General features: G+C 53.3%; 47 protein-coding genes and 9 tRNA genes (2 of these 56 cut by a window edge). 31 read left to right on the top strand and 25 right to left on the bottom strand.

Annotated elements, in window-relative coordinates; genetic code table 11:
* A protein-coding gene (locus G461_RS0120475) for an SDR family oxidoreductase (RefSeq protein ID WP_026973252.1) crosses the window boundary here: on the top strand, window positions 1-68 show its final stretch. It extends 748 nt beyond the left edge of the window; the window shows 68 of its 816 coding nt (coding positions 749-816); its start codon lies beyond the left edge, outside the window; it ends in the stop codon at window positions 66-68.
* Window positions 69-169: 101 nt separating this feature from the next.
* On the opposite strand, the gene G461_RS0120480 is transcribed toward G461_RS0120475, so the two are convergent.
* Complete coding sequence (locus tag G461_RS0120480; RefSeq protein ID WP_026973253.1) at window positions 170-1,135, bottom strand: AraC family transcriptional regulator; 966 nt, start codon at window positions 1,133-1,135, stop codon at window positions 170-172.
* A 127-nt stretch (window positions 1,136-1,262) separates the two neighbouring features.
* On the opposite strand from G461_RS0120480, the gene G461_RS0120485 reads away from it, so the two are divergent.
* The 3 genes from G461_RS0120485 (at window position 1,263) to gatZ (ending at window position 5,520) form a co-directional block, all read left to right on the top strand.
* Window positions 1,263-2,867 carry an aldehyde dehydrogenase family protein gene (locus G461_RS0120485; RefSeq protein WP_026973254.1) on the top strand — a complete coding sequence of 535 codons (1,605 nt, stop codon included), beginning with the start codon at window positions 1,263-1,265 and terminating at the stop codon, window positions 2,865-2,867.
* Between the two features lie 47 nt (window positions 2,868-2,914).
* A complete protein-coding gene (locus G461_RS0120490) occupies window positions 2,915-3,946 on the top strand; it encodes a hypothetical protein (protein WP_026973255.1) in 1,032 nt (343 codons plus the stop codon).
* Window positions 3,947-4,227: 281 nt separating this feature from the next.
* Complete coding sequence (gene gatZ / locus G461_RS0120500) at window positions 4,228-5,520, top strand: tagatose-bisphosphate aldolase subunit GatZ (RefSeq protein ID WP_026973257.1); 1,293 nt, start codon at window positions 4,228-4,230, stop codon at window positions 5,518-5,520.
* Between the two features lie 105 nt (window positions 5,521-5,625).
* Here gatZ and xylB read toward each other — a convergent pair whose 3' ends face one another.
* On the bottom strand, window positions 5,626-7,113 hold the full coding sequence (gene xylB, locus G461_RS0120505; protein WP_026973258.1) for a xylulokinase: 1,488 nt from the start codon (window positions 7,111-7,113) through the stop codon (window positions 5,626-5,628).
* A 181-nt stretch (window positions 7,114-7,294) separates the two neighbouring features.
* On the opposite strand from xylB, the gene G461_RS0120510 reads away from it, so the two are divergent.
* The 10 genes from G461_RS0120510 to G461_RS0120560 all read left to right on the top strand — a co-directional run bounded on the left by G461_RS0120510 (window position 7,295) and on the right by G461_RS0120560 (window position 18,554).
* On the top strand, window positions 7,295-8,338 hold the full coding sequence (locus G461_RS0120510) for an alcohol dehydrogenase catalytic domain-containing protein (RefSeq protein WP_026973259.1): 1,044 nt from the start codon (window positions 7,295-7,297) through the stop codon (window positions 8,336-8,338).
* Entirely contained in the window at window positions 8,335-9,189 is an 855-nt protein-coding gene (gatY, locus tag G461_RS0120515) for a tagatose-bisphosphate aldolase subunit GatY (RefSeq protein ID WP_026973260.1), read from the top strand. The genes G461_RS0120510 and gatY overlap by 4 nt, the downstream gene beginning before the upstream one ends.
* An 8-nt stretch (window positions 9,190-9,197) precedes the next feature.
* Window positions 9,198-9,620, top strand: a complete 423-nt coding sequence (gene fucU / locus G461_RS0120520; RefSeq protein WP_026959208.1) for an L-fucose mutarotase — start codon at window positions 9,198-9,200, stop codon at window positions 9,618-9,620.
* 25 nt (window positions 9,621-9,645) lie between these two features.
* Window positions 9,646-11,169 carry a sugar ABC transporter ATP-binding protein gene (locus tag G461_RS0120525; RefSeq protein ID WP_026973261.1) on the top strand — a complete coding sequence of 508 codons (1,524 nt, stop codon included), beginning with the start codon at window positions 9,646-9,648 and terminating at the stop codon, window positions 11,167-11,169.
* Complete coding sequence (locus G461_RS26305) at window positions 11,169-13,157, top strand: substrate-binding domain-containing protein (protein WP_211236305.1); 1,989 nt, start codon at window positions 11,169-11,171, stop codon at window positions 13,155-13,157. The genes G461_RS0120525 and G461_RS26305 overlap by 1 nt, the downstream gene beginning before the upstream one ends.
* Window positions 13,158-13,213: 56 nt before the next feature.
* Window positions 13,214-14,233, top strand: coding sequence for an aldo/keto reductase (locus tag G461_RS0120540; protein ID WP_211236306.1), 1,020 nt, complete (start codon window positions 13,214-13,216; stop codon window positions 14,231-14,233).
* 196 nt (window positions 14,234-14,429) lie between these two features.
* Complete coding sequence (locus G461_RS0120545) at window positions 14,430-15,203, top strand: DeoR/GlpR family DNA-binding transcription regulator (RefSeq protein WP_026973263.1); 774 nt, start codon at window positions 14,430-14,432, stop codon at window positions 15,201-15,203.
* Window positions 15,204-15,216: 13 nt separating this feature from the next.
* Window positions 15,217-16,143 (top strand): AEC family transporter, encoded by a 927-nt coding sequence (locus G461_RS0120550; RefSeq protein ID WP_026973264.1) that lies wholly within the window; start codon window positions 15,217-15,219, stop codon window positions 16,141-16,143.
* Between the two features lie 247 nt (window positions 16,144-16,390).
* Entirely contained in the window at window positions 16,391-17,404 is a 1,014-nt protein-coding gene (locus G461_RS0120555; RefSeq protein ID WP_026973265.1) for a magnesium and cobalt transport protein CorA, read from the top strand.
* Window positions 17,405-17,714: 310 nt separating this feature from the next.
* Window positions 17,715-18,554, top strand: coding sequence for a class I SAM-dependent methyltransferase (locus tag G461_RS0120560; protein ID WP_026973266.1), 840 nt, complete (start codon window positions 17,715-17,717; stop codon window positions 18,552-18,554).
* A gap of 61 nt (window positions 18,555-18,615) precedes the next feature.
* Here G461_RS0120560 and G461_RS0120565 read toward each other — a convergent pair whose 3' ends face one another.
* Window positions 18,616-18,957 carry a YajD family HNH nuclease gene (locus G461_RS0120565; protein ID WP_026959202.1) on the bottom strand — a complete coding sequence of 114 codons (342 nt, stop codon included), beginning with the start codon at window positions 18,955-18,957 and terminating at the stop codon, window positions 18,616-18,618.
* A gap of 461 nt (window positions 18,958-19,418) precedes the next feature.
* Between G461_RS0120565 and G461_RS0120570 the strand changes: the two genes are divergently transcribed.
* The 3 genes from G461_RS0120570 to G461_RS0120580 all read left to right on the top strand — a co-directional run bounded on the left by G461_RS0120570 (window position 19,419) and on the right by G461_RS0120580 (window position 23,074).
* A complete protein-coding gene (locus G461_RS0120570) occupies window positions 19,419-21,581 on the top strand; it encodes a hypothetical protein (RefSeq protein ID WP_026973267.1) in 2,163 nt (720 codons plus the stop codon).
* Between the two features lie 502 nt (window positions 21,582-22,083).
* Window positions 22,084-22,470 carry a DUF6559 family protein gene (locus G461_RS0120575; RefSeq protein WP_026973268.1) on the top strand — a complete coding sequence of 129 codons (387 nt, stop codon included), beginning with the start codon at window positions 22,084-22,086 and terminating at the stop codon, window positions 22,468-22,470.
* 58 nt (window positions 22,471-22,528) lie between these two features.
* Complete coding sequence (locus G461_RS0120580; protein ID WP_157360382.1) at window positions 22,529-23,074, top strand: hypothetical protein; 546 nt, start codon at window positions 22,529-22,531, stop codon at window positions 23,072-23,074.
* Between the two features lie 73 nt (window positions 23,075-23,147).
* Here the strand turns inward: G461_RS0120580 and G461_RS0120585 are convergent.
* The 6 genes from G461_RS0120585 to G461_RS0120610 all read right to left on the bottom strand — a co-directional run bounded on the left by G461_RS0120585 (window position 23,148) and on the right by G461_RS0120610 (window position 23,699).
* Window positions 23,148-23,223 (bottom strand) — tRNA-Val (locus G461_RS0120585).
* A 39-nt stretch (window positions 23,224-23,262) separates the two neighbouring features.
* Window positions 23,263-23,338: transfer RNA gene (locus tag G461_RS0120590), tRNA-Val, on the bottom strand.
* 6 nt (window positions 23,339-23,344) lie between these two features.
* Window positions 23,345-23,420 (bottom strand) — tRNA-Val (locus tag G461_RS0120595).
* A gap of 39 nt (window positions 23,421-23,459) precedes the next feature.
* Window positions 23,460-23,535 (bottom strand) — tRNA-Val (locus G461_RS0120600).
* Between the two features lie 6 nt (window positions 23,536-23,541).
* Window positions 23,542-23,617, bottom strand: a tRNA-Val gene (locus G461_RS0120605).
* 6 nt (window positions 23,618-23,623) lie between these two features.
* A tRNA-Val gene (locus tag G461_RS0120610) sits at window positions 23,624-23,699 on the bottom strand.
* A 262-nt stretch (window positions 23,700-23,961) separates the two neighbouring features.
* Here G461_RS0120610 and gltX point away from each other — a divergent pair.
* The 6 genes from gltX (at window position 23,962) to G461_RS0120640 (ending at window position 28,099) form a co-directional block, all read left to right on the top strand.
* Window positions 23,962-25,449 carry a glutamate--tRNA ligase gene (gltX, locus tag G461_RS0120615; protein WP_026973270.1) on the top strand — a complete coding sequence of 496 codons (1,488 nt, stop codon included), beginning with the start codon at window positions 23,962-23,964 and terminating at the stop codon, window positions 25,447-25,449.
* A 196-nt stretch (window positions 25,450-25,645) separates the two neighbouring features.
* On the top strand, window positions 25,646-25,957 hold the full coding sequence (locus G461_RS0120620; RefSeq protein ID WP_026960735.1) for an STAS domain-containing protein: 312 nt from the start codon (window positions 25,646-25,648) through the stop codon (window positions 25,955-25,957).
* Window positions 25,958-25,959: 2 nt separating this feature from the next.
* Window positions 25,960-27,648: an ATP-binding SpoIIE family protein phosphatase gene (locus G461_RS0120625; protein WP_084429423.1), complete on the top strand. Its 1,689-nt coding sequence runs from the start codon at window positions 25,960-25,962 to the stop codon at window positions 27,646-27,648.
* Window positions 27,649-27,833: 185 nt separating this feature from the next.
* Window positions 27,834-27,909 (top strand) — tRNA-Ala (locus tag G461_RS0120630).
* A 19-nt stretch (window positions 27,910-27,928) separates the two neighbouring features.
* Window positions 27,929-28,004, top strand: a tRNA-Ala gene (locus tag G461_RS0120635).
* Window positions 28,005-28,023: 19 nt separating this feature from the next.
* A tRNA-Ala gene (locus tag G461_RS0120640) sits at window positions 28,024-28,099 on the top strand.
* Window positions 28,100-28,301: 202 nt separating this feature from the next.
* Here G461_RS0120640 and G461_RS0120645 read toward each other — a convergent pair.
* The 11 genes from G461_RS0120645 to G461_RS0120695 all read right to left on the bottom strand — a co-directional run bounded on the left by G461_RS0120645 (window position 28,302) and on the right by G461_RS0120695 (window position 44,012).
* Window positions 28,302-29,357 (bottom strand): patatin-like phospholipase family protein, encoded by a 1,056-nt coding sequence (locus G461_RS0120645; RefSeq protein WP_245587199.1) that lies wholly within the window; start codon window positions 29,355-29,357, stop codon window positions 28,302-28,304.
* A gap of 152 nt (window positions 29,358-29,509) precedes the next feature.
* Window positions 29,510-30,727, bottom strand: a complete 1,218-nt coding sequence (gltS, locus tag G461_RS0120650) for a sodium/glutamate symporter (protein WP_026973273.1) — start codon at window positions 30,725-30,727, stop codon at window positions 29,510-29,512.
* A gap of 117 nt (window positions 30,728-30,844) precedes the next feature.
* Window positions 30,845-32,302, bottom strand: a complete 1,458-nt coding sequence (locus G461_RS0120655) for an efflux transporter outer membrane subunit (protein ID WP_026973274.1) — start codon at window positions 32,300-32,302, stop codon at window positions 30,845-30,847.
* A complete protein-coding gene (locus G461_RS0120660; protein ID WP_026973275.1) occupies window positions 32,292-35,372 on the bottom strand; it encodes an efflux RND transporter permease subunit in 3,081 nt (1,026 codons plus the stop codon). The genes G461_RS0120655 and G461_RS0120660 overlap by 11 nt, the downstream gene beginning before the upstream one ends.
* Entirely contained in the window at window positions 35,369-36,448 is a 1,080-nt protein-coding gene (locus G461_RS0120665; protein ID WP_026973276.1) for an efflux RND transporter periplasmic adaptor subunit, read from the bottom strand. The genes G461_RS0120660 and G461_RS0120665 overlap by 4 nt, the downstream gene beginning before the upstream one ends.
* Window positions 36,449-36,546: 98 nt before the next feature.
* Window positions 36,547-37,428, bottom strand: a complete 882-nt coding sequence (locus G461_RS0120670; protein ID WP_026973277.1) for a LysR family transcriptional regulator — start codon at window positions 37,426-37,428, stop codon at window positions 36,547-36,549.
* Window positions 37,429-37,556: 128 nt separating this feature from the next.
* Entirely contained in the window at window positions 37,557-37,985 is a 429-nt protein-coding gene (locus G461_RS0120675) for a universal stress protein (RefSeq protein WP_026973278.1), read from the bottom strand.
* Between the two features lie 10 nt (window positions 37,986-37,995).
* Window positions 37,996-40,584, bottom strand: a complete 2,589-nt coding sequence (locus G461_RS0120680) for a TRAP transporter permease (protein ID WP_026973279.1) — start codon at window positions 40,582-40,584, stop codon at window positions 37,996-37,998.
* Between the two features lie 91 nt (window positions 40,585-40,675).
* Window positions 40,676-41,650 carry a TAXI family TRAP transporter solute-binding subunit gene (locus tag G461_RS0120685; RefSeq protein ID WP_026973280.1) on the bottom strand — a complete coding sequence of 325 codons (975 nt, stop codon included), beginning with the start codon at window positions 41,648-41,650 and terminating at the stop codon, window positions 40,676-40,678.
* A gap of 188 nt (window positions 41,651-41,838) precedes the next feature.
* Complete coding sequence (locus tag G461_RS0120690) at window positions 41,839-42,666, bottom strand: beta-keto acid cleavage family enzyme (protein ID WP_035480943.1); 828 nt, start codon at window positions 42,664-42,666, stop codon at window positions 41,839-41,841.
* A complete protein-coding gene (locus G461_RS0120695) occupies window positions 42,666-44,012 on the bottom strand; it encodes an aspartate aminotransferase family protein (protein WP_026973282.1) in 1,347 nt (448 codons plus the stop codon). Before G461_RS0120695 ends, G461_RS0120690 begins: the two co-directional genes overlap by 1 nt.
* Window positions 44,013-44,118: 106 nt before the next feature.
* Between G461_RS0120695 and G461_RS0120700 the strand changes: the two genes are divergently transcribed.
* From G461_RS0120700 to G461_RS0120715, 4 genes are all read left to right on the top strand, one after another.
* Window positions 44,119-45,021: a LysR substrate-binding domain-containing protein gene (locus G461_RS0120700; RefSeq protein ID WP_026973283.1), complete on the top strand. Its 903-nt coding sequence runs from the start codon at window positions 44,119-44,121 to the stop codon at window positions 45,019-45,021.
* Between the two features lie 207 nt (window positions 45,022-45,228).
* On the top strand, window positions 45,229-46,737 hold the full coding sequence (locus tag G461_RS0120705; RefSeq protein WP_026973284.1) for a DUF1800 domain-containing protein: 1,509 nt from the start codon (window positions 45,229-45,231) through the stop codon (window positions 46,735-46,737).
* Between the two features lie 5 nt (window positions 46,738-46,742).
* Window positions 46,743-48,602, top strand: a complete 1,860-nt coding sequence (locus G461_RS25040; protein WP_051333733.1) for a CBM96 family carbohydrate-binding protein — start codon at window positions 46,743-46,745, stop codon at window positions 48,600-48,602.
* A gap of 164 nt (window positions 48,603-48,766) precedes the next feature.
* Window positions 48,767-49,096 (top strand): PepSY domain-containing protein, encoded by a 330-nt coding sequence (locus G461_RS0120715; protein ID WP_026973285.1) that lies wholly within the window; start codon window positions 48,767-48,769, stop codon window positions 49,094-49,096.
* A 69-nt stretch (window positions 49,097-49,165) separates the two neighbouring features.
* On the opposite strand, the gene G461_RS0120720 is transcribed toward G461_RS0120715, so the two are convergent.
* The 4 genes from G461_RS0120720 to G461_RS0120735 all read right to left on the bottom strand — a co-directional run bounded on the left by G461_RS0120720 (window position 49,166) and on the right by G461_RS0120735 (window position 53,160).
* A complete protein-coding gene (locus G461_RS0120720; protein WP_026973286.1) occupies window positions 49,166-50,287 on the bottom strand; it encodes a M20 family metallopeptidase in 1,122 nt (373 codons plus the stop codon).
* An 86-nt stretch (window positions 50,288-50,373) separates the two neighbouring features.
* Window positions 50,374-50,835, bottom strand: coding sequence for a YjiG family protein (locus G461_RS0120725; protein ID WP_026973287.1), 462 nt, complete (start codon window positions 50,833-50,835; stop codon window positions 50,374-50,376).
* Window positions 50,835-51,560: a nucleoside recognition domain-containing protein gene (locus G461_RS0120730; protein WP_026960721.1), complete on the bottom strand. Its 726-nt coding sequence runs from the start codon at window positions 51,558-51,560 to the stop codon at window positions 50,835-50,837. The genes G461_RS0120725 and G461_RS0120730 overlap by 1 nt, the downstream gene beginning before the upstream one ends.
* A 298-nt stretch (window positions 51,561-51,858) precedes the next feature.
* Window positions 51,859-53,160, bottom strand: coding sequence for an inosine/guanosine kinase (locus tag G461_RS0120735; RefSeq protein ID WP_026973288.1), 1,302 nt, complete (start codon window positions 53,158-53,160; stop codon window positions 51,859-51,861).
* Between the two features lie 287 nt (window positions 53,161-53,447).
* On the opposite strand from G461_RS0120735, the gene G461_RS0120740 reads away from it, so the two are divergent.
* Both G461_RS0120740 and G461_RS0120745 read left to right on the top strand, forming a co-directional pair.
* Window positions 53,448-53,861 (top strand): phosphate-starvation-inducible protein PsiE, encoded by a 414-nt coding sequence (locus G461_RS0120740; protein WP_026960718.1) that lies wholly within the window; start codon window positions 53,448-53,450, stop codon window positions 53,859-53,861.
* Between the two features lie 283 nt (window positions 53,862-54,144).
* Window positions 54,145-54,471: a hypothetical protein gene (locus G461_RS0120745; RefSeq protein ID WP_026973289.1), complete on the top strand. Its 327-nt coding sequence runs from the start codon at window positions 54,145-54,147 to the stop codon at window positions 54,469-54,471.
* Between the two features lie 11 nt (window positions 54,472-54,482).
* Here G461_RS0120745 and G461_RS25045 read toward each other — a convergent pair whose 3' ends face one another.
* The gene (locus G461_RS25045) at window positions 54,483-55,388 is read right to left on the bottom strand and encodes a LysR family transcriptional regulator (RefSeq protein WP_051333734.1); all 906 of its coding nucleotides are present in this window, start codon (window positions 55,386-55,388) and stop codon (window positions 54,483-54,485) included.
* A gap of 453 nt (window positions 55,389-55,841) precedes the next feature.
* Between G461_RS25045 and G461_RS0120755 the strand changes: the two genes are divergently transcribed.
* On the top strand, window positions 55,842-56,762 hold the full coding sequence (locus tag G461_RS0120755) for a LysR family transcriptional regulator (protein WP_026973290.1): 921 nt from the start codon (window positions 55,842-55,844) through the stop codon (window positions 56,760-56,762).
* Window positions 56,763-57,060: 298 nt separating this feature from the next.
* On the top strand, window positions 57,061-57,671 hold the 5' portion of the coding sequence (locus tag G461_RS0120760) for a M23 family metallopeptidase (protein WP_026973291.1). The gene runs 340 nt beyond the window's last position; only the first 611 of its 951 coding nucleotides appear in the window; it begins with the start codon at window positions 57,061-57,063; the stop codon falls past the right edge of the window.

The raw sequence follows: 57,671 nt of genomic DNA on the forward strand, positions 1-57,671 counted from the left end.
TCGCCGCGCGTAAAGCACAGAGTGATGAAGAATTTATGGGCGGACTAAAGCAGCAGTTTGGCTTTTAGAGCCTATTAGCTCCCTTTCGTTTAAACCTTTCCTTAGTCAAGTTTAAGCGCTTTTGGCGGCAGAGTTGATCCCATGCTCTGCCGTCTTTTTTCTATCTACTTCAAGCAGATGTCTCAAGCTCAGCGAACATCCTGGCGAACGAGCGGGTCGAGCGATATCCCAGTAAAAAAGCAATCTGGCAGCGACTTAGCTGAGGGTCAGCCAAGTACTCTTTGGCCAGTTGTTGGCGTACCCGTTTTACCTCCTGCTGGAAGCTGGTGTCTTCTTCGGTGAGCTGTCGTTGCAGGCTGCGTTTGCTCATGGCGAGTTGCTTGGCAACCTTATCGATGCTGTAGTCACCGCTGGGTAGCAGTTCTAGTAATTGCTCACTCACCCGTTTGCGTATACTGCCAAGCTGTTGCTGCGAGAGGCGTTTACGTAGCTCGGGTTCGAGTAATGCCAACAAGCTGCGGTTGGCACTGACGAAGGGCTGGCTGGCATCAAAGCTGCTAAACATCAGCGAGTAACCATTGGCCAGTTCTACCTTGGTACCTAAATACGCCTCGAACAGCTCGGGTTGGTTTAGCGTGAACGGCAGGGTTGCTTTCAGTGGTACCACTCGCTGGCAAGTGGCCTGACGGACCAGCTCGGTCATCATCACTAACTCAACGGCGAGCAGAGCTTTTGGCGGCGAGTCCAGCAGCGGTAGCTTCTTGAGGCTAAGGGTGGTGGTGTACTTGTTCACGCTGACATCCAATAGCATTGGGCCGACCAAGATTTTGTACTCCGCCAAGCGGGCAAAGCCACGGTTAAGGTCCTCGCTGCAAAACACGGCATGTAGCGGTGGGCTGAAGGTCTCAGGGCGGATCAACTCGGCCAGTTCAATACAAAATGGCTCGCCGCCGCCCAGTCTGACAAAGGCCTCCCAAAAGCGAAAATACTCATCGGCGTTGAGGCTAGGATGGGGGGCGTCGTACAGATCAGGATCGAGGTCGGCTTCTATCAGAATATCGCGTAGTTCGAAGCCAAAGCGACGGACCAGCATTGGCCAAGTCAGGTCCATCAGATAGCGTTGGTTTTGCGGCATAGTTCCTCCATATCACACCTTAGTATAGTTGGCGTCTTTGGTACGCAAGTTGGCGTGTTATGGCATTAAGACTGGCCCTGTACTGGGCTAGCCTTTAACTCGTTCGATAGATTCTACGGAGTGAGTTATGAAGGCAAGTACAGCAATCGACCGTCTTAAACCGGAGCAGTGGGCGAACACCAGTGTGCTGGAACGTTTACATCTGCTGGAGCAAGTGCGCCACAACCTCAAGTCCCATGGTGATGAGCTGGCCAGCTCTGACGCTGAAATGAAAAACGGCTTGATGGGCGAGGCCTTGTTTGGTCCGGCGGAGTCCAAGGTGGCCACGGTGGTACCGATAGCCAATACTCTGTCTGCTGCTATTGAGCTATACGAAGCACTGGCAAAAGGTGAGATGTTGGCTCCTCAAGGGGTAGAGCCGGTGGGCGCTGGGCATCGCATCCAAGTCTTTCCCGCCACCGCCAAAGAGAAGATTATGGCCGGTGGGCAGAAAGCCTATGTCTATGTGACTGGCGAGCCTAAACAGGTTAGCCCCATGGACAAGCCTGCTGGCATCATCGCAGTCTTGGGCGCGGGCAACTACAGCTCATCGCTGGAGATGGTCAAGGCGATGTTTTTCGATAACTGCGCCGTGGTGCACAAGCCCCATCATTTGAACCAAAAGACCGATGAGGTGTGGGCAACCATCTTCGCCCCGTTAGTGGAGATTGGCGCGCTCAGCTTCTGCGATGCCGACCAAGGCCGCGACCTTACCCAAGACTCGCGCATCGATAAGATTTACTTCACCGGTGGCACTGGCACTGCCGAAGCGATTCAAGCTGCCTCAAGCGCAGAGCTGGTCTCTGAGTGCGGCGGCAATAACCCATGTCTGATTGTACCCGGCATTCGCCCCTGGACCGACAAAGAGATCGAACACCAAGCGGTGCAGATTGCGACAACTGCCAAGCTAAACGGCGGGGCGGTATGCGGTCGCCCGCAATCGATTATCACCAGCAAGCAGTGGCCCCAGCGCGAGCAGTTCTTAACGGCGCTGCGTGTGGCGATTAGCGAGACTACTCCAGCGGCGGGCACCTACTACCCCGGCTCTGACAAGGTGTGGGAAGGCTTTGCCGAGGCCTACCCCGATGCCGAAATCCTGCAACCCGAGCAGGGCAAATACCAGAGCGGCAAGTTTATGTTTATCACTGGTGTTGAAGAAGATGGTTATGCGGTGAACAACGAGGCTTTCTGTCAGATCATCAATGAGATCCCCCTCGATGTGGCCGCCGAGCCAGAGGCCTTCTTGCGCTATGCGGTGGACTTTTGTAACAGCAAACTGCACGGCACCTTGGGCGCTTGCCTGCTGGTGGATGAATACACCCGCAAGCAGCACCAAAACGCGGTCAGTCAGGCGGTCGCCGATATGCACTATGGCGGGATTACGGTAAACACCATGCCGCCATTTGTCTTCCTTAGCCCTTACCTCACCTGGGGTGGCAACGAGCAGCGCGAGGGCCAGCCCTTTGTCTCGGGACACGGTAACTTTGGCAACCTGCTCGGCTTTGAGAATATCGAGAAATCGGTAATTGAAGACAGCTTTATGTCGCCCGGCCATATGATCAATCGCTCCAAGGCTGCCTTCGACACCCTCTCCAATGGCATGGCCCGCTACGCCGTCGATCCAAGCTGGATGAACCTTACTCGCTTAGTGGGTGGCGCAATGACCAGCGGTTGTAAGAAGAAAGACTTCTAGTACTAAGTCAACACGCCCTAGATTGGCGTGCTTAAGAGGAAAGATTGATGACCAATACAGCAGAATTCTTCCGCTCACTAGAGCGGCACGGCGAGCTGTTCGCCGAGATGGAATATGGCGTGGTGGCTACCCAAGGTTTTGGCGTCAGCCCGATCGAGCTTATTAGCGGCGGAACGCCCTTACCCGATGGCGGCGCTAAAGTATGCTTGGACAGTTATGGTGCCGTGACCGGCGAGATTAACGGGACCTTCAACCAAACTGAATACCTGCATATCCACGCCGGCCAAGCGATGAGTAACAACGTTCATGGCGTTATTGTTACCGAGGGTGGGGTGAGGATTTCATTGCGCTTACTAGGAGAAGTCGCACGTGATGGCACGCTGAGCTACCAGGTGGTGCTGAATCACAACACCGAGGCCTACAGTGACCTGAACAACCTGCACCTGTTTGCCAAGGGGCAGGTTGATTTTCAGCGCGCCAAAGCGCGGTTGAAACTGTACGCGGTAGCCACTAATCCCTTCGGCAACGGCAAGCCGTTCTATGCGGGCGGTAAGGCCTTCAGTGATCCCGATGACAGCCATGTCGACTACGCCAACTTTCCATTTAAACTCGAACCGCTGCAGCAGGACAGCGCTGCCACCTTAATTTACGCCGGTGAAGGGCGTTTAAACGGGGTGGAGGCCTTTGGCGCTGATATCAACGCGGTGTTTAGTGGGCAAGTTGAGATCCCCGAGCAGGGGCTGCGGATGAACGGCTATTTCTCAGGCCCAACGGCCGGTTCGATCAATGGCGTTATCTCGGGGCGTAACTTCCTGCGGGTGATGCCTGATGGCTCGATGCGCATGAACTCTAAGATCATCGCCAATACCCTGGAAGGGGAGACCTTATTGTTAGAAGCGCTCGGTGCTAGCTTTCCACAAACAGGCAGTGCATGGTTTGAGACTTCACGAGTTGTATCGAATCTTGAGAAGTACGCGCAGCTAAGCCAACTGTACAATGTGGGTGTCGGCTCCACCGACGTGTTTACCCAGCAGATTATCTATAACCACTACGGCTACGTTCAAAACCCCTTCGCTTAATCCTCCGCCGAGATAAGCAGGCTTTAGGGCCTGCTTATCGCTTTGGATAACGCCTGCCACTTTTTCAGTAAGGCCCCGAGTCCACTTCGGCTAGTACAAAAAACTTTGTTGGATGCCGTGAGGGCCGCTCCTATGCTGCTCGCTTCACGCTTCTTCTCGACGGTTTTCGTGGTTCTTAGCAATCGTGATGATAAATTCCATATTGCGAATGTTTACTTTTTGCGCGAATGGATCAAAAATAAACGAAAGATAACGAAAGTTGCATTAGGAAGAGGTAAGGCATGAAGGATATCGTGGCAAGACATAAAGCGGGCTTGGGTGGGGGGATCTGCTCCATCTGTTCGGCGCATCCCAATGTGATCCGGGCGGTACTGCGTTTCGAGAAATATAGCGATGCGGTGGCGCTGATCGAGGCGACCTCCAATCAGGTGAATCAATTCGGTGGCTACACCGGTATGGTGCCGCGTGATTTTGTGGACTTTGTCCATCAGATCGCTGAAGAAGAGGGCTTTCCACTGGAGCGCTTAGTGCTCGGTGGCGACCATCTGGGGCCAAATTGCTGGCAAAAAGAATCTGCTGAGCAGGCCATGCTCAAATCTGAGCGCTTGATTGAAGACTACGTTCGTGCTGGCTTTTCCAAGATCCACCTCGATGCATCGATGTCCTGCGCCGACGACCCAGTGCCCCTGCCGCCCATGGAGGTGGCCCGGCGGGCTGCACGGCTAGCCTATATCGCCGAGCGCACCGCCACCGAGGATCAGAAGCGCCAGCTATGTTATGTGATTGGCACTGAGGTACCGGTACCCGGTGGCGAAAAAGAGGCGATTGAAAGTGTGCATGTCACCGAGGTGTGTGATGCTCGCTCTACCATCGAAACCCACAAGCAGGCCTTTGAAGAGGCGGGCATCTACTCGGCGCTAGAGCGGGTGGTGGGGGTTGTGGTGCAGCCTGCGGTGGAGTTCGATCACTCCAATGTGATCCACTATCGGCGTGAGAATGCCCAGGCCCTGTCGCGCTTTATCGAAGAGACCCCGTATCTGTATGAGGCTCACTCCACCGACTATCAAACCCGTGAGCATCTGCAGGAGATGGTTGAGGACCACTTCGCCATCCTAAAAGTCGGGCCGTGGCTGACCTTTGCCATGCGCGAGGCTATTTTTGCACTGGCCGAAATCGAGAAGCAGATCGTCGACCCGGCCAAGCAAAGCCACCTCAAAGAGGTGATCAACCAAGTACTGCTGGATAACCGCCAGTACTGGCAGGACTACTACAGCCAAACCTACTCCCACGCCTTGGTGCAGCTTGGCTACAGCCTGTCCGATCGGATCCGTTATTACTGGACCGACGATAAGATTGAGGCGGCCATCGCCCGAATGAGCGACAACCTCAGCGCCTGCAGTATTCCATTGGGGCTACTCAGCCAATACCTGCCGAGCCAGTACAAGTTGGTACTCACCGGCCAGCTAGAGGCAACGCCGCAGGAGATTATCTTGTCCAAGATTGAAGAGGTGCTGGCGGAGTACCGTTTTGCTTGTGAGGGACAGCAAGCTCCAGTCTTGTCCGAAAGCGCTTAAGGGCTTTATCAGAGAGTGCTTAAAGCACGGAGTGTTTGGGGATCGTTAATAGAAGAGCCGTGCAGCAATAGCACGGCTTTTTCATTTGCTCATTTGGGGCACGCGCTAAACAAACTGGTGCTGGTAGTGCCCGACATAGTCATTCAGCAGTTGGTGATATTGCTGGTAGTGCTGCTGGTAGTCCTGATTCGACTGCGGCGCGACCTGGCTATTGGGCTGCTCTTGAATATAGTGTTGGCAAAGCTCGCTGATGGTCAGTCCGCGGCGATGCAGGTTGCTACGAGCCCAGCAGGCTTGCAGTGCTGCGCCCAAGGCGCCCGCTTCACCCACCGCTAAGCCCGATACTGGAAGGCCGGAGATATCCGCCAGCATCTGTCGCCACAGCGGGCTCTTGGCGCCGCCGCCAATCAAGCGGATGGCATTGAACGCCAGCCCGGCGTGCTTGAGCACCTCCACCCCTTTCACCAGGTTGTAGCTGACCGCCTCGACGCCGGCGCGCAACAGGTTGGCTTGGCTTAGGTTATTGGCGCGCATGCCCAATAGTGCGCCGCTGGCATCGGGCAGGTTGGGCAGGCGCGAGCCGTTAAAGAACGGCAGGCAGCGCAGCCCTTCGGCGCCGATGGGGGCCTGTGCCAGTAGTTGATCAAAGTCACTGATTGAATGGTTGGTCAGCGCCAGCAGTTGGTTGTTGGCGGTGGTGACGTTCATGGTGCTGGCCAGCGGCAGGTAGCCACCGCTGGAGGAGCAGAAGGTATTTAGATCGGGCAGGGTCGAGGCATCCAGTTGATGCTCGCTATAGCCATAGACGGTGCCCGAGGTACCAAGGCTCATGGTCAGCAGGCCGGGTGCGACGTTACCGGTGCCGATCGCCGCCATCATGTTATCGCCCCCGCCGCTGGAGACGATCACCTCTGGCCCACAGCCCAGCAGCGCCTGCACCTCTTTGGTAACCCGGCCACAGCTTTGCTCTGAGTCGATAAGCTCCGGTAGACGAAAGCCTGCTGGCAGCTCCAACAACCCCAGAATGTCACGCTGGTACTCGCGTTGCTGGGTATCGAAAAAGCCGGTTCCCGAGGCATCGCCCGGCTCAGCGGTATAGTTGCCGGTGAGGCGAAAGTTGAGGTAGTCGTGGGGCAGCATCAAGTAGGCGATGCGCTGGAACAGCGCAGGCTGGTGTTGCTTAACCCACAATAGTTTGCCTAAGGTAAAGGCCACCGGCACCGGGATCCCCAGTTGCACCGGAAAATTTAACCCATAGTGACTTTCGAAATCTTTCAAGGCTTGCTCGGGGCGGGTATCACACCACAGTATTGCATCGCGCAGTGGCTGTTGCCGCTCATCGAGGATCACCAAGCCATGCTGCTGACCGGATACGCCAATCCCTTTTAGTTGCTTAGCAGGAAAGCCACTTTCATTAATGGCTTGCTGTGCCGCTTGGATTAAGGCCTCAAACCACTGCGCAGGCGCCTGCTCACGGGTGCCATCGTCTTTACTTACCAGTTGATGAGGCTGGTAGGCCTCGCCAATTACCTGTCCTTTATGCCACAGCAGCGCCTTGGTGCCCTGTGTTCCACAGTCTATTCCCAGATACATGTTTCCGTCCGTGTTGATTCAGTCTGTCGCTTACTAGTGTGAACAAAAAAGCGACGATAAATGTGATCAAACAACAGTTTTCGAAAGATAAAGATAGAAAACGAAAGTTATTGGATCTAATTTACAAGGTATCGAAAGTTTTTATCTTGTCAATGAAAGAGTCTTCGAAAAGGAATCATCAATGCTCAGTATTGCCGTGAAAGCAAATAAAAAACTAGAGCTGACCCACATAGCCAAACCGGAGCCTGCTGCTGATGCAGTAATTGTGAAGGTGCACTACTCGGGTCTGTGTGGCTCGGATCTCCCCCGCATTTTCCACAACGGTGCGCATTTTTATCCCATCGTGTTAGGGCATGAATTCTCAGGTGAAGTGGTTGAGCTTGGCGCCGAGGTAGAAGAGCTGGCACTGGGCGACCGCATCGCCTGTGCTCCTTTAGTTCCCTGCGGCGAGTGCAGCGAGTGTCGCGCCGGGCGCTACAGCCTATGTAAGGACTACAGCTTTGTCGGCTCGCGGGTACAGGGGGCGAACGCTGAGTACGTGCAAGTACCCGCCAAGTGCTGCTTCAAACTCGATGGCAGCGTTAGCTCGCTGGAAGGGGCCTTCTTTGAGCCACTCACCGTGAGCCTGCACGCCATGCTGATGAACGGCGGCTGTGAGGGCAAGCAAGTGGTGGTGGTTGGGGTCGGCACCATCGGACTGTTGGCGGTGCAAGCGGCTAAAGCCTTGGGCGCGGCCAGTGTGGTCGCCATCGATATCGACGATGCCAAGCTGGATAAGGCCGCGACCCTAGGCGCTGATCAATGCATTAACTCGCGCACCGAACAGAGCGCCGACAGCATCGCTAATCCACAGCAAGCACCACAGCTGCTGTTGGAAACCGCCGGTCATCCGGACACCGTCAAGCTATGTCTGGCTATAGCCGGGCCTCGCGCCACCATCGCGCTGATTGGCACCCTGCACCAAGACCTGCAGATGAGCCATCAAGAGTTCGGTCAAATCCTCCGCAAAGAGCTCAACCTTAGCGGCTCGTGGATGAACTACTCGGCGCCGTATCCCGGCATGGAATGGCAGATCGCCAAAGAGCTGTTTGCCAACAATCAAATCAACACCGAGCTGCTGGTGGATCAGGTGTTAGCACCGGATAACTACAGCCAGCAGGTTCTGGCACTGAATGGCCGTAACCCGGCCGGAAAAATCTTACTGAAATGGGGAGAGCAAGCATGAGCTTGACGCATACCAAATACTTGTTGGAGCAGGCGCGCAAGGGAGGGTATGCCGTTCCCGCCTTTAACATCCATAACTTGGAGTCGGTGCACTGCGTACTGGATACCGCCCGGGAGATGGAGTCGCCAGTGATTCTGGCAGGCACGCCTTCCACCTATCAATATGCAGGCACCAGCGAGCTGATCGCCTTGGTCAATGCCGCTGCTAACGAGCGCGGTATGCAGGTAGCACTGCACCTCGATCATCACACCGATATCGAGGACATTGCGACCAAAGTTCAAGGCGGGATCCGCTCGGCGATGATAGACGGCTCTCATTTTAGCTTCGAGGAAAACGTTAACCTCACACAACGCGTGGTGGCACTTTGTCACACCTATGGATGTAGTGTAGAAGCGGAGCTAGGCCAGCTTGTCGGTCAAGAAGACGACCTGATTGTCGACCATGTTGCAGAGCCCTATACCGACCCGCAGCAAGCCGCTGAGTTTGTTGAGCGCACCGGCATCGATGCGCTGGCAGTCGCGATTGGTACGGCTCACGGGCTGTATAAGGAAGAGCCGCGTTTGGACTTTGTCAGGCTGCAAGCGATTGCTGAATTGGTGTCGATTCCGCTAGTGCTACACGGTGCATCTGGAGTATCGGCCGAGGATGTACGGCGCTGCGTGAATATGGGGATTGCCAAGGTAAACGTTGCTACTGAGCTGAAGATTGCCTACGCCGATACCCTCAAGCAAGTGTTCCAGGACGACCCCTCGGTGAACGACCCACGGGTCTACAACGTGGAAGCCAAGCTGGCGATGGCTAACGTCATCAAACAGAAAATCGATATCTGCGGCAGCGCCGGACGCTTATAGGAGTCGACATGTTAAAAGGAATTAGCCCACTTATTCCCCCTGAGTTGCTCTATCAACTGGCCCGAATGGGCCACGGCGACGAGTTGGTACTCAGCGACATCCACTTCCCAGCACATAGCTGTAACCAGACGGTGATTCAGGCGCGTGGCTGCGAGGTCTCGGAGCTGGCGGCCGCCATCTGTGAGCTTATCGAGCTCGACCAATATGTGCCTGACAAGGCAGTGGTAATGAAAACTGTCGGCGACGACCGTTACCCGGAAGGGCTGCTCGATGAGTACCAGCGGGCGCTGCCCAAAGGCACCGAGCTCTACTCGGTGGAACGCTTCGAGTTCTACGACCGCACCCAAAGTGCCAGCTGTGTGGTGGTCACCGGCACTACCCGTAAGTACGGCAATTTATTACTAAAAAAAGGCGTTACGCCAACTAACTAAACGCGCTGCAAGTTAAGGAATGACCATGAGTAGTCCAATACTGACCATGAGCGGAGTCTCCAAGGCCTTTACCGGGGTTCAGGCGCTCGACAATGTGCATATCCAATTGCGCGCTGGCGAGGTTCACGCGCTGATGGGCGAGAACGGGGCCGGCAAATCCACCCTGATGAAGGTGCTGATTGGCGTGCACCAGGCCGACCAAGGCTGCATCACCTACAAGGGTGAAGAGCGGGCCTTTAGCTCGGTGCTGGAGGCGCAGCAGGCGGGGATCTCGATGATCTTCCAAGAGCTGAATTTGATCCCCCATCTGTCGGTGGCTGAGAACATCTTCTTCGCTCGCGAGCCGCTCAAGAACGGACTGATTGACTACCCCACCATGCAGCGCAAAGCCGCCGAGCTACTGAAAATGTTCGACATCGACGTGCTGCCCACCGACATCGTTAACACCCTGTCGGTGGCCAAGCAGCAGATGGTGGAGATCGCCAAATCGCTGAGCTTCGATGTGGAAATCCTGATTATGGATGAGCCCACCTCGGCGCTCACCGACCGCGAGATCGACGCGCTATTTGAGCTGGTGGACAAGCTGCGCGCCAAGGGCGTGGCGATTGTTTACATCTCCCACCGGATGAATGAGCTGAAGCGGATCTGCGACCATATCACCATCTTCCGCGATGGCCAGTATGTCTCCAACCACCGCTTCGACGAAATCAGCATGGACGAGATCATCGCCAAGATGGTCGGCCGTACCCTCGATAACCACTTCCCGGCCAAGCAAGCGGAGATCTGCGATGACCTGATTTTCTCGGCCATGAACGTGGCCCGCGCCGGGGTATTCGCGCCGCTGAACTTTGACCTGCGCAAGGGCGAGATCCTAGCGATTACCGGGCTGGTCGGTGCCAAGCGTACCGAGTTGGCCCGGGCTTTGTTCGGCGCCGACAAGTTAACCCAAGGCGACATCTTGGTGCATGGGGTTAAGAAGATGATTCGCAAGCCCTCCGATGCCATTAAAGCTGGGGTCGCCTACCTCTCGGAAGACCGCAAGCTTAACGGCGTGGCGGTCAAGATGAGTATCCGCGAGAACACCACCATGGCATCCATGGACAAGGTGAGCAACAGCATGGGCGTGATATCCCACAAGGCGGAAGTGGAAGCAGCCAACACCTTTATCGACAAGATGGCCATCAAAACCCCCACCGTGGAGCAGCTGGTGAACAACCTCTCCGGCGGCAACCAGCAGAAGGTGGTGATTGGCAAATGGCTGTTCCGCGATGCCAAGGTGATGATCTTTGACGAGCCGACTCGCGGTATCGACGTCGGCGCAAAATACGCGATCTACCAATTACTGGATGAACTGGCCAGCGAAGGAGTTGGGGTAATCATGATTTCCTCCGAGTTGCCAGAGGTGCTCGGCATGTCTGACCGGGTCGTTGTGATGAAGGAGGGGCAGATGACAGCGATGTTGAACACCCCTGAAACCAATCAGGAAGAGATTATGCAATACGCAACAGGGGTGAAGAACATGTTTCCCGAGCTAGAGGAGGCGATCTAATGACTGCACAACATAAAGCCATGCTGCAAAAACTCGCCTCGCTGGGCGGCCTGTTCGCACTGTTGGTGGTGTTCTCGCTAACCAGCCAACACTTTATGACCATGAGCAACATCATGACCGTGGGGCTGCAAACCTCCACCATTACTATCATCGGTATCGGCGTGATGCTGACCATTATCACCGGCGGTATCGACCTGTCGATTGGCTCGGTGATGGCGCTCTCTGGCGTGACTGCCGCGATGGCGGTAAACGCAGGCCTGCCGGTGCCACTGGGCATGCTGGTGGGCGTGTTAACCGGCGGCTGCTGTGGCCTGATTAGCGGCTTGTTTGTGGCCAAGCTGCGGCTGCCACCGTTTATCGCCACCCTTGGCATGATGATGATGGCGCGCGGTGTGGCGCTGTATATCACCAATGCCGCACCCGTATCGGGCATGCCCGAGTCCTTCTCTTATCTGGGCAACGGCGCGCTATTTCGCATGGTAGAGATCGGCGAGAACGGTTTCCCGCTGGTCAAGTTCGCCGGCATTCCCTATCCGGTGATCGTGATGCTGATTGTGGTGGCGCTGTTTGCCTTCGTGCTCAAGCGTACCCGCATCGGCCGCTACCTCTATGCCATTGGCTCTAACGAAGAAGCAGCCCGCCTCTCGGGTATCGACACCGACAAGGTGAAGATGGTCGCGTATACCGCCTCCGGCGCACTAGCAGGCCTGGCCGGCATCATTATCGCCAGCCGTCTGGTTACCGCTCAGCCCAACGGCAGCGTGATGGCCGAGCTGGATGCGATTGCCTCGGCGGTGGTTGGCGGCACCTCGCTGATGGGCGGCGTGGGCACCGTGGCAGGGGCCGTGATTGGCTCGTTCATCATCGGTGTGCTGCGTAATGGCCTAAATATGAACGGCGTCAGCTTCTTTGTTCAACAGATTGTTATTGGTGGCGTGATTGTCGCTACCGTCGCGTACGACCAGTATCGGACGCACTCTGGTAATAAACCGAAAAACCCTACAGAAAAAACCAAAAAGGATATAAAAGGCATGAAAGTCAATAAAATAGCTACGATAGCAACGCTTGCTTTGTGTATGAGTACCTTTGGCTGGAGTACCTCCGCCATGGCTGCCGCCAAGGAAATCGCAGTAGTGGTAAAAACCGAGAATTCCAACTTCTGGCAGAACGTACGCGGTGGCTCCACCGATGCAGGTAACGAGTTAAGTGAGTACAACGTCACCTTCCAAGGCCCGGCTGCCGAGACCGCCGTGGACGAGCAGGTGAACATGATTCAAAACGCGCTAAACCGTGGTGTCGCCGGTTTGGTGGTCGCCCCAACTGACCCGAACGCGCTAGTGCCAGCACTGAAAGCGGCCTGGGAGCGCGGCGTACCAGTAGCGCTGATTGACTCTGGCCTGAACGACGATGGCAAATACCATCAGTCCTTCCTGTCTACCGATAATCGCGCTGCGGGTAAACTCGCTGCTGAGCAGATGATTGCCGCGCTGGATGGCCGCAAGGGCAAGATCGCCATGATGAGCTTTACCGCCGGCTCTGGTTCGGCCATGGACCGCGATGGCGGCTTCCAGGAAGCCATTGAAGCGGCGGGCTACGAAGTGATTGGTCCGTTCTACTCCAACGCCGATATGGCCACTGCACTTAACCAAACCGTGGACGTACTGGCCTCGAACAGCGACTTGGTGGGTATCTTCGGCTCAAACGAACCTACCGCAGTGGGCATGGCGCGCGCCATCGAGCAGCGTGGTTATGCTGGCAAGATTGTGGCGGTTGCCTTCGACGGTAACTCCGACATCCAACAGTTTGTTCGCGATGGCGTGCTGCACGGCGCGGTTGTGCAGTCTTCCTACGGCATGGGTAACGAGGGCGTGAAAGCCGTCGCTAAAATCCTGCAAGGTGAGAAGATCGCCGATTACATCGACACCGGTGTGGTGTACGTGACTAAAGACAATATCGACAGCCCAGAAGCGGTTGCAGTTCTCTACTAAGCCTAACTTGCAGTGGTCATGACTCCCCCGGCACTGCCGGGGGCTGAGGAGGAAAGATGACAATAACAACAGATATGGTGGTCGCTCAATCGCTTATCCCCACCAAACAACTTCGCAATGGCGCATCGATGCCGGCCATCGGCATGGGCACCTTCGGCTCGGACCGCTTCGGCCCCGAGGAAGTCTCTGAGGCGGTATACGGCGCGCTTCGCTCCGGCTACCGGCTGATCGACTGCGCCTCTATCTATGGCAACGAGCAGCAGATTGGCGAAGTATTGGCGCGGGCCCAGCAAGATTTTGCGATTCCCCGTGAAGAGCTATTCATCACCTCCAAGGTATGGAACGACCAGCACGACAACGTGATCGCATCTTGTAAGCAATCGTTGCAGGACCTGCAGTTGGACTATCTGGACCTGTACTTGGTGCACTGGCCATTCCCCAACTTCCACCCGATTGGCTGTGATGGCGACTCCCGTAGCCCCGATGCCACGCCCTACATCCACAAGGCCTTTATGAAGACCTGGCGGCAGATGGAGCAACTTGTGGAGATGGGGCTGGTGAAAGCCATTGGCACCTCCAATATGACCATTCCCAAGCTGGAGTTGGTGCTGCGCGATGCCGCGATTAAGCCTGCGGTAAGCGAGATGGAGTGTCATCCACTGTTCCAACAACAGGCGATGTTCGACTACCTCACCGCCAACGATATCGTGCCCATCGGCTTTTGCCCGATTGGCTCACCGACTCGCCCGGATCGCGACAAGACCGCCGAGGATTTGGTGGATATCGAGCACCCGGTGGTGCAGGCTGCGGCCAAGCGCTTGGGCGTGCATCCGGCAATTATCTGTATCAAGTGGGCGGTGCAGCGCGGCCACGTACCTATTCCTTTCTCCGTTAGAGAGAACGAGTACTATTCCAATTTGCGCAGCGTGACCGAGCACCCGCTTAACGATCAGGAGATGCAGGATTTGGCCAAGATCGACGCTAACAACCGTTTGATCAAAGGCCAGGTATTCCTGTGGGAAGGCTCTAAAGGCTGGGAAGACCTGTGGGATTTAGATGGCACTATCGCCTCGTGAACCGGCCTCTTAAATCTCCCCCTCCTTGTCATTGATACTTTCATTAAATGGCAGTTTACTTCAATCACTTATCGGGTAAACTGCCTTTCAAGGAATTTGAAGGCAATCGAAAGAATCCGGCGGATATGCCGAGGCTGCTCTTAAGATAAAGAGCCGATATAGATTGCACAGTGAGTTGGTTGCAGAAGGTTAGTAGATGAACCCATTAAAGCGTAGAGAGAAGATCCTGGAGCTGTTAACCCAGCGCGAGCAGGTGGAAGTGAAAGAGCTCTCCGGCATGTTTGATACCTCCGAGGTAACCCTCCGCTCCGACCTTAAGCTGCTGGAGCAGCAAGGTAAGCTAAAACGCTTCTTCGGCGGTGCCCAAGCACTGCACTCGCTACCGCTCTCGCAAAAAGAGCAAGAACAGAATATCGAAAGTCGCTACGACATCAACAAAGACTCCAAACAGCGCATCGCCATGGCCGCCGCCGAGCTGGTCACCAAGGGCGATTCAATCATTATCGACAGCGGCAGCACCACCCATTTAGTGGCAGCAGAGCTGGCTAAAAGCGGCGGCTATACCGTGGTCACCAATAATCTACCCGCCTCATCGGCGCTCATGGATGCCCCAGAGATGACGCTAGTAATTGTCGGCGGCACCTACCGCAGCAAAACCAAGTCGCTGCATGGCTACCAGGCCGAGCAATGCCTGCAAAACGTACAGGCCGACGTGTTGTTTGTCGGCGCCGATGGTATCGACCCGGACAAGGGCATTACCACCTTCAACGAGGGCTATGCGATTACCGACGTGATGGCCAAGTGCGTACAGAAGGTCATCGCCGTGGTAGACTCCAGCAAGATGGGCCGGATTGGCTTTAACCGCGTGCTGGAAGCACAACGCATCGATACCCTGGTCACCGACAAGGCCATCGCGCCCGAAACCAAAGCCCAGTTCGAAGCCTTGGGGATTGATGTAATCACCGTGTAGTAAGGACCTCACAATGCCGATATTAGTGGTAGTGGTTATCGGTTTTATCTTGGGGCAGGGCAGCCAGCGTTGGCTGAGCGAGTCCCGCTGCAAGTCTATTGGTTTAATCCTCAGCCGTTTCTCCCTTGGCGTGTTGATCCCCTTTACCGTATTCAACGCCCTGTGGCAGCTCGAGCATATCGAGCGCAGCCTGCTGCTGTTGCCGCTATTCGGCGTTATGGCGGTGGTAGTGGGCGTACTACTAGCCTTCGCACTATCCCGCCACTATCAGCTCAGCCCCCAGCAAACCGGCGCGATGGTGCCGATTGCCGCCATCTACAACTGGGGCTCACTCGGCAACTTAGTGGTGTTTTTGCTGTTTGGCGAGAGTGGGGTGGCGCTACTGGCCATCTACAAGCTGTGTGAGGAGCTGATGTACTTTGGCTGGGTCTTCCCCTTCGCCCGGCGCAGCAGCCTGGCCGACGATATCCCAGCGCGCCGATCAATATGGCGCGACCCGTTGTTCTTACTGATGCTCACCGTGATTACCGTCGGTTTTGCCCTGAACCTCTCCGGTATTCCCCGGCCGGCATGGATTGGCGAGGTGATCCCTTGGACGGTGCCGATGTCGACCATCTTGATGGTGTTTGCGGTGGGGCTAACCTTTAACACCCGTGGGAATCAGGCTTGGGCACCGATTGCCCTGCGCTTGTCCTTGCTGCGCCCGCTGCTGGTACTCAGCTTTGTGGCGGGGCTGCTGACAGTGTTTGACTTGTGGGGCGCCTACGATGGGCTGCTGGCGGGGGTGTGCTTGATGCTTAGCGCCATGCCGACCGGGTTTATGGCGACTGTTCCGTCGCTACTGTATCGGCTGGATCAGGATGTGGCGAATACCTGCTGGTTGTATAGCTTTTTGGTGGCGGGGCCGGTGATCTTGGGATTGGGATATCTACTAGGCTAGGAGTCTGGGCTGATAAAACCTTCTCATTGTGGGCTCGATATTAAAGCAACTCTGCTTAAGCATCGCATGTGAATGTCTAACTGCGATTCAGTCAGATAAGGCGGATCTACTAGAATTATTTGTCTCACATTCAAATATCTGTGTGATATTTGCCTGATTTAAAGATGATTTGCCGTCATTAGTAGCGCTGAGCATAATCACCCCCTAGATATCAACGTAATCGCAATATTGCCTTAGGCGCGAACTGGTGCTTGAGGTAGATTCTTCCAAGAATCCAAAGGGGGGCACTAGGGTGCGGAGTTACTTAATATTCAGCATTTTCAATTATCCGCCGAATCAAGCCAGAAAGCTGCTTTCTAAATTGTCGCTTGAAGTTAAGCAGGAACTGTTTCTAGAAAGCGAGCCTAAGAGGCAGCTTGGTTTTCTAGGGCGTTTACCAAGGCATCAAATTCTTCCATTTTTAGATAGTTTGACCAAGGAACAACGCGAGAATTTTGAGCAAAGCTTAGATGATAAGCAGAAAGCGAAGCTGCAGTACTTAGTACGCTATAGCCCAATTTTCCTGTCTGATTTTGCTTACAATAGTTTGATTGCGGCACTCAGCTTGGCGTTGTTGGTGGTCAATTACCTGCTCTTAGGCCACTTCGATGTATTGTATGTGGTGGCGGCTCTTGAGCTGGGGAGGCACAGCTTTTGGGTGTTTCCCAGCATACTGATACTTGGTATGCAGATCGCCTCCTATTCGAGAAGACCAATATGGAGTTTACTTGGTACTTGCTTGGCTGCTGTCTGCTCCGTTGGCGCCTTAAACACCGCGTTTAGCATTTATTGGGGCGCTCCCGATGAGGTACCCGTTTTACTTGGTTTTAGTGCGTTGCATGTGATGCTTATGTGGCTGGCTAGTACCATCAGGCCCCAATGGTTTAAAGATAAGGCATATTCCACTCTTACAGCTTTTGTCATCTATTTGTGCCTGTTGGCGTTACACTGGCTTTCGGGATGGTGGGCATTGGCTGGTATAACATGGGTGTTGGCAGCGCTATTTTGCTTGGTCACCGGATTTACCTGGGGAACGAGCACAATTGCTCCTGCTCCCAGTTCCAATCCTTTACCCAACTGGGATGACAGTAGTCCTACCGTTGATCGCGCTATTAGTTGCTGTGGGGGAATTTTTACCGGGTGGTTTGGTTCCTCGCTGATCCTATTGTGCTTAATTGCTGTGCGCAATGTGCCCGCAGCGATACTGTGGCTGTTCTTGTAGGTGCTAAATCAACAATGCTTGAACGTGCTTGTGGAGGGCGAAGCGAATAGGTGCTGTTCTTCCACTTGCGCTACTCGCTGTTTTCCGAAGGTACCGAGAAGATAACCAGTTTTATATACTCTGTTTTGATTGCCTGCTGCGTTAGCTGTTGATAGGCTGCGCGCGTTATTTACTCAGTTCTAAGGAGGCCCGATATGTTTATTTTTCAACAAGCTCTTTCTTCTATGCGTCCTTACGCTGCTAAAGGTTAGTCACTTTCTCTTTAGCCTTAGGTGAGGACGGCAATGTTTTATTGTTGGAATAACACCTAATGTTCAAACAAATTAATGAAGCAACGGCTAAGCCGGTTGTTTGGTCTGAGTACACGGCTGAGCTGCTGTGGGCTGACCGCCATATCGCAAAACAGATGTTGAGTCTCCACCTCAACCCTGACTTAAGCCTTGCATCACGAACCCCGGCATTTATCGATGAATCTGCCAACTGGCTAGTTGCCGAGTTTGGTCTGAATGCCGCATCGAAAACCCTCGACTTTGGCTGCGGCCCCGGTCTGTATACCCAGCGCTTAAAGGCGAAAGGGGTAGGGACCGTAGTGGGTTTAGACTTCTCTGAAAACTCACTTAACTACGCCAAAGAGCAAGCGAATCAGGCAAACCTTGCCATCGAGTACCATCTGGGGAATTACCTGGATTACAGCGATGCGCGTAAGTTCGACTTAATCACGTTGGTGATGTGCGACCTATGCGCATTAAGCCCTGCCCAGCGCTCGGTTCTGTTTCGCAAGTTCAAATCGTTGCTGGCAGAGAATGGCTCGATTGCACTTGATGTCTATACTGCTAGCCGCTTTACCAAGCAAAGCGAATCACTCAGCCTTGAGAAAAACGCCATGAACGGCTTTTGGAGTGCCGAGGAGTATTGGTGCATTCAATCATCATTTACCTATCAAGATGACTTGGTCACCTTAGACAAGTACGTGATTAGCCAAGCAGACAAGGCATGGACGGTATATAACTGGCTGCAGCACTTCACCGTCGAGATGCTTAGCCGCGAGTTAGCAGAGCATGGCTTAGCCATTAAAGCCCACTACAGCGATTTGCGGGGAAGGCCCTACACCGAAGGGGACGAAATGGCGGTCATTATTGGCCACCAGTAGTTGGTAGAAGGGATTAATCAAAAGGGGCGATGTTCGCCCCTTTGTTTTTCTGTGTTTAGCGCTACTTGCCTTTTGCCATTCGCGCTTTCAGGTCGGCGAAAGGGTTGTGGGTGGCCTGCTCGCGTTCCAGATCCTCGCCTGCTTTTACTGTAGAGCCATATTGCTTGGCCTCGGTGTACTTCGAGTGCTCATGGTCGTGACAATACAGGCATAACAGCTCCCAGTTCGAGCCGTCGGCGGGATTGTTGCTGTGATCATGGTCGATGTGATGCACGGTTAACTCGCGCAGGTTGGAGTAAACAAACTCGCGGGTGCAGCGACCGCATACCCAAGGAAAGAGTTTCAACGCCTGCTCGCGATAGCCACGCTCTAAGCTGGCGTATTGTTTAGGGATATAAGCCATAGGTTGTTAAGAATGCAGTTAAACCAACCGCCATGATAGCAGTTAGTCTGGGATTGTCATCGGCCGGGGCCTGCAAGTGTGAGTATGGCTACAGGTATTTTCTCAGTAAGCAGTTATCTAGCTTATTTGCTGCTCGAGCAAGCTATTTCGATTAGATCTCCTTCTCTAGACTGATTCTCCCGCCGACATAATGCGAGACACAGTGGCAAATGGATCTATCAGAACAACTAACTTGTTGGTTTCCGATGCTAGGCATTGTGTATATCTCATTGACATGCGCTTAGTAAATGTGGACTGAAGATGATTGATCAGTCATTATTGTTTTTTATTGAATAATAATAATGACTGGTCGTTGTTAATTAGTGCATAAGATTTCATGAATTAGCATTAGATTTTTTTGTTAAGTATGTTTTTCTGTGAACTGTTCTTATTGGTGTCTGTGATCTTTATTTGAGGTTGTGATGTTTGTAATTAAATCAATGACATTTAAAAGAATCGTAGCGGTGGCTATGTTTTTTGTGGGTGTTACGAATACTTCTGGAGCAAGTCCGATGGAAGATAGTTATTATAATAGAGAGTTTGAAAGATTAGGAGTGATAGAGGGGTTAGTTGAAAAATCAGGAGCTCTGTTGCCAGAAGAAATTGCTGATTATGATCTGCCGGAAGTGCTAAGTAGTGAGGAGTTGGAACGTAGAATTACAAAATTCCAAGAATCATTTTATATAATACGTCAGCAATCTGAATCATCTGAAAGTGTAAATGTACAACATGTTGATTTCAATGCGATATCAAATGACCCTCAGAATATGGCTGTTGGTTTTCGTTGGCTTAAGGTTATGACTACCGAAGGTGAGAATGTCATTAAGTCAGATACTGTTGTTGATAGGGAAGATGTAAACATATATTACGTTAATCACAATAATGGCGTTGCTGATCATATGAGTATGTACTTGGGGGCAGGTGTAGAACTGGAGGAGGAGATTTCATTATCTGAGATTGAATATGTATCTGGTGAGTCGAGGCTTTATTTCTTTCCGGGTTATGAAATGGTTGAGCTATCAAAGGAAGATGTCGGTAACATTAAAAATACCAGCTTGGGCTCAGAGCTAACGATGGAGGTTCTTGATAAAAGCTACGTCAGGTTGAGTTTTGATTATAGCAGCCTTAAGAACTTCATTATATATGGTTACAACAAGTCGGGTGATTTGCTGGTCGAAGACGCAATGGGTATGGCTTACTATTATGAAGATGATAGAACGGTTAAAGATTATAGTGAAGAGGATTTTCCCGGCAAACAGGGAATTAGAAGAGCTGTTTTTCATGCAATGTTTAAGGGCGAGTTGGATAAAATCGAGCTCTATTTTAGGAAAGACAAGGAAGAGAGGTTTGTTGAGGTAACTGCTATTAATGATCCAACGGTTGATATGGATATCGATGATTATCGAATGGTAACCGATGGCCCTACTAGTGAAGTATCAGGGCGTATAAACTATCAGACTACAACCATAAAAGATCAAATAAAGAAGACCTTAGTTGGTTTTGAGCGCAGTGAAGCCTTGGCTAGCTTTAATACTCCAGAGTTAAAGGTTCACCTATCTGATGATGGGAACTCGCTACATGCAAAGTCATTTTTTAGCGATCTTTATCTTAAGCAAGAGCCTGGTGATAACTATGTGCCATTAGAGTTCTATACAAGAATAAATGGAGTTATCTATTCTTTCTATGAGAATGCTATAGATGTCAATGGCGGCGAGGTTGATAAAGAGGTTGAGCTAATTTCAGGAAAAACAGCCGTGAGGGGGAGTGTGAGAGTTGATTATCCAATAGAAATGGAGTGGGTAAACGCAACCCCCGGAAAAAGTGAGTTGATAGATAATCATACAGTTACTATTGAAGGTGGTTTGGTTGTTTATAGCATTCCTGAAGGATATGAGATTCCAGATATTACTTGGGGAGTTGGTGGGCTGATTCGTGCGTTTGATAAAGATGGGTATCAGTTAATTTATAGTGGAAAATCCGTTGACTATAATGGAAGTGAAGGAGTTACTTTTAAGTTTGGGTTTTGGGGAACTATTCATAGAGTGGAAATTGCTGTTATCAAGGAGTGGGGAAGCTATCACCAGATGTTTGATTCTGTCGTTGTTCCAGAACTTGAGAGTAACAAAGGCGCTGATGGCTTTGCAGAAGCGTTGATTAGCATTATGTTTGATGAAGACGAAGCTGCAAAGATTAGAGCTGAAATAGAAGAAGAAAAGTTAAATAGTAACAATCAAGAAGTTCCGGTCACTGCTTACAAAATCGAACTTCTTATCGATGTCGATAAGCCGGAAATTAGATCTTATACATGGCATGGTGTACTACCCGGTGGCAATGAATTTGGTCAGGCACATATGAGTCGCCTGCTTAAAGAACTCAAAAAAATTTCAGATCGTGCTGCGCATGATATACCAATTGAGTATAGAGCTGGTGAGCTGGAAATCTCATTTTATTCTTTAAATCAAAGTGGAAGCATAGAAATAGAGCTAAGTGAAAATGAAATATTAGACTTGCTTCCTGAGGAACTAAAAACGGATTCGCTTATTGAGTTGCTCGAGATAAAGTGGCCCGAGTTGGTTGAGAGTTAATCTCCACTCTGTGACTGTTCAATAATCAGCGTCAGGTTACACATGTGAATAGTCCAGAGCTCTCTAGAGCGATAGAGTGGCTCTAGAGGGGGCATTCGGTGTTCTAGATTCAAGGATCGAAGAGCGCGACTATGGAGGATATCTTGTTGGAGATCTGGTTGAGGTGTATAACCTTAGATGTAGGCTAAGGTGCCTTTTGGGGATTACCGAATATTACACCACCAGATTTGCCGATATCCCTGAAAAGCTTTGGCGAGACGAGTGTAATTTGAGTGCAGAAGAGTCTCGATGCGATCATCGCTATTGTTGGTCAGAGTACCAGGTTGTTGATGATTTCCTTATCGCCGTGAATCACTTTGAACTAGTGAAAGTGATTATGCCCTGATGATTTAGTAGTAGTTAAGTTTTCAGAAAGCATAGATCTTAGTTTAGGGTTTGGTCACTATGATAGCTGTCTATGTCTTATTAGCTTTGGTGCCACTAACAGGTCTTTGGAGTATCCGTGTTTAAGTATCTGCTCGAAGGATCGAAAATCAGGAAAATTGCTTCGCGACTTCCAATTGAGTTGCTTGAGGTGTACGAAGAAAAAGATTTTTACTCGCGAGCCGAAGTCGTGGCTATATATGCACAAGAGATAGGCCTCGATGATGATGTTCAAATAGCATTCGCTATGTTCTGCTCTCCATCAGAGTATGTTTCTTTGGCTGAGTTGCAAAAATTTAAGTTTGGGTATGCAGAACTAAGAGAAAAAGTAGGACATCATTGCTTTAGTGGTCGCTTGGGGTTCAACTTCAAAAATCTTCATGATTACGCGAGAGCGAGGCAATTGGGAAATAGTATTAGCGGAGATTTTGGCCTTGGCGGTTGCGATGGTGATGGAGGAGGTTGATAGCTAACAAGCCTCTGCTATTGAGGCCGAATTGCTGATGGAGATGGTAAAGATAAGCATGGATAGCGAAATCACTTACCCTAGCAACATCACTGTATCCACAGATGCTGACGGTATGACCATCCGGAGAGCTTGGATAGGTTGGGAGTCGCTCATTCCTTCTGTATTTGCGGTGTTGTGGATTTTTTTCTTGGGTGGGGAGTTCGATATCCTCTTTCTCCCAGTCATTCACAAAGTTGTCTCAGCAATTTTTGTTTACTACGCCCTCGCGAGTTGGCTAAACCGAACGAAGATTACTGTGAACTCGTCATTGGTTAAAGTTTCCCACTACCCCGTTCCTTGGTGGGGCGGAGGTATCTATCCTACTCCCGACATCAAGTGTTTCTATCTAAACCAGAAAACAGAAACCACAACAGGACTCAAGCATTCATCCACTGCAATATCCTATGAGCTCCATGCTTTATTGGGGGAGGAGCAGGTTGTGAAAGTGGTCAACGGGATTCACTCGGAGGAATCAGCTCAGGTCATGGTCGATGCTTTAAATCAGTATTTAGAGTTGGATGAGGATGAAGCCTTAACTTCTTGCGCAACTACGAGCTTGTAGAGATAGGAAAGTTAGTGCAGAAGTAATATTACTCAGAAAGCAAAAAACCTGCTCGAAAGCAGGTTTTTTTATGTGGTGGTCGTTGCTGGGCTTGAACCAGCGACCCTCGCCTTGTAAGGGCGATGCTCTCCCAACTGAGCTAAGCAACCGAATTTGGGTAATAGACGTTAATAACGGCTATTGGAATTTGGTGGTCGTTGCTGGGCTTGAACCAGCGACCCTCGCCTTGTAAGGGCGATGCTCTCCCAACTGAGCTAAACGACCGAATTTTGGTGGTTGCTACTGGGCTTGAACCAGTGACCCTCGCCTTGTAAGGGCGATGCTCTCCCAACTGAGCTAAGCAACCGAATTTGGGTAATAGACGTTAATAACGGCTATTGGAATTTGGTGGTCGTTGCTGGGCTTGAACCAGCGACCCTCGCCTTGTAAGGGCGATGCTCTCCCAACTGAGCTAAACGACCGAATTTTGGTGGTTGCTACTGGGCTTGAACCAGTGACCCTCGCCTTGTAAGGGCGATGCTCTCCCAACTGAGCTAAGCAACCTAAAAGTGGTGGTCGCTGCTGGGCTTGAACCAGCGACCCTCGCCTTGTAAGGGCGATGCTCTCCCAACTGAGCTAAGCGACCACATTGTTGTTTGGGCTGTGCCCTCTCAACGGAGGCGAATACTACCTATCCCCTATGATTGGGTCAAGCGGATTTTTGGTAGAAAATCGCGTTCGCGCAAAAAACATCCATTAGCGGCGAATAGTCGAGCATAATAGCCTAAAAACAGGCCCTAAGACTCAGATAAAAGTCACGAAAAGCAGCGATGCATGGCCTGTGGCGGCGAAAAATCTGTGTTAAAATCCGCCGCAATTGATAAGTCCGCTTTATATAGAGAAGAATCATGACTGTACGTACTCGTGTCGCACCGTCACCTACCGGTGATCCCCATGTCGGTACCGCCTATATCGCCCTGTTTAACTACTGCTTTGCCAAGCAGCACGGCGGCGAGTTTATCCTGCGTATCGAAGATACCGATCAGGCGCGTAGCTCGCGTGAATCTGAGCAGGCTATCTACGACAGCCTGAAGTGGTTGGGTCTGAACTGGGACGAGGGTCCGGATTGCGGCGGCGATCGTGGTCCTTACCGTCAAAGTGAGCGCAGCGAGATCTACCAGCAGTATGCCAAGCAGCTGATTGATGAAGGCAAGGCCTTCTACTGCTTCGCTACCGCCGAAGAGCTGGACGAGATGCGCAAGGCGCAAATGGCCGAAGGCCTGCAGCCTAAATACGACGGTCGTGGCCTGAAGCTGACTGCCGAAGAGATTGCCGCCAACCTGGCAGAAGGCAAGCCTTATGTGATCCGTATGAAGGTGCCAGAGTCGGGCAGCTTCAAGTTCACCGATTACCTGCGTGGCGAAGTGGAAATTCCATGGGAGCAGGTAGATATGCAGGTGCTGATGAAGGCCGATGGTCTGCCAACTTACTTCCTGGCGAACGTGGTGGACGATCACCTGATGGGCATCACCCACGTATTCCGTGGTGAAGAGTGGCTAAACTCTGCGCCTAAGCTGCTTAAGCTATACGAAGACCTCGGTTGGGAAGCGCCAGAGCTGGGCCATATGCCACTGCTGCGTAACCCGGACAAGAGCAAGCTAAGTAAGCGTAAGAACCCAACCAGCGTGAACTACTACCGCAAGATGGGTTTTATGCCAGAAGCGCTGCTCAATTACTTGGGCCGTATGGGCTGGTCAATGCCCGATGAGCGTGAGAAGTTCTCCCTTGATGAGATGATCGCTAACTTCGATATGAAGCGCGTGTCACTGGGCGGTCCGGTATTCGACGTTGAGAAGCTGAAATGGCTCAACGGCCTGTGGATCCGCGAAGAGCTGAGCGACGAGCAGTTGGTAGAGCGCTTGGCGGAGTGGGCTTACAACAAAGAGACCCTGCTGAGTATCCTTGAGCAAGCCAAGCCGCGTATGGAAACCTTTAGCGATCTTGCGCCATTGGCCGGTCATTTTGTATCAGGCCTGCCTGAGTATGACCCTGAGCTGCTAACTGCTGGCAAGCTGGATGTGGAACAAGTGCGTCCACTGTTACAGATGTTTATCTGGCAGCTGGAAGAGCAGCGTAGCTGGGACAAAGACACCGTGTTTGGCGTGGCCAAGCAGTTGTCGGGTCATCTGGAACTTAAGATCCGCGACTTCCTAGAGCCAATCTTTGTGGCAATTACCGGTAAAACCAGCTCGACCTCGGTGGTGGATGCTATGGTAGTGCTGGGCTCAGATCTAACCCGCGCCCGTTTGCGCGTGGCACTGGGTCACATTGGTGTGAGCAAGAAGCAGGCTAAGTCGCTCGACAAAGCGTATAAGGCCTACAAGGCCAGCATCTAAGATGCGTTAGTTGATGAAGAGGCGGCCCGATGGTCGCCTTTTTTTTGATGTTTTATGCGCTGCCTTACGTGAATTAATGAAAACTATCATTAGCCTTTGGCAACTCGGTAATTTTGCTTGTATGCTTCTAGAGCATATTGACCGATTACTAAGAAAGTCATACTGTTAGCTAATGGACGGAGTACAAGGAGTGACAATGTCGATTCAAAGCCGGCTTAACAGCGAAGACGGAGAATTGGTGATAACCGTCGAAGGCCGTTTTGATTACTCTAAGCATCAAGATTTTCGTTGCAGCTATAAGGACCAAGCCATCGATGGCATGCTGTTGGTGCTCGATCTTAGCGCTGCCGAATACATGGACAGCTCTGCGCTGGGCATGATGCTGCTGCTTAAAGAACATGCCGAAAAATCCCAAGCCCGCGATCTGGTGATCCGCCGGCCCTCGCCAGCCATCCTCAAGGTATTAGAAGTTGCCAATTTCGATAAGTTAATCAAAATCGAGAGCTAACTTTGGAACCCAATGTCCTCTCCTTCTTAGAGCGTCCAGCCAAGGGAGTGGCATTGGTGGTCGACGACACCAAAATCAACCGCACCCTGCTGTGTCGTGTGCTGGTGCAGATGGGCTACGACGTGCTGGAGGCGGAGAATGGCTTGGTGGCGGTGGAGATGTTTGCCGCACAAACCGTCGATATCGTCTTTATGGACGTGATGATGCCCGAGCTGGATGGCTTTGCGGCAACCCGTCAGATCAAAACCCTCGCCGGTGAACGTTTTGTACCGGTACTGTTTGTGACCTCCCTAAACGAAGTCGAAGCGCTGGTGAGCTGTATCGCCTGTGGCGGCGACGACATTCTGTTTAAGCCGGTCAATCAGTCAGTACTCAAAGCCAAGGCGCTGGGCTTCGAGCGCACCCGCCGCCTGCACAACGAGCTGGCCGAGCTGCACAAGCAGATGCAACAAGACGAGCGGATGGCGCAGCGGGTATTCAGCGGCATGATTGCCAGCTCGCCCCATGCCCTTGCCGATATTAACTTCTCGATTAAAAGCGCCGCTATCTTCTCCGGTGACGTGGTGTTTACCGAATACAGCCCCAATGGCGACCAGCATATCTTGTTGGGCGATTTCACCGGCCACGGCTTGCAAGCAGCGATTGCTAGCACTCCGGTGGCGGAGCTGTTCCACGGGCTGACCCGGCGCGGCTTTAGCGCCAAACAGATTATTCGGCGAATCAACAAGCGGCTACATCAGGTACTGCCGATTCATATGTTTATGGCCTGTACTATGGTGGTGATCTCGCGTAATACCAATATGCTGCGGGTGTTTAATGCTGGTATGCCTGATGCGTGGTTGTTCGAAAATGGCCAAGTCAGCCAGCGCTTTGCGGCGGAGTCGATAGCGCTGGGGATCAGCCGCGAGATCAACATTGAGTTCAGCCAAGTCTCGGTAAACAAGCTGCAGCACCTGTTGCTGTTTAGCGATGGGGTGGTAGAAGCGGTTAACGAGCGCGAGCATGCCTTTGGCGAAGAGCGCTTGCTCGCGTGCTTGCATGGCGGCGAGGACTTAAGCAACCTGATCCCGGCCATCGAGCAATCCTTGGCGCAGTTCTGCGAAGATGTGCCTCAGGCCGATGACCAGTCCTTGGTGCACGTGCCGATTACCTTGAGCAACGACTCACCACCGCCCAAACACAGCGAGCCGGAGGTGTTTGACCTCGATGACTGGCAATGGCAGATGACCTTGCAGGGGCGCAGCTTGGCCAAGGCATCGCCAGTGTCACTGATGATGCCGGTACTCGAAGAGCTGGGGATTGGCGAGACTAACTCAGGGCTGTTAGCGGCGGTGGTTAGCGACCTGTTTAGCAATGCCTTGGAGCATGGCCTGTTGGAGCTGGACTCCTCGGTGAAGCAAGACGAGCTGGGCTTTGCCCACTACTATCAGCTACGCGAGCAGGCGCTGAATGAGCTGACCAAGGCCAAGATCCATATCAAGTTGGAGTTTACCAAGTTACCGGAACCGGGCTTTAGCGTGGAGCTGAGCCATAACGGTAAGGGCTTCGAGCCCGAGTCCTTGGATGAGCCGGGCTCTGGCGATCTGAGTGGGCGCGGGATCCAGCTCGTGCAGGCCCTGTGTTCGTCGGTGGAGTATTTCGATGAAGGCAAGCGGGTGGTAGCGCAGTTCCGATTGGACGATCACGGCTAAGCAACGCAGGCGGTCTAAGTGCTTAATTTCACTGCCGCGCAAACTGAAAACCTGCAATTACCGCTGCAATGAGTAGAAAGTGTGCAAACAATCAGCCTTTTTACAAAAAGAGTTGACTCACTAAACCGGCATTCGTATTATTCGCATCGCTTTCAGGGCACAGCCCTAAAGCAGCCAGTGTGTTTGGGGCTATAGCTCAGCTGGGAGAGCGCTTGCATGGCATGCAAGAGGTCCGCGGTTCGATCCCGCGTAGCTCCACCAAATACACTTCCGAGATTTCGGGGCTATAGCTCAGCTGGGAGAGCGCTTGCATGGCATGCAAGAGGTCCGCGGTTCGATCCCGCGTAGCTCCACCAAATACACTTCCGAGATTTCGGGGCTATAGCTCAGCTGGGAGAGCGCTTGCATGGCATGCAAGAGGTCCGCGGTTCGATCCCGCGTAGCTCCACCAAACATCAAAGGCTCGCTAACGCGGGCCTTTTTTGTATCTGCGATTCAAAGGCGCGATCCTGCCTCAATGATTTCCTGCGCAACATCTGAACATCTACTTATTCGGACTGGTATTACTTATTCTTAGCGGCATAAAAAGGCCGACCTCGAGGGTCAGCCGGTATTGCCGTGGGCTCTCTGTATCGCCTTGAGCAGCGGTCTTGTTATCGCATGATACTCGGAGGTTCGGTCAGCCATAGCTGCTCGTCAGAGGCCTTGTCGTAGCCATATTGGTATAACTGGCGCATGTACTCCAAGTCGTGCGGGTCTAGCTCGTCACGATCGAAGTCTGGGCCGATATGCGCAAGCTGAAAGTCCAGGCCGTGGTGCTGAGAGTAAAAGTAGATAAACTCCACATCGCCAATCCCTTGATTACGAATTATCGTCGATAAGGAGCGGCGAGAAACTTCGCCGAGGTCGTTTTCGGTGACCTGATAACGGGGCACCAAGCTGCCATTGCGAATGACGTAAATGGTCTGTCCTAAGTGACCACTAGCACTGTCAAATCTCAGCCATTGCGGAATGAGAAATACCTGACGCGACACGCCACCATCGACATGCAGTTCATCAAACTGCTGCTCACCATCGTCGATATTGATCAGCTTTGCTGGGAACGCGCCGGGAATCGAGCTGCTGGCGATGACAATATCCTGAATCAGGGTTTGTGCATCCTCGCTGCCGACTTGCGCTATCCGGCCGATGTCCCATAGTGCCATCTTCTCATTATCAAGGCTGGTGGTACCGATCAGTAGTAATCGTCCTTTTTCTCGCTCGTGCGCCAGCCTCTCGATCATGTCAGCATCTATTGCCGTGCGCACTTTGAGCTCAAAGCCTTCGGTATTGATAAGGGCATTGCGCGAAAACACCTTAAACAAGGAGTTGAGCTTGAACATCTCAGCCGGCGGGGTGTCGGTATAGTAGCGGCGAAGATCCTCATCGTAATCACTACCGAGGTAGGCAAACACTGAGACAATGGCGCCAGTGGAGATGCCACTTACCACATCAAACTCTGGTCGGTTCCCCGCATCACTCCACGCGTTGAGAATACCCGCAGAGAACGCACCATCAAGGCCACCGCCGGATAGCGCTAAGTGTTGAAAGTGGTAATCTTCGTCCTTGTTACCAATGAGCTCTAGCATCTCGCGGTAAATCGCGTGGTCCGAAGGATTTTGATGGTCACCGTCCCAGTAACGCAATCCTTGTGTCGCGAGAGGATTCATCGACTCTGACTCTTGTGAGGCATTTCTTTGCGGGCTACTAGAGCAACCACTCAATATCAACAGGCTAACCACCAACAGTGCTCGCATCATTGCGCACAGATTGGGGGGCCTCACCAAAGTTAACTGGCCGAACATTACTGGTTTCATCATCGCTACCCCAACAGCCAAGGAATAATGAATGCGTTGGCAATATCAATAAAGAAGGCACACACCAACGGTACCACGATAAAGGCCAAGTGCGAGTTGCCATAACGCTGTGCTACCGCCGACATATTGGCCATCGCAGTGGGGGTAGAGCCCAGCGAGATACCGCCAAAGCCTGCACACACTACTGCTGCGTCGTAGTTTTTACCCATCGCGGGGAACACGATGAGCAGATTAACGGCAACAGCAATCACGAACTGAGCGGTGAGAATGGCAAAGATAGGGCCTGCCAAGTCAATCAGCGTCCAAAGCTGCATACTCATTAGTGACATTGCCAGGAAGGTACCTAGCGCAATCTCGGAGATTAGCGCAATTGCAGGTTGGCGTGCTGGCCATTCGGTGCCGGTAATGCGCGGCAGAGACTTAGGCACAAAGTTGGTGATAAGGATACCAGCGAACAAGCAGGTGACGAACAGCGGCAACTGTAGGCCCGCCGCTTCCAGCGATTCATTGAGGATAAAGCCGACCAGCATACAGGCGTGCAGTGCTAGCAGGGCATCGAGAAAACCCAGTGCAGTAATTCTCTGCGCGTCATCGCTTTCATCTACCCCTACATCCAGCGGTTCGTCGTGGCTGGGGCTCAGGTTGTGGCGTTTGATCAGGAACTGGGCGATGGGGCCGCCCATCAAGCTAGCCAAGATAAGTCCGAAGGTGGCACAGGCGATGCCGATCTCCATCGCGTTGGTTACGCCAAAGTTTTCGCTGATCCGTGGCGCCCAGGCAATCGCGGTACCGTGACCGCCGATCAAGGACACGCTGCCGCCAAGTAGCCCTACCGAATGCGGCAGGTCAAACAGGCTGGCCACGCCGATGCCAGTGAAGTTTTGTAGGAACATGTAACTGATGGTAATCACCAGCAAGATAACCAGCGGCTTGCCGCCCTTTAGCAGATCGCCGAGGCTGGCGTTGATACCAATGGTGGTAAAAAAGTACACCAACAAGATATCGCGACTGGTGAGATCGAAGCTGATTTCATAGCCGCTGGCGGCATAGACCAGTGCGATCAGCACCGAAACCAACAAGCCACCACTCACCGGCTCCGGAATATTAAAGTGGCTAAGAAAGTTGATTTGCTTGGTCAAACGGCGACCAATAAACAGCACAACAATCCCCAAATTAAACGCAAAAAAGGAGCTGATGTGGATCAGATTTCCATCGATTTCCATGTGGCTTCCCCAAAATTAAGATATAGAGCGCTACCTACAAGCGGTAGCGCGAAGTGAGTCTTGTCTTATTTAGCTATATACCTGAACAACCTCAAGAATGTTTGTTCAGGTATACCCTTAGTTGGTTAAATCTGTATTGCTCTCGCTGGCTGTCCAGTCTCCCCCGAGCGCTTTGTGCAGATTAACCACTAATTGAGCTGTTTGCATGCGCGCACTAAGCTCTTGCTCATCCAGAGCGAGCTGCTGGCGCTGGGCATCGATAAGCTCTAACTGATCAATCAAGCCGGCCTGATACAAGGTGTTGGCGCGCGCCAAGGCTGTTTCGCCGTAGTGCTGGGCTTCGCTGGCTTTTTCATGATACAGATGATTATCCCCATAGGCCTTGAGTAGCATCTCTACTTCAGCAATCGCAGTGTTTACTGAGTCTTGATAACCGAGTACCGCCGATTGCAGTTGCGCTTCTTTTAGCGCAACTTGGGCCTCTGAGCGACCTCCGTCGAACACGTTCCACTTTAGGCCTACCGTCGCCAACCAGGCCCCTGAATCGCTCTCAAATAGCTTATCAAAGTCTTTGGCCAGCAGGCCCGGCGAACCGCTTAGATAAAAGCTAGGGTAACGTGCGGCAATGGCTGCACCCAGCTCGTGGTTTTGTGCCACCATTTCCAGCTCTTGAGCCTTGATGTCAGGGCGGCGTTGCAGCAGCTCTGAAGGCAGGCCAACCGGAATGACTCCAGCAAAGTCAGGAAGTGCGTCTACTTCTGACAAACGCTGCTGTAACTCTCGGCTGTTGTCGCCAAGGATGATGGCGATGCGCTGCTTATGTACCGTCTCTGCGCTGGCGAGTTGTGGCATCAGTGCCTTGGTGCTGGCGAGCATGGCTTTGGAGCGCGCCAAATCGAGCTGCGATGCGATCCCGGTATCGACCAGAGTCTCAATCAGAGAAATTGCACGTAGTTGATCGTCAATAGACTTTTCAACAATTAACTGACGCTGCTGAGCTCCGCGCATATGAAAGTAGTTGCTAATCAGCTCGCCTGAAATAGCTATCTGTAAGCCATCCTGCATGAGCGTAACCTGCTCAGAGCGTATTGCAGCAGCTTGGCTCATGGCATCAATCTTCCCGAACAAGTCGGCTTCCCACACGATGCCAGCGCCGAGGAAGAAGTTACCGGATTGGTTATCAACCAAAGGTTGCCCCATCACTGATGCCCCCACGATTGGTCCTGCTAAGGCTTCATTTTCGCTAAGGCGGAATGAACTGTAGCCACCACCTAGTGAGATTGTCGGGACTTTCAGCGAGTTCACGGCTTGCTGATAGGCCTGAGCGGCTTTCACCCGCTCAGCTGCCACCTGCAAGGTGATGTTTTGCTGTTGGGCTTGCTCTACCAGCTCATTCAGCATTGGGTCCTCGAACCCACTCCACCAATGCAGTTGCTGACTGGCTTGTGTTGCTAGCTCGCACTGATAGAGAAACTCACTGTGTAAGCCCAGCTCCGACTGAGGCGCTTCTGGTGTCATGGAGCAGGCGCTAAGTAGCGCTGCGATGGCTATCGCACTCAAGGTATTACGCATCATGTTGTGCCTCCTCAGATAAGGTGGGTTGCTCTGACGCTTGGGGTTTTCGCCAGGTTCGAAATGCCAGGCTGTACAAGGCCGGCATAATAAACAGTGACAGGATGGTGGCAGCCATCAGTCCGCCAATGATGGTCGCTGCCATCTGGTCGAACAGTGTGTCACTGAGCAGCGGGATCATGCCTAGCGCAGTGGTAAGCGCGCCCATAGAAATTGCCAGGGTACGATTGAGTGTGGCGTCTTGGATGGCTTCGAACAGGCCTTTGCCATTTTTCCGCTCAAGACCAATCTGGTCCATCAGGACAATGCCATTTTTAATGATCATGCCACTTAGGCAGATCGCACCAGTCAGTGCCATAAAGCCGAAGGGTTTGCCAAAGGCCAGCAGTGAGAAGGTCGCACCAGTGGCGGCCAACGGCAAGGTGACCAGAATGATCAGCGGCTGACGCAGTCCGTTAAACAGTGCCACCATAATGATGACCATCACCAATCCGGCGACTGGCAGCTGATCAATCACGTCCTTCACTACTCGATGCTCATCGTAGTACTCGCCGCCCCAGACCATGCGGTAGCCGCTTGGCAACTCAATGGCTTCGAGCATGGGAGCCAGTTCTTTACGTACATCGGAGGCGGTGGCACCGAATATATCCGCTTGGGCGGTGATGGTGGGTAGACGGTCGCGACGATAGATAATGCTTTGCTCGTTACGCAGCTCGAAGCTATCGACCACCTGGCCCAAGGGTACGCTGTGCTGCCCCAGTATGGACGAGATTGGCAAGCTACTTAGCGAGTCCATATCTACGTTGGCAACTCGCAGGTTGATCGGAACCTGTCGGTTGTCGATGTGCAGCATGGCGACGGGCAAGCCTTCATCTATTGCGCGCATCGCGGCTGCGATATCGCTGCGGCTGATACCTGCTCGGCGTGCGGCCTCCAAGTTAATATGTGGGTGGATCTGTTTGCTTGGCTTGCGCCAATCATCGCGGATGTACTTGGTATTAGGGTGAGCAGCCATGATGTCTTTGGCCTGCTCGGTCAAGGCGCGCAGCACCTGAGGATCGGGGCCGATAAAGCGTGCTTCGATACTGAACTTATCAGCAGTGGCCATCTTAAGTGGACGGAAGCGTGGCTCGGCTTGTGGGAAATGCTGGGCCAACCATTCATCGCCTCGTTCAACCAAGGGGCGGATCGACTCAAAGTCTACGGTGCTGATCAAGATCTGCCCATAGGCCGGATCGTTAGGCTCTGGCTCAACGGTTACCGCGAAGCGAGGTGCACTGGCACCGACATAGCTGGAGATGTGCTCTACTTCCGGTTGCGCCATCAGCCAGTTTTCAATCTCACGCATATCGGCGGAGGTTTGCTGATTGTCTGAGCCATTGGGCAGCCAATAATCGAGAAACACGATGGGGCGAGCTGAGCCGGGCATAAAGTTAACCGGCACATGCGGGATGGCGATTGCAGTGGCAACCAGTAGCGGAATCAGCCCCGCCAGCGCTTTCATTGGATTCGCCACCGTCCAGGCTACTGCTTGGCGATAGGGTGAGTTGCGCTTGTCGTTGCTGGTGTTGTGCTCGCCGTCTTTAGGGCTTAGCCACCAGATGCACATCACTGGCGTGAGCACCATTGCAACACCCCATGAGAACAGCAACGATGAGCTCATCACTTGCCATACCGAGATCGAGAACTCGGCCACCTCAGTAGACGCGAGCAGCACCGGTAGTACACCCATAATAGCGATTACGGTTGCGCCCAATAGCGGGACGGCCATTTCACTTACGGCTGAGGCAGCTGCTTGATAGGGAGACAAGCCTTGCTTGCACTTGTTCGAAAATAGGTCGGTGATCACAATGGCGTTATCGACCAAGATCCCCAAGGCGAGAATGAAGGAGCCCAGCGAAACTCGCTGCAGATCGACGCCGGTGAAATTCATATAGATCAGCGTTAGCAGAATCGACATTAGCAGACTGGCGCCGACAATGGCCGCGCTTCGATAGCCCATAAACAGCCACAGCACGACCACCACAATCCCCAGGCTTTGCGCCAGGTTAATTAGGAAGTCGTTGATGGCGTCGTTCACTTCATCAGGCTGAAACGCGACGATATCGATATCAATACCCACAGGTAGGGTCTGTTGGTACTCGGCGATCATGTCTTTGAGTTGGTCACCGAGTGAGACCACGTTGATCCCACCAGCCGGGCTCACTGCGAGTACCACTGCATCTTTGCCATTAAAGCGGGTGGTTACCGAGCCGGTAACCTGCTCGTCCAAGGTAAAGCTGGCAAGATCACCCAAGCGAACCAGATTGCTGCCCAGCACATTGATACCGCCTTGTACGGTTAGCTCTTCGATGTCTTGGACGCTATGTAAGGCGCTAGGGTGGTCGATTCGAAAGCGCTGACCGTCGATGGCGAGAGAACCGGCATTGAGACGCGCATCTTGTGCTTGAAGCTGGGTGATCAGCTGCAAAGGAGATAGGCCTAGATCTATCAGGCGCTCTTTGTCGATGTCTATGTTGACCACTGGCTGAGTGATGCCATGTAGCTCGACCTTGCGAATACCGTCGATGGTATTAAAGCGACGCTGCAACTCTTTGGAGTACTCGCGCAGCTGACGGTTGTCGATGCGATCACCGGTAACGGCGAAGAGCATGCCGTACACTTCGGAGAACTCGTCTTGCACAATGCTCACTTGGGCACTGGGTGGTAGCTTGAACTTAACGTCGTTGACCTTACGACGCAGTAAGTCCCACTCTTGCGGTAGGTCGTCGTTGGTCAGGTTGGATTTGAGATCGACGAAGATCATTGATACACCCGGGCGCGACAACGAGCGCAGGCGGTAAAGATTTTCCAGCGTTTGCAGCTCAATCTCTACATTATCGGTGACATGCTGCTCCACTTCTTCGGCGCTAGCCCCCGGATAGAGCGTCACCACCACCGCGGTTTTAACGGTAAACGAGGGGTCTTCCAGCTTGCCTAGTTGATGATAGGAAACTAGGCCGGCAATGACGCACAGCACGCTAAAGAAGGCTATGAAGGTGCGCTGCTTTAACAGCAACTCTACGATTTTCATAACTCAGTCTCCAACAATGGACCAAGCTCACTGTATGGCTTGAGGTAGTCAACACCCGCGACGATGACTTGTTGACCGGGTGCTAACTGCGCTTCGACACAGGCCTGCTTGGCACGCATCTCTAGCTTTTCTACAGGGACTGGTACCGCTTGGTTGCGTTCAGCGATGTAGATCACTTGCTGGTCGTGCTGGCTGCTAATCGCAGAGTAAGGCAGGCAGTACTGCTGGCTTTGCTGAGGTAGCTCCAGGCTGATGTCGACGGCTTGCCCGGGCACGAGCGCCAAGTTGTTGCTGTGCAGTTGCAGTTTAACCGGGAAGCTACGCTTCAAACGGTTAGGTCTGCTGGCCACTTCGCTTACTTCGGCTTGATCGCTGCTGCTGCTACGTGATTGATTCACTTGGGCATGCATGCCTGCGCTAAATGCGGTGATCAGGTTTTCTGGTACATCGATTTCAACTTGCAGACGCTCTGGCTGGTGCAGTTCAAACACCGCAATGCCGGGGGCGACTTGCTCATGGTTTTCAATACCTTGATGAGCGATTACACCAGCAAAAGGCGCTCGTAGTTCGGTGTAGGTGAGGGCGTCTTCGCTTTTTTGAATATTGCGCTTAACCACTTCAACCGCAGCGCTGGCACGCTCATAGCCACTTCGCGCGCGATCAAGATTGACCTCGGCGACAGCGTCGGCTTGGTTAGCTTGGGTTACGCGATCCAGCTCGATCTTTGCCAAGCGTTTGCTCGATTCGGCTTCGCTCAAACGGGCATTAAGTTCTGCCAGAGTCACTTGGTAGTCGTGGGGGTCGAGGCGTGCCAGTAGCTGGCCCTGTTCCACATGGTCGCCCATGCTGACCAGCACTTCGGTTAGGGTGCCGGGTACGCGAAAAGCCAGCGAGGCCTGCTTCTGCGATTCGACAATCCCAGAAAAGCTGCGCGACAAGGCAAGGTTATTTTGACTAATGGTTAACACTTGAACTGGTCGAGGTGTTTTCTCGACCACTTCAACTGAATTTTCGCAGCCAGCCAGTGCCAGCAGTGCGGTTGCAAGTACGCTTAGGTGAACACGATCTACAGCCATACTTCAATACCTCCGTAATTTTGGATGTAGTGTAGAGCAAGCGTTTTGTCATTATTAGACAAACAAATTGATATTCAGCGTCACTATTTTCGTGACAATTACAATTGTTTCGGTAGTTCGGTCTTCAGGAAATCAATAAAAAGTTGATTGGCTAGAGGCAGTCCATCGCGCTTGGGATAGACCAAGTAGGCATCCATCGGTGTCGATACATAGGCGGGAAGCACATCTATTAGCTCACCTTGCTGGATGTGGGGAAGGGCAAGTAGCTCAGGAAGAAAACCAATTGCTCGTCCTTGAAGCACTATCTTCAACAGCAGTTCCAGGCTGTTGGTGGCAAGTGTAGGTCTTACCTTCACTTGTCCATTCTGTGTGACCCAGACATCTTCCAATACACCTTGTGGCCAGCGTATGCAAACACAGGGTAGCGCTTGGAGGCTGTTGAGGTCGAGTGGGCGGCCGTGGGACTCGATAAACTCGGGGCTAGCGACAATCCGGTTGGATGACTCGGCGATTTTGTGTACCACCAAGTCAGAAGGAGTAAGCTCACCGGCATGGATGGCAACGTCGAGGCCAAGTCGAAAGAAATTACTGTAGCTGTCGGAGGTGACAAACATCTCTACATCAATGTCGGGGTAGAGGGCTTGGAAGTCAGCAACCAACTGAGTGGTGCGTATATCTGCGGTTGGTGGAAGCCCCCACTTAACCCGACCTGAAGGAGCCTGAGTGGCTTGGGTTAGATTGCTCTGCGCTTGGGTTAAGGCGTTCATCGCCACTGTAACGTCGTTATAGTAAAGCTGTCCTAGCGGTGTCAGGCTAAGGTGGCGGGTTGTGCGGTTGAATAGCGTTACACCCAGCTCTTGCTCTAGTTCAGCAATACGGCGACTAACGTTGGCGCGGGGAAGCTCCAAGATTTTTGCGACCGCGGAGAAACTGCCATGTTCCACCACACTTATAAACAGGCTTAAACTTTCGGTACGCATTTTCTAGACTCGAACAGTAATGAGCTGATTACTCAGAACTTTTCACTAATTGATAAATTACAGATATGTTATTTATTCTATCGAAAAAAAATGTGATGGGGGTAGCGAAGTTTTCGCTACCCCACAATTTATTTGACTACCAACACCGGTATCGGTGCGCGCGATACCACCTTGTTGGCGACCGAGCCGAGCATCCCTTCGCTGACGCGCGAGTGCTTGTGGCTGGCCAAGGCGATAAGCTCTACCTTGTGCTTAGCCGCGTACTTGAGGATCACATCGGCAGGCTTACCTTCTTTGACAAGCATGCTGTAGTTGAGCCCGCTGTCGCCAAGGTGTTTGTCGGCAAACTCCTTGAGTTGCTTTTTGGCCACCTTGCCAAAATGCTCAAAGCTGCCTTTGGGGAAGAACGACCCCACCATTGGCATTTGATACCCGGGTACCACATTAAGCAGCCACAGTTGCCCATCGTTATCGAGCAGTTGTGCGGCTTGCTTAATCACCTTGTCGGAGAAGCCATCCTCCGACAGGTCTACCGGAACCAGAATTGTACGGTACATGGTTAGCTCCTTATGCTGGTTCGGGTTGCATGCGGCGGCGTTGGTTAAACGCCAGCAAGAACAAGATGAGTAGGGTGGGGATAAACACCCACTCTTTGTCTGGCCGATCCGCTTTCTTTTCGATGCCGGTCAGGATCCAGTCGAAATCCACACCGGATTTCTCGGCGGCGCTGCCAAACACCACTAAGTCGACCAGCCAGCTTTCCTCTTCCTGACGTAAAATCAGCCCCATCTGTTCGAGGCGCTGTTCGGCGTTGCCGACTTCCTCTTCCAGCTGCAGCGATACCGTACGTTTGACCTCGGCGCCCTCCAAGGTTTCACCCTCGAACTTCAGCTGAATAAACTGGCCCTTGTTGAGTTTTTCCACCTCGGTGGTAATGGCACTCGGCGGCAATTGCTGCGATGGCGGATAGATCTGATCCCACCAAAAATCGGGGCGGAACAGGCTAAAGGCAATCAGCAGTAGCGCCAGTGACTCCCACCAACGGCTCTTCACAAACCAGTAGCCTTGGGTGGCGGCCGAGAAGCAGAGAATCGCCGCTGTGGCGCTAAAGATGGTGATAATCAGGTGCCAGAACGAGACGATATCAATCAACAGCAACTGGGTGTTGAAGATAAACATAAACGGCAGGATGGCGGTACGGATATCGTAGGTAAAGCCCTGGATACCGGTTTTAATCGGGTCGGCTCGACCAATGGCTGCGGCGGCAAACGCCGCCAGCCCCACCGGGGGCGTGTCATCGGCGAGGATCCCGAAGTAGAACACAAACAGATGCACTGCAATTAGTGGCACGATCAGCCCGTTTTGCGCGCCCAAAGACACAATCACCGGCGCCATCAGGGTCGAGACCACGATATAGTTGGCGGTCGTTGGCAGACCCATCCCCAGCACGATACAGATCATCGCGGTGAAGATCAGGATCAGCAGCAGGTTACCGCCGGAGATAAGCTCCACAAACTCGGTCATCATCTGGCCCAGACCGGTGAGGGTCACGGTGCCAACCACGATGCCAGCGGTGGCGGTGGCAATACCGATACCGACCATATTGCGCGCGGCTTGAATCATGCCGTCGATAAAGTCGTCCCAGCACACCTTAAACTGCGCCAGCCACTCGGTCTCGTTGCGGAACCAAGACTTAAGCGGTTTGTGGGTTAGCACCACGGCAATCAGCGAGACCACGGCATAAAAAGCCGAGGTTTGCGGCGAGTACTGTTTTACCGCCAGCGCCCACAGCAGCACCACAATCGGCAGGCCAAAATACAGGCCTGAGCAGATGGTTGGCTTGGGCTCTGGCAGGTGGTCTAGCTCGATGCTGTCGTCGTCTTCGGCTAGATCTGGGTACTTGGCCGACAGGCGCACCAGCAGTACGTAGCCCACTAGCATCACCACCATCATAATCAGGTAGCCAGTGCCGCCGAGGGTATCTTCCAGGAAGGTCGAGCCGTAGTAGACCACTGCGCCTAAGGCGAACATGATGAGGGTGGAGCTACACCACGAGAGCATACGCTGGGCGATGGTGGGGCGATTCAGGCGCTGAATGCCCTTCATGTTCAGCTTGCAGGCCTCGAGGTGCACGATGTAGAACAGTGCCACGTAGGAGATCAGCGATGGCAAGATGGCATGGCGGATCACCTCGATATAGGGGATGCCCACATACTCCACCATCAAGAACGCGGCTGCGCCCATAATCGGTGGGGTGAGCTGGCCGTTGGTGGAGGCCGCAACCTCTACCGCTCCGGCTTTGGAGGCCGGAAAGCCGACTCGCTTCATCAGTGGAATGGTGAAGGTACCGGTGGTCACCACGTTGGCAATCGATGAGCCAGAGATAATCCCGCTCAGGCCCGAGGAGACTACCGCTGCTTTCGCCGGGCCGCCGCGCATGTGGCCAAGCAGCGAGAACGACAGCTTAATCAGGTAGTTACCTGCACCTGCCCGGTCAAGTAGCGACCCCAGCAGTACAAACAGGAATACAAAGGCGGTGGATACTCCCAAGGCAACACCAAATACCCCTTCGGTGGTCAGCCATTGGTGCGAGGCCACCTTGTTGAGGCTAGCGCCCTTGTGGGCAATCACATCCGGCATGTGCTGGCCGGCGAAGGTGTAGGTGAGGAACACTACGGCGACCACCACCAACGGTGGACCGAGCGCCCGGCGCGCCGCTTCCAGCAGGCAGACCATACCCACCACCGCACAGACTAAATCGCCAGTGCTGGGGATACCGATACGCAGGGCCAGCTCGTTGCGGAAGATCAACAGGTACAAACACGAGCCAGACGCGCCAATGGCTAGCAGCATATCGAGAATACTGATGCTGTTATGGTTGGCCCGTTTGCTGGCTGGAAACAGAGAAAAGGTTAAGAAGGTGGCAAAGGCCAAGTGGATAAACTTCGCCTGATCCTCGTTGAACTTGGCAAAGTCCAACATAAATGGCAGGGGCGAAGCGTACCAAAGCTGAAAGGCTGACCACGCGATCAACAAGCCGACAATCAGCTTGCCCATTGGGCCGGTCAACTGACGACTACCAGTTTCCGAGCTAAGTAGCTCTTCAACCTCGTTGTCGTTGTTGGCAGGCTGTTGGGAGGGTTCGGAATTACTCATCAGTCGATCCCGCTAGCTTAAATAAGTGGAAGGGCCTGAAGATCAGGCCCAAAGAGGCACGGCGGACTAGCCGCCGTGTGGTGCAAGAGGATTAAAGCAATCCTGCTTCTTTGTAGTATTTCAGTGCGCCGGGGTGTAGAGGGGCACTTAGCGAGTCTTTAACCATCTGTTCTTTTTTCAGATGGGCAAAGGCTGGGTGTAGCTTCTTGAAGGAATCGAAGTTTTCGAATACCGCTTTAACGACTTGGTAAATCAGCTCGTCATCAACAGCAGTAGAAGAAACGAAGGTCGCACCCACACCGTAGGTCATCACATCTTCATCACTGCCACGGTACATACCGCCAGGTACCGCTACCTTACGGTAGAAGTCGTTATCGCCAACCAGCTTGTCTACTTCTGGGCCTGATACTTCTACGATCACGCTATCACACGAGGTGGTGGCTTCTTTAATGGCGCCACTTGGGTGACCCACTACGTATACCATCGCGTCGATTTTGTTATCACACAGCGCTTTGGCTTGCTCGGCAGCTTTCAGCTCAGAGGCCAGAGCGAAGTCGTCGTTGGTCCAGCCTTTGGCAGCCATCAATACTTCGATGGTACCGCGCTGACCAGAGCCAGGGTTACCGATGTTAACGCGCTTACCTTTCAGGTCGTCGAAGGTTTTGATGCCAGAGTCGGCACGGGCAACCACGGTGAAGGGTTCTGGGTGGATAGAGAAGACTGAACGCAGCTCTTTAAAAGCGCCCGCGTCAGCAAACTTGCTGGTGCCGTTATAGGCGTGGTACTGCCAGTCAGATTGGGCTACCGCCATGTCTAGCTCGCCAGCGCGAATGGTATTGATGTTGTAAACCGAGCCACCAGTACTTTCTACTGAACAGCGGATGCCGTGCTCTTTGCGGTCTTTGTTCACCAAGCGACAGATTGCGCCGCCAGTGGGGTAATAGACACCGGTAACACCGCCGGTACCGATGGTAATGAAATCATTAGCTTGCGATGGAGCTGCAACACCCAAACTGAATAGGGCGCCAAGACTTGCTGCAGTTACGTAACTCTTAAATGTTCGCATAATTAATCCCTTATTTTTACTCCTAGTAAGTCACACAAAAATAGTGACCCGGCAATGCCATTAACTACTAACGGATAGGTCAATTAAAGGCTAATCGACCGCCATAGTATTCAAGAATAGTTTGCCTGCCTACTTTGTACGATATTTGCTGCATATTTTCATGGTCAAGTCTGTGATCAATCCTATTTTTATGACCAAGAACAAGCAATTAGCTCTCGCATTTGACAGCTGGTAAGGACTGCGATATCTGCCTTTGCCAGCTGATCCTGCAGCGTCACTATCTGGCTGGCGTTAGAGAGCGCTAACTCACCGCCTTGCTGATAGATGTTGTTTTCAAAGCCAATACGCACATCGCCGCCCAGTTTGGCGGCGGCCAGCAAGCATGGCAGCTCTTGTAGGCCAAAGGCACATACCGCCCAGCGGATGTCGCCAAACTGCTTAATCAAAGGCTGAATCTGCTCTAGCTGCTGCGATTGAGGTTGCAGGCCCTCGTTGCTGCGGCCCAGTACCAACAAAAGGTGATGACCGTTTGCAGGAATGATGCCATCGCTACGCAAGGCCAGATAGTGCTGGATATCCTGCTCGCTGTAGAGGATGAACTGTAAGAAGATCCGTTGCTGCAGGGCCCACGCGCAGAACTGCCCGAAGCTATCTTGATAGCTGGCGTCGGGCAGCAACTCGCGCAGCGCCACTGAGGCGGCCTCGGGTTTGAGTGTCTCGATGAGATGGCGCTGCTGCTCCGGCTGATAGCGGCCGACCGCTTCAGTGGTCAGTTGAATGATAACCTCGCCATCTTGCTGCCTGACCGCCTCAATCACGTGCTGATTGTCGGCAACCTCCAGACTGTGTAGTCCGGCGCTGTCGCGGGCATGCAGATGCACCATTGCAGCGCCTGCTGCTGTACAGGCTTGCACCTCATTGGCGATTTCCTGTGGGCTGATGGGTACCGCCGGTTGAGTCTGTTTGTCGAGCCGCGCGCCATTGGGGGCGACGATAATCGCAATTGGCTGGTTCATCAGGCCACCTTCTCGGCGGCTGCCATACGGGTTTGCTGGTCGATGCATTCGCTTAAGGTGGCCACTACCGCGTCGATCTGTGCCTGCTCGATAATAAACGGCGGTGCTAGCAGGATATGGTGGCCGTTTTGGCCATCGATGGTGCCAGCATTGGGGTAACACATCAGCCCTTTGGCAAAGGCGCTTGCCTTGATCTTTTTGTCCAATCCGCTGCTTGCTGGGAAGGGGGTTTTATTGGCCCGTTCGGCTACCAGCTCAAGGCCCCAAAATAGCCCGCGCCCGCGAATATCGCCCACGTGGGGGTGGTCGCTAAAGGCCTTGCTCAGTTGCTGCTGCAGGTACTCGCCTTGCTGTTTCACCGCATCCAGCAGGTTTTGCTGCTCAATGGTTTGCATCACCGCCAGCGAGGCTTGCATGGCGCAGGCATGGGCTAGATAGGTATGGCCGTGCTGGAAGTAGCCCGTGCCACTGGCCACGGTATGGTAGATATCGCGGCTGACAATGGTTGCCCCCACCGGCTGGTAGCCCGCCCCTAAGCCCTTGGCTACCGCGACGATATCAGCCTCAACTCCCTCTGCGGCGTGGGTAAACCACTCACCGCAGCGGCCCATGCCACACATCACCTCATCGAGAATCAGTAAGATGCCGTAGTGATCGCAGATCTCACGCACCCGTTTAAAGTAGCCTTCAACAGCCGGCAGGGCGCCGGCGGTCGCGCCCACCACGGGTTCGGCAACAAAGGCAATCACGCTCTCCGGGCCGACTTCTAATAGGCGCTGCTCCAGCTCATTAGCCACCCGTTTGCCGTACTGGCTATCGCTCTCATCGGGGAGCTTGTCGCGATAGGCATAACAGGGGGCGATATGTTCCGCTTCCATCAGCAGCGGCGAGAACGGGGCGCGTCTCCACTGGTTGCCACCAACGGCCAAAGCGCCCAAAGTGTTGCCGTGGTAGCTCTGGCGACGGGCGATAAAGCGTTTGCGTTGGGTCTCGCCACGTTCCACAAAGTATTGTCGGGCCAGCTTTAGCGCGCTCTCCATCGCCTCTGAGCCGCCACTGACAAAGTAGCAATACTCAAGCTGGCCGGGCGCTTTGTCGGCCAGAAACTCCGCCAGCGCTTCGGCGGGGTGATTGCTGAAAAAGCCGGTATGGGCAAAGGCCAGTTGGTCTATCTGCTTATGCAGTGCTTCGCGGATTGCCGGATGGCTATGGCCGAGGCTGGACACCGCTGCGCCGCCGCAGGCGTCTAAGTAGCGCTTACCTTGTGAGTCAATCAGATAGATGCCATCGCCTTGGCTGGCAATCGGCAGGGCGTGGTGGCAGTGTCGTTGGAATACATGACTCATCGCAAAAAGCTCCGTTACGCGTTAAGGCTTTGTTTTACCGTTGCTTGAGCGCTGGGAACAAGTGATTTATTCTCAGTGGTATTCCTTTTGCTCATGGATAGAGTCGATGAAGTCCAGGGTTCCTCCCTTAAATGCACTCCGGGTGTTTGAAGCGGCGGCGCGTCACCAGAGTTTTTCTAAGGCCGCGCAAGAGCTGCATGTCACTCAGGGCGCGGTGAGTAAGCAGATCGCCGTACTGGAGAGCTTTCTTGAGCAGCGCTTGTTTGAGCGCAAGAGTAAGGGTTTGGCGCTAACCGAAGCCGGCCACAACTACTTGCCCAATATCTCACAGGCGATGCGGCTGATTGAGGATGCCAGCGCCGGGCTGATCCAAGAGGCGGGGAGCCGACAACTGCTGAACATCGATGCCATCCCCTCGCTAAGTTCGCTGTGGCTGATCCCGCGCTTGAACGCGCTCAAGGCCAGCTTTCCCGCCTTGGACATCAACCTGAAGATGGGGGATGGCCCGTTCTCCTTTGAAGACAGCGAGGCCGATGCGGTGATCCGCTGCCTGCCCATGGCCAAGCACTACCAAAGCGCCGAGCTATTGTGCGAGGAAGAGCTGGTGCTGGTGGCCCACCCGGCGCTAGTTAGCCACAACCGTTTGCAGCAGGTCAGCGATATCTTCGAGTTTCCGCTGCTGCGCCACATCACCCGCCCGCAGCTGTGGATGCAGTTCTGGGCCACCTATTTTAGCGGTGAGAGCCTGCCGCACCCTCCGCGCTATGGCAATGGCTTCGAGCACTTCTTCCTCTCCTTGGAGGCGATCCGCAAGCAGCAGGGTTTGGGGTTGCTACCGCGCTTTTTGGTGAAGGAGTGTTTGGAGAGTGGCGAGCTGATCAACCCGCTGGAGCTGTCCTTTGCCAGCGGCTATGGCTACTACTTGTTGGTACCTAAGTATCGGCGCAGCAACTCGACGCTGGCCCGGCTGAGTGAGTGGCTGAAACAGCAACTGAGCGCCAGTGTTTGAAGTGGCTACGTGGTCTGAAATGAGAAATGTATCAATAATATTGTCAGTACCAATGAATTCTTAACCGATAAATCATCTTTATCAGGTCTGCTCTTTCTATAGTTAGCAAGGCGTCGATTATCTTTCGGGATCGAATTTTGTTCGACAACCGCGCATTAAAGATATCTGACGTTCAAGGATGTAACCGTCATAACTAGAGAGGATCTTATGGAAGGACTAACCACTCGGCAGGCAGCCCGATTTCTCGATATGGCCACCATGGGGGTGAAGCCGCAAGAGCTGGAAGACTTGCTCAGCCTGGACGACCGACAGGCGTGGATTTCTGAGCAGGTCAGTATTGACTACCAGCGCCATGTCGAGCGCACCCAATACCAACAGCAGCAGCGTGGCGAGGCCCAAGCAAGTCAAGATATGCGGGTCTGCGCCTGGTTCGATATCGCCCTGTGGGGCAGTGCGCAGCTGCGCCAACGGGTGGCCTTTGCACTCAGTCAGATTCTGGTGGTGAGTGATAAAGATGCCAACCTGGCCGCCCACCCTTTGGCCTTAGCACATTATTACGATTTGCTCTCAGAGCACGCCTTTAGCGATTACAAAAGCTTGCTCTACCATGTAAGTCGCTCACCGGTGATGGGCCACTACCTCACCTTTGTTGGCAACCTGTCGAAGCAGGCCAGTGGCGTCGACCCGGACCAAAACTATGCCCGGGAAGTGATGCAGCTGTTCAGCATTGGCTTGTATCGCCTCAACCCCGATGGCAGCCAACAGCTGGACGGCAATGGCAAACCCATCCCCAGTTACGACGACAACGACATAGAAGCGCTGTCACGCACCTTTACCGGCTGGTTCGCCGATGGCGATAGCATGACCGCACCGATGGTTGCCCATGATGCCTGGCACGATATGGGCGAGAAGCAGGTGCTAGGCAAGATGGTATCGGCGAACTTGGGGGCCGATGAGGAGCTGGATGTTGTGTTGGAGATCTTGCTCGACCACCCCAACACCGCGCCGAACATTAGCCGTTTGCTGATCCAGCGTTTGGTTAGTTCCAACCCACGGCCGGCCTATGTGCAGCGGGTTGCCGAGGTGTTTACCAACACCCGTGGCGACTTGGAGGCGGTGGTCAGAGCGATTTTGACCGATCCCGAGACCTTGCTTGAGCATGACCTGCATGTGGCCAAGCTGCGCGAACCGATTTTGGCGCTGTGTTACGTATATCGTGCCTTGGAGGCCTTTCCCAAAGGCGGTGGCGATATCGTCTATAACAGCATGAACTACACCGAGAGCTGCCAGCAGTACCCGCTGGGGGCCGACTCGGTGTTTAACTTCTACCAACCCGACGACAGCCCGCAGGGCGACTTGGCGGATAATGGCTTGGCAGCCCCAGAGTTTAAGATTGTTAACTGGTCGCAAAGCATCAAGCTGTCCAATGTGTTCTACAAACTGGCCCGAACCTATGGCCAAGACCGCAACAAGAGCAACAGCAAAACCGAGTTGTACATTGCGCCGTTGGAGCTGGAGAACGCCATTGAAGAGTGGCGCTTAGCGGATGCCTTCCAGCTGCTAGCGGCAACCTTTTTAAATGGAGAGATGAGTAGCCAGCTCACCGAGCGGCTGCAGGCAATCTGCGAGGCCCACTCGGAGAATCGGCGACAAGATGCGGTCTGGAAGATCATCTTTTTTACCGTTTTCTCGCCAGAATTTATGGTGATGGAGTGATGGCTATGGATATTTCTCGTCGCAGCTTTCTAAAAAGGGCCGCTGCCCTGTCTGGTTACTCCATAGCGCCGTTTGCGCTCACCTTGCCCGCCGGTGCGTTGGCCGCAGAGGGCGATGATTACAAGGCTCTGGTGTGTGTGTTTCTTCCCGGCGGTAGCGACTCGTTCAATATGCTGCTACCCGCTGAGGGGCCGAACTACGACAACTACGTGTTGGAGCGGCCGAATGTGCATCTCACCGCCTCTGAGATCCTCGACATCCCCGGATTTACTGATGAGCAGGGGCAACTCGTTCGTCTGACCTCAGCCATGCCTAAGCTGGCGCAAATGATTGCTCAGGGGCGGGCCACCGCGCTACTTAACGTGGGCACACTGATTGAGCCCACCGATAAAGACAACTTTGATTCGGTGCTCCGGCCGCCCGGTCTGGGGGCGCATAACAGCCAGCAAGATGTCTGGCAACGAAGCTGGAATGGCAGTGGCTACCATGATTTTGGCTGGCTGGGGATGGCTTTGGACCTGCTTAATGGTGTGGACCAGCCGGTGCTATCGAACAGCTTGGCGGTGCGTAACGATGTGATCTTGCAGGGCCAGCGAGTGACGCCACTGGAGCTAAGCGATGGCGAGGTTGGCGCGATAGAGGCGAGCGCTCAATCGAACACCATCAAAGACAATATCCAACAGATGCTGGATAAGCCATGGGGCTCGGCGTTCTACCAAGAGTATTTGTCGGTGGTCCAAGAGATTGTCGATTTTCAGTCTGAGCTGGATGCGCTGTTTGCCGCCTTCCCCGAGGATGAATCGATCCCCGATACTGATATCGGGCGGCAGATGCGCACGGTGAAGCGAATGGTGGATGCGGCCACCGCGCTGGGCCATCAGCGGCAAGTATTTTGCGTCAAGATGGGCGGCTTCGATACCCATAGCGACCAGCGCCCCGGTCATGAGGATCGACTGGCGCGCATCGATGAAGCGCTGGCCGCATTCTACGATAGCCTGGCGCAAGCCGGTTTAGAGCAGCAGGTGGTCAGTTTTACCCTGTCCGAGTTTGGCCGCACCATCCAAAACAACGGCAACCTCGGTACCGACCATGGCTGGGGCGGTAACCAGCTGGTGTGGGGCGGGCCGCTCAATCGACCCGGCAAGGCCTTTGGCCGCTACCCCGAGTTTGTGCGCGATGGGGTGGATGCCCGCGATAACAAGTTTATCCCAGCGCTTTCCAGCGAGCAGATGGCAGCCACGCTTTGTAGTTGGCTGGGCCTCTCCGAGACCAGTATCGACCTGCTGTTTCCGGCGCTGCACCCGGACAACGATAACCCCTTCCCGAGTCGCTATCTGGGCTTCCTCGGTGAGGGATTGCCCTCGTCCACCGTGCTGGTGTTGGAAGACTGCTTTGTCCGAAATGGCCAGTACAGTGAGCAGAACTATGACGGGGAGAACCTGATGGTCAAAAGTGGCGCCATTGACTACCAGCGCGAGGCCTACCTCAAGTTCGATGTAAGCAATGAGAAGCTTGCCTCGGTACGCCAACTGTTGCTGCGTTTGTATGTGGTACAAGTGGGCAGAGACGCTAGCCGCGATGTCTCGGTCTCTCAGGCATCGACCGGTTGGGATGAACAGAGCCTGACTTGGCTGACTCGCCCTGGGGTAAGCAGCGCTGGGCGCAGCGTAAGCGAGGTGACTACCGATCACAGCGAGCAATGGGTGGAGTTAGATATCACTGCGCTGGCACAAAACGCAGCAGACACATCGCTGTTGTCGCTGTGTGTCTCGGTCAGCAGTGCCTGGTCAGATCAAAGCCATCTGTGGTTTGCCTCTAAAGAGTCGGCACCGGAGCTGATGGCGCGTTTGGTTTTCAACTATTGAGCACTTAATGGTAAGCACTCAATGGCGGGTTGAGGCCGCAAGCGCTAAGCGTTTTTGGCGGCCTCTACTAGACTTTCTGGTTCACGCGATTGCCCTAGCTAAAACAGGGGGCTAAAACCAGAGGCCAAACCCAGGAGAGGCCAAACCCAAGAGAGGAGAACCCCATGAGAACCCCCTTACTACTTACCGCAGCCGGACTGACCCTTGGAGTGTTCAACAGCACTGCCTATGCGGCTGACCACGCACTGATCACCGAGCAGCAAGCGGTAGAAGCGGCATTGGCTGAGCTAGGCGTGGAGGTGCTGGGCGTTCGCTTTGACGAGCCCGATACCCAGTGGGATGTGTTTATCAAACTCGGCGACAACGCCTATGAGGTTGAGGTGGATGCGGCCAGCGGCAAGATCGTTGCGGCGGAACAAGAGAGTTTGGCTGAGGTGCAAGCAGAGCTCTCTGGCGACCTCTCCCATGAGGGTGTTGCGGGAGATGTGGACTAGCAGAGCGCAAGGTGTAAAAAAAGCGGCCACTGGCCGCTTTTTGCATTAGGACACGATAACTAGCAGCGCTTAGCCGGCCAGCTTGGTCACAACGCGCATCAGTAGGTTGATACGCTCTTCGATGGTGTTCAGCTCCAGGAACTCGTCTGCGCTGTGCATAGCGCCGCCTGCTGGGCCAAGGCCATCAAGGGTAGGGATGCCCATAGAAGCGGTCAGGTTAGCGTCAGAGCCACCGCCTACTTCTTGGAAAGTGATGTCCAGACCCATTTCGCTACCAGCAGCGACTACGGTTTCCATCAGCGCTTCAGTTTGCTCAGAAGGAACCATCGACGGCTTGTAGGCTTCGCGGTCTAGCTCGATGCGTACACCGTCTACGAATGGCTTCTCGGTCATCGCGCGCAGCAGGGCGTCACGACCGTTGAACTCGTCGTTGTCCCAGTAGCGGGCGTCAACAAAGATCTCACAGAAATCAGCCACGATGTTGGCACCTTCACCGCCTTTTACTACGCCGGTGTTGAAGGTGGTACCGGTGGTTAGATCGGTCATATCGTTGATCGCCAGTACCCAGTTCGCCATCTCAGTGATTGCGCTGCGACCTGCGGTTGGATCGTTACCTGCGTGCGCTGCTTTACCGTGGAAGCTAATGCGGTAGCGCGCCATGCCTTTACGGGCTTTAACCAGTGAGCCGTCAGCGCGCGCCGCTTCTGCTACTAGTACTTGCTTGGCGGTTTTCGCCACGCCAGCCAGCCACTCAGCAGAGTGAGCAGAACCGGTTTCTTCATCTGGGTTCATGCATACTGCGATAGACAGCTTGTCTAGCACGCTAGCGTCGAGGTTACGTAGGGCGTAAACCACGTTCAGCAGGCCAGATTTCATGTCGGCAACACCCGGGCCAAAGGCGCGATCGCCTTCAACGCTCATTGGACGCTCAGCGGCGGTGCCCACTGGGAATACGGTGTCCATGTGACCGATGAACATGATGTCAACGTGGTCAGCTTCAGGCTTGTTGCGTACTTCAAGGCCGGTACCGGCAGGGCCACAGTCGATGCGTTTTACATCCCAGCCCAGGTCTTGGTATTTGCCCGCCATCAGGTTAGCGATAACCTCGATGCCTTCAACGGTGAAGGTACCGCAGTCTACGTTAATCAGTGGACGCAGCTCGTCCAGGTATTCATTCAACGAAAAGTTCATTCTTAATACTCCAGTAGAGGTCTGGAAAAAAAGGGCAGCACCGTAGTACTACCCCCTGTAATCATTGGTGTAAGCGAGGCGTTCGCTTAGATGATGATGTTCATCAGCAACATAGAAGCGAAGGCGTTAATCACAGAGATAACGATCATCACTGGAATGTAGCGACCTTCGGTACCGATAGGACCAAGGATACGGCCCAGGTACTGAACCTGTGAGCCCATCAGGTAGATGGCAGGAACCATAATTGCGATGTGCTCACCGGTCATGATGCCAGCGTCGAATAGTGAGATAGCAACACCCACTGCGCCGCCCATAGACATCCACGCACCGATCAGAACTGCGGCAGCTTCACCCGGCAGGCCAAACACAGCCATAACTGGAGAGAACACGTTACCCATCAGCTCCAGTGCACCGGTCAGCTGAAGTGCTGCGATGATCACGAAGGCCATCAGTACGTTTGGTACGGTAGAGGTACTTGCGATGATCCAGCCTTTCTTAGCGCCAGCAACGAAGATATCGGTAATCATTGGTTTTTTAGCGGTAGACATTAGGCTTTCTCCCCTTCGATAGCAGTTTCAACAGCTTTCTTACCTGCTTTACCTTCGGTCAGGTTCAGGTACAGCTTGAACAGGTTGGCACCTACAAATTTGAAGATGAACATGATGCCTACAGCAAATGCGATAGAGGTAGGTACTACAGACTCACCCGCAGAGTTGGTCAGGGTGTACAGTACCGCGCCTGAAGAGAAGGCGTTTACGATGGTTGCACCTGCGGTGAACTGGAACATCGCAAAGATGTCAGTTTCGCGTTTGGTCAACTCACCGTCGTCAGCGAGCTGGCGAGTCATTGCAGAGCCTGCATCGGTGCTTTGCAGAGATGCGATCAGCGCCATACCGGTCGAGCCTGGAATAGAAGCCAGAGGGCGTAGCAGAGGAGTCAGCAGCTTACGAGCCGCTTCCAGGGCACCGTAGTGTTCGAATACCGCGATCATGCCCATTGCGAACATAACGGTAGGAACCAGAGTCAGGGCGAACATGAAGCCGTCACGTGCACCGAAACCGCCTGCGCCACGCATGGTGGTGGTGGTGACGTTGATGCCGTCTGCAGATTCGGTGACAGCGTTAGCCATGGTACCGAAGCTACCGTTCAGGGTGTTGAAATCGAATACGCTAAGTGCGCCTTTACCCTGAAGCAAGCCAGAGAAGAAGATAATCGCGGCCGCCAGAGCGATATAGGCGCCGATGGAGACCTTACGGTCAGTGGAGTTACTCATATTGTTACTCTCGATGGTGGTTGTTTTTATCTGAATCGGTCAGAAAGCGCCTTCTTTCAAACAAAATTCCATCTTGGTAACGCGATAGCAGAATATGATGCTGGCGATATTCTCTCCATTTGAGCTTTTTTTGGCTTGATCTGGATCAATTTTCTGTTCTGAAAGCCCATCTCTTTGGAGGTGAGGGCCAAGCATGAGATCTTGACCCTGTTAGCGGTGATAACTTATTGATTAGTGGTAATGACTAATATCAATCAATAGCTTGGAGTTACATTTTGCGCGAGCGGTGTTTTGCCGATTAACGTTCCCAATAGGCCTCTTCGAGGCTGTCTTCACGCTCGGGCAAGCCACGAGATAAACGGGGGCTGTGTTGGTTCAACACCTCATAGCTAACCCGGTTCGCGTATTTACAAATTTGTGAGAACGAGGAGTAGCACAGACAAGGGAAGTTGTGCTTCACCGAGGCAGGCAGGTTCTCAGCATGGAAGGTGTTGGCAGCAATATCATGAAGCAGCGCTGAGAGGGCGCCATCGCCCGCGCCATTGGTATTGTGGATCTTCTCCGGGCCACCCATGTACGGCGAGATGTGCGAGTAGACCTTGAGCGGCTGCTCGCAGTCGGCTTGGCGCATCGGGCGTGAGAACTCGAAGCGATTGTAGTCGGCAACGCCGTTGCTTTGCAGGTCGTGGGTGGTCTCGCGGGCGTTTTGCTGATCGGTGTAGCCTGCCATATACAGTCCCTCTGGGCCTGCGGTACATAGGATCAAATCACACCATTGTAGGGTTTGCTCACAGGCTTTCAGCGGATGCTTCTCACCGGTCAGCGCTTCGGCTTCTTCTTCGTTCATCGCCAGTACACTTACGTGCTGGGTGATAAAGTCACGCCAGAACTGCGGGTCAGATTCAATCAAGAAACGGGTGCCAAGGGTCAGCACTACCGGCACGTTAGCTGCGTTGGCGTATTCGATGGCCTGCATGGCCGCCTCGGAGATCGGGTCTCCGCCAGAGCGCATCAGGTAGGCCGATACCACCAGTGCAGAGCCCTCTTGGACCAACGCTTTATCGATGGCCTCGGGCTTGAGCTTGTCCATCGCCCCTTTAGAGATGGCGAAGGTACGCTCACCACAGCCGCTAATCAGGGTAAAACAGCGACCAATTGGGCCGTCTACCGCTTGTAGCTGGTTAAGGTCGACCCGCGATGAGGTATTGCACAGGTAGCGATAGGCATAGCCGCCCACCTGAATATTCTCACTCATCACCCCAAACATCACCGAGCGACCATCGGCCAGGGTGGAGTAGTTGTGCAGGGTATTGCCGATGGTGCCTCCGGCATGCTCAGCGCTGATCAGGTTGTGCTCTTTGAGCTCGCTGTAGAGGCGGTGGGCTGCCTCATCGTCGATCAGTAGGGAGTTGCCCTTCACCAGATTATGCCGGGCAATAAATTGCTCATCGACTTTGGCTTCAATATCAACCAGGGTCTGCTCGACACCACAGATATGGGTGCGAACCGGTGCCTTCACTGGGGCGCTTTGTGGGTTGATGGGCTGACGGGCTTCTACTGGGAAGTAGTGTTTCGACTTACGTTGACCTGGAAATCTCATTGCAGCGATCGCTTGTTGGTAATCAGTGAGCTTTATTTTGCAGTGTAGCCGCGCTTTTGGCCGCGGGGGCGGGATTCTACCATAGCTTGAGACAGTTGCTAGAAAAAAAGCCATCTTCTAACAAGGGGCTAAGATTAATGTGAAATGGTGGTAAATACCGTTTAGGTAGTTATATATTCCGTTAGGCTATGCGAAACCGATAGAGTGTTCTGTAATCATTTGTTAAAATCGCGCCTCATTTGTAACACTCCGTCATAACTTAATCTTGAAAGGGGCGCTGCTTTATCATGCCATCCGAGTTTCCTAAAACCCTGAAAAAGCCGTTCATTGGCTTGTTTAACATTATGGAAGCCGCGATTTGTGTCGCGATTACCATTGCTACCTTGGTGGCGATGGTGAACGAGGTCTACAACATCATCATCTACCGTGACATCTTGTTGTCAGACATCTTGTTGATGTTCATCTATCTGGAAGTCTTGGCGATGGTGCATCACTTTGTCGCCTACGGGAAAATTCCAGTACGTTACCCGCTGTACATCGCGATTATGGCGATTGCCCGTTACATCACCTTGGGCATGAAAGAGCTCGATGGGGTGTACATCATCTGGCTGTCACTGGCGGCGTTTGTGCTAGCTGCCTCGACCATGATCATCCGCATCGGCCACCACTACTGGCCTTACGAAGACGACGAAGACAACTAAGCGAAGACTATGTTGCTGTTCGAGAAAGGGAGCCTGATGGCTCCTTTTTTTGTCGGTGGGACGGTCTAGACACATTAAGCCACTGGCGCTTAGGAGAGGGAAGAAGTACTGGAGAGATTGCAGTTTTGTCAGCTTTGGGTGTGATTAAATAGTGAGCGGATAAAGTGTGATCTGGATCAATTTACAATTTTCCTAAGTGGGCATAATTTATCGCCTGTTTTTTGCTCATTCTATCAATTCGCTTGCCCCGGACGGCCGCGTACTTTGTACTTTGGAGGTCTCCGTGGAAAATCTGATCTTATTTCTCTATCCCTTTAGCTGGTTGGTGGCCTTAGCCTCATTCACCCCGCAGATTATCCGTTTGATGCGTACCAAGAGCGCGGCTAACGATATCTCTTTGGTCAGCTGGAGCATGTTCCAATGCAACGCCATCCTCGGCTGGAGCTATACGGTACTGGTGGTCGGTGACCCCATGCTGATGGTGACCAGCTCTTTAGTATTGACGGCGAACGTGTTGATGCTGGGAACCCTCATCTACAAGCGAATGAAGTACCGTGAGCCACGTCAACCGGTCATGGTGAACTGGCTCTTGAGCGAGGCACTTTACTAAGCGCCCCCCATTCACGCTTGCTCGGCTAGTAACTGGCGCAGGCTCTGCTCCAGCCATAGGTACTTAGGTGAGCGATAGTGGGAGGTGTCGAACATCAAGCTGAGCTCGGCAGTGAGCTGGGCTTGTTTGTGGTAAATGGGCACAAAGCGGTAGTGCTTTGGGTCGAGTTTATCGAGCAGGCTGGCGGGTGCGGTCAGCACCAGGTTTTGCTGCTGCACTGCACGTAGCACCAAGTTGAGATGCTGGGCGCGAAACAGCGGGTGGTAGTGGATGCCACTGATCGCCTGCACAAATAGCTGCTCGTCGTTGAACTCGGGGATAATCAATGCTGCCAGGTTTAGCATTGCCATCTGTTCCACATTCAAACTGTTGATCTGCGGGTTAAAGTCGGCTCGGCATATGGCGCCATGTGGCTGGGTGGCTACCGTTGCGTAGCACAGGTCTTTACTGATTTTCTTGGGTGAATAACTCAGCGCAAAATCCAGCTCTCCGCTCAACAGGCGCTCGCGGGTATTACTCGAATAGGCATGCAGCTCTACTTGCAGTTCAGGGCAGTGTTCGTGCAGAAAGGCATAGATGGCATAGCCATGGGTTTCCGCCAGATAGGCGTTGAGCGCAATCCGGCAGTGACCTTTGAATCCGCGAGGGTTGAATACTTCGCCTTCCAGGCTGCGCTGCAGCTCGTGGATGGCTTTGGGCAGGGTGCGCGCCAGCTCTTCCGCGCGTTCGGTTAGCTTGAGGCCACGGCTGTGTCGTAAGAACAGTGGGTCGTCCAATTCTTCACGCAACTTTGCCAGCGAACGGCTAACAGCCGGTTGGCTGGTTTGCAGTTTTTCTGCCGCTTTATGCGTGTTCTTTTCCTGTAGCAATACCAACAGGGTTCGAAGCAAATTAAGATCGAATTTGGCGAAGTCCACTTAGCTTCCTTGTTATCAGTGGGTCGGCTATCCTGCAGCGCAAAAAGCGGTGAGTAAAATATAAATAAAATTCTCACTCGCTAGCGAAAGGTTCCTTTAATCCTAGGTTGTCGGCCGGCAACTAGCATTCTCGAGCAAAGCAGAATAAGCCCAAGGGGCCTAAGCCCCCCAGGCTCACTCGCGCTAGGAATCGTTAAGTTATTGACCTAAATGATATTCATTGAGGTACTGTCGTTATGTGAACAGGTTTTGGTCAATCTTGCTTACTCAGCCTCGACATGGTTAATGCGGCGTTTGTGGCAAGTCACTTGGTAGACGGAGAATAGGTAAAAGTAAGCTATGATTTAAATGAATTATTCGCATAGATGCATTCGTTTTGTTTATGTAATCACCAGCATGCTGTGAAGATGCCCGATTACTACGGAAATACCCGAACGTTAAAGAGATACCTGAATGGACCTGCAACGCCTAGATTTAAACCTGATTAAGATCTTTAAATTACTGCTCGAAGAGCGCCAAGTCTCTCGCGCTGCTCAGCGACTGCACCTGAGTCAACCTGCCTTAAGCCACTCCTTAAAGCGTCTGCGCGAGGTGTTCCAAGACCCCTTGTTCGTGCAGGTAGGGCGCGAGATGCAGCCCACCAGTAAGGCCTTGCTGCTGCAGCCGACCATAGAGCAGGCCTGGCAAACGCTGGAGTTGGGGCTAACCCAGGTAACCGACTTTGACCCCGCCAGTAGCGAGCGACAGTTTAAGATTGCGGTCAGCTCGTCGGTGGAATATGCCTTTGTACCGATGCTTTATGACATCCTCCAGCAGGCGGGGCCGGGGCTCCGTTTGGAAGTGTTTGAGCTGCGTGAGGGAGACTATTGGCAGAGCCTGAATCGCCGGGAGCTGGATTTGGTGGTGGGTATTGGCAAAGGCGAGCACCTCTCCGCACAACTGGATATTGCGCCGTGGTTGAGTGAGTCATTGGTCTGCCTGCACCGCGCCGATCATGCCTTGGAAGAGAATTCGGCACAGTCGCTGCTGTCGCGGTCGCATGTCTATACCTCAAGCTGGGGCCATAGCCAGTCCCTCACCGATGACTGGCTGGCGCAGCAGGGGATGCAGCGCTCGATTGCGTTGCGGGTGCCTTCGTTTATGGCACTACCCAAGCTACTAGAGCAACATGACTTGCTGGCGGTAATCCCTGAAGGTATTGGTCGCCTGTATGCTCAACAAACCCACTTGGCCGTCACCGAGCTGGATGCGCAACTGCGTGTCGGTTATTGTCTGGCCTGCCATCCCATCTACCGTTTCGAGCCAGCACTGCGTTGGTTTATTCAAGAATGTGAGCAATTGGCCGACACCTTAACTGCAGCAAAGGGCGTTTAGACACACTACAGTGTGGGATTTGTTGAAGATTTCACCACCAATGACTAATTAGCTCACAATTTTTGCTGTTCCAGCTTTAGCTGACTTCCTCTTGTCACCTAGATGTAGCAAGATAGCTGAAGCCTTTTAGGAAAGGTAAAACTAAAACAATATGTTACGCACAATAACTAGTGTCTTTTCAGTGTCTTCTTCGCGTTAGTTTTCCTCTCTTCAGCCGCTGGTAAGTGGCGTTCTTGGCTTTATCGTTTTCGCCCTATGCTGCCATGCAGTGGTGGGCCAGGTTTCTTCAAGCAGTATTATGAAAGAACGAATTACCGTCTCAGTATCAACCGTCCATGGTTCTCGTCACTTCCATTTGGGCACCAAAACCCAGCGCAGTATTCGCGGTGCGTTGTGGACCGTTTTCTTTGTCGCCCTCAGCACCGGTGTCTGTGTCTACTACCTGCTCAGTCAGGTGGACTTTGCCAAGCATCGTCAGCAGGAGTTGGAAACTGAATCGCTGACCTTGAGCGAGGAGCTTAAGACCCTGCAGCAGCTCAAGCTCGATCTGGAGTCTGATCTGGATGAGCGCGAACATCGCCTATCCAATGTCTCTGACCGGCTGCGAGATATCGAAGGCATCCTCAACGTAGATAGCGAGGAGCCGCAAGAGCTGGAGTCTCGACTGGATGTGGCCACGCTAACCTCGGCGGTGCGGCGCACCATGCTCCAGGAGCTGCCCAGTGGCGCACCGGTGACAGGGGCGCGGATCTCGTCGGGCTTTGGCCGCCGGGTGCACCCGGTAACCGGGCGCAGCACCGTGCATCGCGGTCTGGATTTTGCGGTCAACACCGGCACCAAGGTCTATGCCCCAGCTGATGGGGTGGTTGAGGTGGTGCGACCTAGTCGGGAAGGCTCGGGCAACTTCCT

The organism is Aliagarivorans marinus DSM 23064, from assembly GCF_000429485.1.
Taxonomy (GTDB): domain Bacteria; phylum Pseudomonadota; class Gammaproteobacteria; order Enterobacterales; family Celerinatantimonadaceae; genus Aliagarivorans; species Aliagarivorans marinus.

Bases quoted from the DNA above. Each gene is read 5' to 3' on its own strand.
- G461_RS0120480 (WP_026973253.1), bottom strand. From the start codon at position 1,135: ATGCCGCAAAACCAACGCTATCTGATGGACCTGACTTGGCCAATGCTG.
- G461_RS0120485 (WP_026973254.1), top strand. From the start codon at position 1,263: ATGAAGGCAAGTACAGCAATCGACCGTCTTAAACCGGAGCAGTGGGCG.
- G461_RS0120490 (WP_026973255.1), top strand. From the start codon at position 2,915: ATGACCAATACAGCAGAATTCTTCCGCTCACTAGAGCGGCACGGCGAG.
- gatZ (WP_026973257.1), top strand. From the start codon at position 4,228: ATGAAGGATATCGTGGCAAGACATAAAGCGGGCTTGGGTGGGGGGATC.
- xylB (WP_026973258.1), bottom strand. From the start codon at position 7,113: ATGTATCTGGGAATAGACTGTGGAACACAGGGCACCAAGGCGCTGCTG.
- G461_RS0120510 (WP_026973259.1), top strand. From the start codon at position 7,295: ATGCTCAGTATTGCCGTGAAAGCAAATAAAAAACTAGAGCTGACCCAC.
- gatY (WP_026973260.1), top strand. From the start codon at position 8,335: ATGAGCTTGACGCATACCAAATACTTGTTGGAGCAGGCGCGCAAGGGA.
- fucU (WP_026959208.1), top strand. From the start codon at position 9,198: ATGTTAAAAGGAATTAGCCCACTTATTCCCCCTGAGTTGCTCTATCAA.
- G461_RS0120525 (WP_026973261.1), top strand. From the start codon at position 9,646: ATGAGTAGTCCAATACTGACCATGAGCGGAGTCTCCAAGGCCTTTACC.
- G461_RS26305 (WP_211236305.1), top strand. From the start codon at position 11,169: ATGACTGCACAACATAAAGCCATGCTGCAAAAACTCGCCTCGCTGGGC.
- G461_RS0120540 (WP_211236306.1), top strand. From the start codon at position 13,214: ATGACAATAACAACAGATATGGTGGTCGCTCAATCGCTTATCCCCACC.
- G461_RS0120545 (WP_026973263.1), top strand. From the start codon at position 14,430: ATGAACCCATTAAAGCGTAGAGAGAAGATCCTGGAGCTGTTAACCCAG.
- G461_RS0120550 (WP_026973264.1), top strand. From the start codon at position 15,217: ATGCCGATATTAGTGGTAGTGGTTATCGGTTTTATCTTGGGGCAGGGC.
- G461_RS0120560 (WP_026973266.1), top strand. From the start codon at position 17,715: ATGTTCAAACAAATTAATGAAGCAACGGCTAAGCCGGTTGTTTGGTCT.
- G461_RS0120565 (WP_026959202.1), bottom strand. From the start codon at position 18,957: ATGGCTTATATCCCTAAACAATACGCCAGCTTAGAGCGTGGCTATCGC.
- G461_RS0120570 (WP_026973267.1), top strand. From the start codon at position 19,419: ATGTTTGTAATTAAATCAATGACATTTAAAAGAATCGTAGCGGTGGCT.
- G461_RS0120580 (WP_157360382.1), top strand. From the start codon at position 22,529: ATGGATAGCGAAATCACTTACCCTAGCAACATCACTGTATCCACAGAT.
- gltX (WP_026973270.1), top strand. From the start codon at position 23,962: ATGACTGTACGTACTCGTGTCGCACCGTCACCTACCGGTGATCCCCAT.
- G461_RS0120620 (WP_026960735.1), top strand. From the start codon at position 25,646: ATGTCGATTCAAAGCCGGCTTAACAGCGAAGACGGAGAATTGGTGATA.
- G461_RS0120645 (WP_245587199.1), bottom strand. From the start codon at position 29,357: ATGAATCCTCTCGCGACACAAGGATTGCGTTACTGGGACGGTGACCAT.
- gltS (WP_026973273.1), bottom strand. From the start codon at position 30,727: ATGGAAATCGATGGAAATCTGATCCACATCAGCTCCTTTTTTGCGTTT.
- G461_RS0120655 (WP_026973274.1), bottom strand. From the start codon at position 32,302: ATGATGCGTAATACCTTGAGTGCGATAGCCATCGCAGCGCTACTTAGC.
- G461_RS0120660 (WP_026973275.1), bottom strand. From the start codon at position 35,372: ATGAAAATCGTAGAGTTGCTGTTAAAGCAGCGCACCTTCATAGCCTTC.
- G461_RS0120665 (WP_026973276.1), bottom strand. From the start codon at position 36,448: ATGGCTGTAGATCGTGTTCACCTAAGCGTACTTGCAACCGCACTGCTG.
- G461_RS0120670 (WP_026973277.1), bottom strand. From the start codon at position 37,428: ATGCGTACCGAAAGTTTAAGCCTGTTTATAAGTGTGGTGGAACATGGC.
- G461_RS0120675 (WP_026973278.1), bottom strand. From the start codon at position 37,985: ATGTACCGTACAATTCTGGTTCCGGTAGACCTGTCGGAGGATGGCTTC.
- G461_RS0120680 (WP_026973279.1), bottom strand. From the start codon at position 40,584: ATGAGTAATTCCGAACCCTCCCAACAGCCTGCCAACAACGACAACGAG.
- G461_RS0120685 (WP_026973280.1), bottom strand. From the start codon at position 41,650: ATGCGAACATTTAAGAGTTACGTAACTGCAGCAAGTCTTGGCGCCCTA.
- G461_RS0120690 (WP_035480943.1), bottom strand. From the start codon at position 42,666: ATGAACCAGCCAATTGCGATTATCGTCGCCCCCAATGGCGCGCGGCTC.
- G461_RS0120695 (WP_026973282.1), bottom strand. From the start codon at position 44,012: ATGAGTCATGTATTCCAACGACACTGCCACCACGCCCTGCCGATTGCC.
- G461_RS0120700 (WP_026973283.1), top strand. From the start codon at position 44,119: ATGAAGTCCAGGGTTCCTCCCTTAAATGCACTCCGGGTGTTTGAAGCG.
- G461_RS0120705 (WP_026973284.1), top strand. From the start codon at position 45,229: ATGGAAGGACTAACCACTCGGCAGGCAGCCCGATTTCTCGATATGGCC.
- G461_RS25040 (WP_051333733.1), top strand. From the start codon at position 46,743: ATGGATATTTCTCGTCGCAGCTTTCTAAAAAGGGCCGCTGCCCTGTCT.
- G461_RS0120715 (WP_026973285.1), top strand. From the start codon at position 48,767: ATGAGAACCCCCTTACTACTTACCGCAGCCGGACTGACCCTTGGAGTG.
- G461_RS0120720 (WP_026973286.1), bottom strand. From the start codon at position 50,287: ATGAACTTTTCGTTGAATGAATACCTGGACGAGCTGCGTCCACTGATT.
- G461_RS0120725 (WP_026973287.1), bottom strand. From the start codon at position 50,835: ATGTCTACCGCTAAAAAACCAATGATTACCGATATCTTCGTTGCTGGC.
- G461_RS0120730 (WP_026960721.1), bottom strand. From the start codon at position 51,560: ATGAGTAACTCCACTGACCGTAAGGTCTCCATCGGCGCCTATATCGCT.
- G461_RS0120735 (WP_026973288.1), bottom strand. From the start codon at position 53,160: ATGAGATTTCCAGGTCAACGTAAGTCGAAACACTACTTCCCAGTAGAA.
- G461_RS0120740 (WP_026960718.1), top strand. From the start codon at position 53,448: ATGCCATCCGAGTTTCCTAAAACCCTGAAAAAGCCGTTCATTGGCTTG.
- G461_RS0120755 (WP_026973290.1), top strand. From the start codon at position 55,842: ATGGACCTGCAACGCCTAGATTTAAACCTGATTAAGATCTTTAAATTA.